A 57671-nucleotide genomic window follows, 5' to 3' on the forward strand; every position below is an offset into this window, starting at 1 on the left:
GATGCGGACAACGATGCTGACGCAGACGCTGATGCCGACGCGGACAATGACGCCGATGCGGACAACGATGCTGACGCAGACGCTGATGCCGACGCGGACAATGACGCCGATGCTGATGCCGATGCCGATGCGGACAATGACGCGGATTCTAATTCCGATGCCAATGCAAACAATGATGCGGATGCCAACTCTGACGCTAATGCTGACGCGGACAACGATGCCGATGCCAACTCTGACGCTAATGCCGACGCGGACAACGATGCCGATGCCAACTCTGACGCTAATGCTGACGCGGACAACGATGCCGATGCCAACTCTGACGCTAATGCCGACGCGGACAATGACGCTGATGCCAACTCTGATGCTACTGCAGATGCCGACAATGATGCAGACGCAAACTCCGACTCAAACGCAGAAGCGGACAATGAAGCGAACTCTGACGCTAATGCCGATGCGAACAATGATGCCCGTGCGGATGCCAATGCTGGTGGAAACACCTTTACAAACGGCCACAACACGATCATTAACTATAGCGATAACTCAAGTGCGGTATATGGCATGATGCTATCCACTCTAACAATGATGGAAATGTTCAGGGGACAGAATTCCAGAGGCAATGATGCGTTGATGTCCACTCTGACTGACATGCTTGGCTCATTGGTAGAAGGAGAAAACGATAACCGCAAGGCAATCCTTGATGCTATTAAATCCCTGAAAAAAGACTAACAATGGAGGAGGTTGTATGGCACGAACAAACCGATCTGTCTCAAGCTGTAAAATCCCCACAAAACATTCTGAAGACAATCTGTATGTAAAAATTAAAAATAATAACCAAAGGCTAAGCAGGCAAATCACCATTAATGTTTACGATCAGGATTCGGAAACGAAAGACTTATTGCCTGTATATGTAAATGATCAACTCACACATGCGGATACCTTGGAGCCCGGAGAAGAAAAACTCTATAGAATCGATGTTTCAAGCGTGGAGAAAAAAGTAACCTTTCAAATCATCCAGGAGATGGGCGGTTCAGGTGTTTCAGTAGTCAGCAAAAAAAGCAGCAAAAACCCTTCATCAGTAGAACTGCACATTAAATAGCAATCGTCCTATGAAAATCAATTTCTTTTGCCACGACTTCTCCTATCCAAGTTAAAAAGTCCGAAGATCTTATTCAAGTAGAAAGGGGCTGACGCCAAAAGTCACTTTATGTGCCCTTTTGGTTCAGTCCCTTTTTTGCATCATGCATCCAGAACCCTTTACAAGCTCCAAATCTTTATTGATCTCATTTTACCGCAAACTCATTACGATAATTTTTATTATCTAGGATGAATGCCCGTTTTTGCAGAAATAGTTACACGTCCAATTCAGAAAGACTTTAACATAATATAGTGTAAAAGAAGCTCATGATTTTAGCATCGAGTGCTTGTGTCTTATTCTAAAAGGAGGATAGCATAAATGAGCAGCGAATTTGAAGACAGCAATAATAAAAAATCTTCAAACGCTATAGCCGGCGTATGTCAGATTTTACATCAACTCGTTAAGCAAAACAGGAAACCTGAATTACTCATTGTGAACAAAAATACCCTTTCCCCTTTATCCCTTGATGGTACAGGGAATCCGACGGTGTTTAGCTTGGAGAAATATGATCCGGAAACATTCTGTTTTATTTTTTCATATGAAGACGAGATGAACGGGACCACACCCTTTGAATCCGTAACAGGCACATATATTACAGATTGCGATTCCATTGCTGGAATAATAAAAGTCGGGTAGCGCACATATGCAGGTGCCTGGTAAAGAATCTTTTCTTCATGTAAAACTGCTATCGTCCTTTAATATAAGAGAAGAATACGTCATACATGTTACAGGCTGTACCAAAGAGGAGCAGCCTTTTTCTTATGCCTCCACGTATCGTTCTTCCACAAACGTACATACAATGATCGTATCCCATTCAAATCAGCTGAGCAGAGGTCGATTGATCGTATGAGAATATTATTTATCCCATCTGGTTATCAAAGAATTTATGATTATTTTGATCAATGTATTTTTAATGGGCTTAAAAAATTTCCGGGCATAGATGTTGATTTTTTTTCACCATTGCATGACTTTCCTGCTCTTCAATGGAAGTGCAACCAGTTTAAGCCCGATATGGTTATAACGCTGCTGGGAGATCACCTGGCGAAGGAAACACTGAAATGGATAAAGCATCAAAGTTTCCGGTCAGTCCTCTGGCTGACTGAAGATCCGTATTATACTGACCGGTCTATTGCGAAGATCCCTTTTTTTCATACAGTTTATTCGATTGACAGGGGTGCGGTCGACTATTATAAAAGCTTGGATTACAAGCATGTCCATCAACTTTCCCTTGGTACCGATCCAGAAATATTCGCCCCTGCACGCAGGAGGGAACATGAAACTGACGTCTGTCTTGTCGGTTATCCATATCCAGATCGGATCCGATTGATCATGCTGCTTTTAAAAGAAACACCCTTTCGGATCCAGGTCATCGGGAATAAGTGGCAAAGAAACCTGCTCCACAAAGTAAGGAACACAGACTTTGCTTTACTAAACCGCTGGGTGCCTCCACGTCAAGCAGCTTATTTCTACTCACGCGCAAAAATCGTACTTAATACACATCGTCCTTTTGACGAAAGCACAAATGAAAACAGTGCAGGCATAAAGAATAACAGCCTGAATAATCGCAGCTTCGACATCGCTGCCTGCGGTTCCTTTCAACTGACAGGATATATCAAGGATTTGCCTGATCATTTTGAAGAACAAGAGGAAATCGTGTCATTTCGTACAGATGAAGAATTAATGGACCAGTTGCATTATTATCTTTCCAATCATCAGGAACGGCAACAAATAGCCGATAACGCAAGGAAAAAGGTCTTGGACCGGCATACATTTCATCACCGGCTAGAAAAGATACTTTTTGGCAACACGGACGACTGAAAAGCGTATCGGCTTCTTCAGTCTTTTTATTATTAATAGGCATAATAGAATCGATCGGCCAGCTTATCGTGCAACGGAAACATGCTGCCGTTAGGTGGGACAACCGTGGATATTCGTAACAACCTGAAGTAAACAAGCATAAATTAATAGATATAGTAGTGATATTTACAGCAAGCATTCATGAAATGGGTGAACGCATCTAACGTTACCAAAAGAAGGAGGCATAATAATGGGTCGGCATGAGCCCAATGAAAATATTGTTTGGCATAAAAATGCTGTTTCAAAGGCTGACAGGCAATTGCTCAATCAGCATAAAAGCATGATCATCTGGTTTACGGGACTATCAGGATCCGGAAAATCAACCCTTGCCAACGAATTGGAAAAAACTTTGCACAACCAGGGGGTTCGCACGTATTTATTGGATGGTGACAATCTGCGGTACGGCATCAACAAAAACCTTGGTTTCAGTTCGGAAGACCGGAAGGAAAATATCAGGAGGATCGCCGAGGTTGGGAAATTGTTTGTCGATGCAGGAGTCGTTGTTCTTGCAGCAGCTATTTCTCCTTTTGAAACGGACAGAAAAGCGGCCAGGGACCTGTTTGAAACCGGGGAATTTATTGAGGTATACGTTAAATGCTCGATAGCTGAATGTGAAAGCCGGGATCCAAAGGGGTTATATAAAAAAGCAAGAGCAGGTGAAATCAAAAATTTTACAGGGATATCCCAGAACTATGAAGAACCGCGCAACCCGGAAATTGTTCTTGACACGTCCAAGCAGACGTTAGACGAGACGTTGGGCCAATTGACGGCATACGTTACAAAGAGGCTTTAATCCAGCCATGATAATGATGATAAACTAAGGAGCGAAGGATATTTGGATACAATTCAACCACATGGAGGAATTCTGGTTAACCTAATGAATATCGGTGCTGACCATTCTTCTCTTACCCTTCAGGCAGAACTGGACAAGATGGCTCTATCCGACCTGGAACTGATTGCAAGCGGCGCTTACAGCCCCTTATCCGGATTTCTTGGAAAGAAAGATTATGAGTCTGTTATCTCCAAAATGAGGCTCGCTAACGGACTGATTTGGAGCATCCCCATCACACTTCCAGTTAGCGAGGAACAGGCGGCATTGCTTGAGACAGGGAAAAAAATCAAACTGGTTCACGGCGGCGTTGTTTATGGAATTCTTGATCTTCAAGAAATGCATCAGCCTGATAAACATGTTGAAGCACAGCAGGTCTATCAGACAACCGATCCAGCACATCCGGGAGTAAGAAAGTTGTTTGACAGGCCTCCCGTCTATTTGGCAGGGCCGGTCGAACTCATTAAACGGCCTGACAAACCCCATGCTGAATCATTTTATTTGGACCCTGCCGAAACAAGAAAAGAATTTCAAAACCGGGGCTGGCAAACAGTGGTCGGTTTCCAAACGAGAAACCCGGTTCACCGTGCCCATGAGTATATTCAAAAGTGCGCCCTGGAAATTGTTGATGGTTTGTTTCTAAACCCGTTAGTCGGAGAAACCAAATCTGATGATATCCCGGCTGACGTAAGGATGGAAAGCTACCAGGTATTACTGGATAAGTATTATCCAAGGGATCGTGTAGCATTGGCCGTATTCCCTGCCGCCATGAGGTACGCCGGCCCGAAGGAAGCGATTTTCCATGCCCTGGTGCGGAAAAATTTTGGCTGTTCCCATTTTATCGTTGGCCGGGACCATGCCGGTGTAGGAAACTATTATGGAACATATGATGCGCAAAAAATATTCGATCATTTTTCTGCAAGTGAGCTTGGAATTACTCCATTATTTTTTGAACACAGTTTCTATTGCAAAAGCTGCGGCAACATGGCTTCCACAAAAACCTGTCCGCATGATTCGAGCGACCATCTTCTCCTGTCAGGAACCAAGGTGCGGGAAATGCTGCGAAATGGCCAGGTTCCGCCTCCGGAATTCAGCCGTCCTGAAGTCGTCGAAATCCTGATAAGAGAGACAGGAAATACTACAGAATGAATATGTACAGCGCAAGCTTCGGAGGGATGAATCCTTCAATTGCTTGCGTTTTTTTATATCGATTAATGCCGGGAATACAAAAAGGCGGTCGTTATGTATTTAACTTCCGCCTTCCAGTAAAATAGCGTTATTCATTGTTATTTTACTCGCGATGATTTACTTTTTCTTTTTCTTTTTTTTCTTTCCTTTTTTCTTTTTGTTCTTCTTTTTTTCTTGTTCTTGCTCTGCTTCTTCCTCTTCTTCCTCTTCTTCTTCCTCTTCTTCTTCCTCTTCTTCATCTTGCTCTTCTTCCTCTTGCTCTTCCTGCTCTTTTTCTTCCTCTTTTTCTTCCTTCTTTTCTTTTCTTTCTTTTTTCTTTTCTTCTCTTTCCCTTCTTGCTTCTTCCCTTTTTTCGTGTCTTTCCTTTTTCTCTTCTTCACGCTTCTCGCGCTTTTCTTGCTTATCTTCGTTTGCCATGCATCAATCCCCCTTTCATTGTTTGATAACATAATATATTCAAAAATGAAATGAAGGATTGTACTTTGATGGAAATTGATAAAAATTTTTATTTAATGACCCGCCTGGAATTAGGATAAATCCACTGGTATGATACAGTGAAGCTACCGAGGAAGCCGGGAAAGCGTTTAACTTAGCCGCACGGCTTCTCTATCGCTTTAACAGGCCATTTTCGGTTTTGCACAAACTGAGTTCACTCAGACTGATGTCTGCCTTTTAAGCTTGCATGCTGAAGCCAAACACCCCCAGCTGATGCTGATCATTATGAAAATCCGAGCCCCCCGTCATGATTAATCCAAATTGTCCGGCGAGAGCCTCGTAACGTTTGTTATCTGCTTTATTCTGCTTTCGGTGCCATACCTCAATTCCATCGAATGGGAACTGCAATAGCTTCAACACCAGCTTATCGTCTCCTAAGAGCACCGGATGCGCCAATACAGCGATTCCACCGGCTTCTTTGATTAACTGAATCCCTTCTTCCGGTGTAATGACCATTTTATCGACTGCACAAGGTCTTCCATCTGCCAGATAAAGGTCAAATACCATTTGGGAATCCTTTACATACCCCTTTTCAACGACCGCTTTGGCGATATGAGGCCTGGAAATGACATCACCCTGGCTGTATTTATTCACATCATCTAATGATATCGGCATACCTAAATCCGTAAATTTTTTGATAATCCGTGTTGCGCGATCTTCCCTTTCGCTTCGCATTTCTTTAAGAATCTGTTCCAATTTGGCAGTTGAAGCAAGATTGTATCCGAGAATATCAACGGTTTTTCCTCTGAATTTCGTGCTTAATTCAATGCCTCTAATGACATTAATTCCAAGCTTTTTTCCCGTGTCGAGTGCCGCTTCAAGTCCCGCCATCGTGTCGTGGTCTGTTATCGCAATCGTTTGCAGGCCGGCATCATATGCCTTTTCCACAACGTCCTCAGGAGTATAATCGCCGTCAGAGGCGGTCGTATGCATATGCAAATCAAATTTTCCATCTTGCACTATTTTTTTAAAATCCATCCGTTAAAGCTCCTTTCCTGATCGTGCTTTATTTAGTTTAAAAAGGCTGCCGGAGCCAGCCCGGCAGCCTTGCTATTTATTTTTATCCCTTTTCCAAATGAACGGCTCTCCCTGCCTGAAAGCAGAAAATAGCGGATCGTCGATTTTCACGGCCCGTTTAATCGAGAAGCCAAGCCGGCAACGAACGTTTCGATCAATGCGATGGAGGCAATTGTTAAAACTAAGATAAAACGCTGAGCCATGGATAAAAAGGATTCTGTCAGGCAGCATCATGTCAGTTGAAAGATAAGAAGCTATCGGGCTGCCATCCCGGAACTGGCTTAATAAAGAATCCGGGACAAAGATTTGTTGAATCGCAGAAAATTTAAATCTATGAAAAGCAGCTTTATTCAATATGAGCCTTTTCTCGTTGTTTTGTATATAGTAAGTGTCAGCTTTTTTTTTTGATCTGACCAGCCGTAAATTTGGAAACAGGCTGGCGTTGCTGAAAACTTCCTGGTCGATGGCAGTTCCCTCATTGTACTTAAACAGGAGCGGATCATGTACATCAATTCGTTTCTGTAAATTCAATTTTAATGCCCTGCACGTTGCATCGTCAATTTTCCTTCGCTGTTGATTATCGATTAAAAAAGTCACGCCTATTGTACTCTTAATTAACGTACCGTCAGGAAGGGTTTCTGGCAGAAAGGCATTCAGCGATTGGAATGAATGAGGCCCTTTAATACTTATGTCCAAGACTTTATCGATCGGGTGAAAACATTGAAATTCGTTTAATCGCTTCCAAAAGGCCGCATCGCCATCATGCCAGCAGTCTGGATGGTCATCCCAGTAGCTTCCGTACTTGTTGTAGACAATTTCAGCATTTGTTTTGCGGTGCATAACGGAACAATGATCAACGAGTTTGGCTGCCTCGCATAAAATGCCTCTGGTGTCGCGTGTATATTCCGAAATTACATGAAGGAACCGGTTAACGTGCTTTACCTTTTGTTTGGAGTAAACAATATCAATGTCAGGATTCCGTTCTAAATAGTTCACCATTGTTTCCAAGCGGTCTGGCAAATAAATCGTATCATCGGTTAAATAACAAAGATATGCTCCCTTTGCCATCGGAATGGCTTCGTTTATTAAGGTCGCATATCTTGTCGTCTTGCAGCGGTCTTCCTCTGCAACATGGCTATTGTGATAAACAATTCTTGAATCGGATAAAAATGGCTGGATCGCTGCTTTAGTTTCTTGGTTGGAACCATCATCCATAATATATAGTTCCCAATTGTCATAAGACTGGTCAAGAACACTTTGGATCGCCCAGCCGACCGTATCCGGTTTATTATAACTTGTCATGATGATCGATACCATAGGTGTAATGACGGCCACCTTCTTTCAGGCAACAGTGTGCATTCTTTATCAATTACTTGATTTTTGCGATATATTCTTCAAGATCTTGTCTGGATGAAGCATCAAGAGATTGGATTCTTTGTTCAAAAAGGCCTGTCGCGAAGTGATATAGCTCCAAATCCATTTGATTATGCTCCTTGATCAGTGTAGTGATTTCTTCCGGTAGCTGGATGTTGTCTGTTTGCTGTTTTGTAAATTTCTGCTTCTTATATATCTGCTTCGTCCATCCAAATTCGTTTTTTATTAAAAACAAAGACTCATCAAAACGTTCAGTGAGGCCCACAAACGAGAAATCTTGCAACAGGTGTTTTTTTGCCGTTTCCAAGTCCGGCTTTCCCCCTGTGATCAAACGCGTTTGAAAATCAGCAGTTTTAGAGCGAAACTCATCAAGATAGGCTTTGAAATCCATGTTTTTAGCACGATCATGCTTGCCATGACTCGGTCTGTTCTTAAGATAATGATAGAAAGAAACAACCCGGTCAACAGGGTCGCTCAGCATGGTAATATAGGTGTAAGGTTTGGAAAAAAGTTCATGGATACCATAATTGAAATGGCCCCCAATACAGCTTAACCCTTGTATCATATCCTGATTTAGCTCTCTTAATCTTGGTTCATTTCCAAACCATGTCTGATCTATCGGATATTGCTTTTTTATCAAGCTGGTAAGGGAAGATCCAGCCATTTTTTGAGGGTTTAAAAAAATCAGCAGTCGATCCTGTTCATTCATTATCAGCAGCTTCCTTTAAGATCTTTTTTTAAAATACTCGGGTACCCCTGTTTTCCATTCATCATATATTCTTGGGTCGATCCGTTCGACATGATCCAAAAATTCATCAAGCAGGTTCAACCTTTTAAATCTCTGCAGCAATCTTGTTGGATATGGGGATTCTTTAATATAGGAATTCGAATGGTCAATGATTCTCATCCTGCGGCCTTTTCTGGAAAAGACGACATGCCGTGGAATGACGTCCAGTCTGGTGAATTTCAATCTCTTTAGTTCGTCGAGCATTTCGAGCAATCTTTTCACCAGCATTTCCGTGATATGACCTTTTTACATTAAATCTTCCAGTGACGGACCATCGACATACTCCATTACAATGTAATTGTCTCCCACCTCAAAAATTCTTGGCATAAGGTACGAATCCTGCCCTTGTCTCATGGCATCCGCTTCTTTTTTAGCCGCATTCATGCCAGAAAATATTTTTACACATCTTCTTCGCGATAATTTGAATACAGCCCCCTGAACACCTTTACCGATTAATGGATAATTAGTGGGATTTTCCACTTCTACGCCGTGCTCCCCTTTAGTAACGTTAATTTTCCGGAAGTCTTGCCCATATTTTTCTTTCATGCTTTTTCCTCCTTATAAACTTCATAAACCATGGGATATCTTATGAAGAATCCAGAAAGCGGGAAGTGTTAAAGCCTATGCAACCTTCCTTCAATTTTGGATATTCATATAATTCTTTAATTCTCGCTTCGATCTAAAGTCTAATTGGTCGATTTTTTCCAGCAGCAATTTTTTTGAAAAATCATAAAGTTTCAAGTCCAATTCATTTCTTATTTCAAGTTCGGCTACCACATTTTTTGGAAGCTTCTCGATGGATGGGCGTTTTTTCGTAACATTGACTTTTTGGTAGGTGATGTCATCCCAGCCGAACGCCTTTTTCATTAAAAAAAGGGATTCATCGAACATTTCCGAAAGACCGACAATCGCAAAGTCATTTTTAATATTCTCTTTTGCTGCCTCCAAGTTTGGGGATTTTATATTGCCTGAAATCCTGCGGGTATGCTGATTCGATGATTTCAGGGGAAATTCCTGAATAAAATCCATTAAATCCATTGTGACGACTGCCGGATACGCTTTATGGTGGGGCCTTTCCAAAATATAATAGTATTCCGATACGACACGATCTATTGGATCCCGAAGCATCGTGAAATACGTATAGGGCTTGTGAAAATGTTGATGGAGCCCATACCAGCAATGGCCTCCAACACACTTTAGATCCTTTTTCTTCAGTTTCTGTTCCAATTTTGGCAGCATATCCTTTTCCATATGAAACCACACCTCACGAGGATCATACTGCTTCTGAATGATATTTTTCATTGTCGTACCGCCGGTTTTCGGGATATGCATATAGATTAATAGTTTTTCATCGTTTTTCATTATCGATTCACAACCCTTATTTCAACTGTTTATTTTTAAAAGCCTTGAATTCCAGTTTTGATACGAAATCAAGCGCCTGCATGTTTTCATTTAATAACCGTTTTGAATAGTCATATAAATCATAATCCAAACGGTTTTTTTCCATGATGATTTCTATTATTCCCCTGGGAAATTCACTTTGTTTCGGGCGGCCCGCTGTTACGTTGGAGCTCGCATAATCTATATTCCTCCAGCCTAAATACTTCTTCATGAGAAAGATTGATTCATCGAACATTTCTGTCAATCCTACAACTGAATAGTATTCGTGCAAATGTTCCTTTGCTTTTTCCAAGTCAGGCTTTTTTTCACCGGATAAAAACCGTGTTTGGTGATTGACCATTGGTGAACGTTCATTTTTCGCTTCGTCGATGATAAAATCGGAGAAACTCATCGTTTTCACTTTTTCATGCATGCGGTTATTCGGGCTTCTTAATGCAAAGTAATAAGTGGAAATGATCCTTTCCACAGGATCACGCAGCATTGTTAAATAGGAAAAAGGTTTATTGAAGCGGCGGTGAACGCCGAATCTGCAATGCCCGTATAACACTTCTGCCCTTTCCACTTCTTCTTCCGACAGCTTATCTAACTGGGGAAACCTGATGATATTCCGCTTGTCATATTGATTGTCGATTATCTGCCGGATCGTCGTTCCTGCCGTCTTCGGAATATGGCTGAATATTAACAGCTCCCCTGGATTGCCGTAATTTCCTTTCATCCTGGCACCTGCCTCTTTTGTAGTACTATAGCTTATGGACAAAATAACGGTATTGTCATAGACATTTTTGCTATTTACATCCATTAAATTGTAATGGGAAACTCACCCTTCAGCCTAATGGCCTTTTTCTCATCGGGTATAAAGGCATAGGCATACAAAATATGTTTGCCTTCTGGCAAGAGAGAGGTATCACACACGGTCCACCATCCAGATTCCAGAAAGCTCTCATCATTAAACTTGGCTGAGATATCTTTTCGTTCGCGATTTACTTTTGTATGCGCCACTACCAGATCGTCCTGGTTGGCGACAAATACTTGCATTCTTGAAGATTTTTTTGATTGGTTAATAGCCCAGCCGAACAGCTCCAATTTGCCTCCGTTATGGGTACCATTTATCCGGCCAAGTATGGTTTCATCAGAGTCTATTACTTTTCCGGCTAATTCGTTTAGTTCCATCAAACGATTCAGCCTGTACTCCACTTCAAAATTACCGCTGCTTAAATCAAGATTTCTGTTGTAAAACGGGTCTTCTTCGATGATATTCCGCCATCTGCCTTTGAGAATGGCCGCTTCCTTCTGGCTGATCGATCGCCTTTTGGCATCATTGCTTTGGCCGCGGCTTTTTGATTCATGATGAAGCAGTACAACCTGTGGCAGGAGCACATTGAAATACCCTTTATCCAATAATCTCAGGCAAAAATCCACATCATTGAATTCAATCGCTAAGTTCTCGTCCATTCCCCCGATTGCTTCATAAAGTGATTTTTTGACCATTAAACAAGCGCCAGTCACGGCCGAAAAATTTGAAACAGCTAAAAGCCTGTTGAAATAGCCGGAAAAGTCATGTGGCTTTCCTTTATAGCAATGATCGCTTACGCCGTGTATGCCCATGATCACACCCGCATGCTGGATCGTTTTGTCCGGGTAAAGCAATTTCACCCCCACGGCGCCAATATCCCGCCGCATTGCCTGGCCTGCCATTTCCTGCAGCCAATCTGGAGATAGTATTTCAATATCGTTGTTTAATAGAAGAATTAATTCTCCTTTTGCTTGTTTCACTGCCTGGTTATTGATTGTCGACCAATTATAGGGAATATCCATTTTTACGATACTCATTTTTTTGCCTTGGGATGCTTTCCATTTTTCAAAAACTGCAAACGTTTCCTCCTCTACACTCCCGTTATCGACAACAATAATTTCAAAATTGGAGTAAGTTGTCTGGTCAAAAATAGATTGTAAACACGTATCTAGTAAATCTGCCTTATCTCGTGTGGGGATAATAATAGATATCATTGGATTAGTTTTCGTTTGATAATGAACGAGGAAAGTTTGGGAAGATTTCTGGATCTTCTTCACGGTCGCTGTTTCCTGCCTTCTCGTAAGGGCTTCTTCAACAGCTTTTATCGATTGCGGGATTAGAAGCTTTTGCTTAAGCTTTTTCGAAAAAGATGCTTCCCGTTTGTGATATAAAATCTTCGGAATGTGATAGATTTTATCTGATACTTCGCTGAGCCGGAGTGCCAGTTCACTGTTCTCGATTCCTTTGTATTGTTTGTGGAAGCCGTTAATCTTGCGTACAGCTGCTGTTTTATATACGCATAGATTCAGGCTGTATCTTTGCGCCAAAAACGTATCCGGGGACCATCCAGGCTTAAAAAATGGGGAATGCCTTTTTCCTTCATTATTGATTTGGTCTTCATCACTGTAAATGAGAGCTGCATCCCGGTGCTTATTTATTATTGCTGCATTCTCGAATAGGGCATGTTCACTTAATATATCTCCCGGCTCCAACAACGCCATATAATCGCCAGCTGCTTCTTCCAGTGCGGCATTTTTTAATTCAGCGCTGTTTTCTTTCCGTACCGTGTGAATTTTGAGCCTGGAGTCTTTTATGAATTCTTTGATTGCGTTAATCATACTGTTCTTGCTTGAAATGACGAGAATTACCTCAAAATCTGTATACAGCTGTTTAAGTACGGATTGAAGGGATCTTTTCACTTCCTCAATACTTTCTTTTTGCACGACTGTAATGATTGAAAATAAAGGCCTTGCCTTTAATTGTGAAATACGGGTACGAATATCTTCTTTTTGCTGGTTCGTTAAGGTATTATACTTTAGCCAGAGCTCATAATCTTCAGACACATTTCTTTGCCTCCCAAAATAACTTTTCTTCAATACACTATCTATCATATGAAACAAAACAGACTGTCGTTAAACCGCAACAGCCTGTTTTTTGCTTAGAAAAACTAATGGCACTAAATTTTCGTTTGCAACACCTACTGATCCTTCTCCTGCTGATTTTTCAGCATTGCCAATTCATCCTGTTTCTTATCAAGCACCCTCATAATACCCCAGAGTCCCAATTCAATGTCCCAGCGGATATTGCCGGACCGGTACAGATAATCTCCGGGTATGTTCGCGCCGCCTACAATCGGTAAATCATCAGACGTTCCCACCGTATTCTGTCCCTTAACCGATATGATGCTTGAATTAACATCTTCCGGGCTTCTTAACCAGCTATGGCCATGGATTGCAAACGTATGGGCGCGGGCGCGTTCGGCCGGAAAGACAAAGCGGAACGTGACCGGGTCACCCGGATAAGCAAGAAATACCGGTGTCGCAGGGTCTTTATGAACTTTTGAACTAAACACGCTTGAAATGGCGTCAAACTTCTTCACTCGATTGCTGAATCGTTCGTTGCGGTAATTAAACCCTCTCGAACCCTGATCTTCAGGATCTGCTTCTTCTTCCTCAGGCTCGACAAGCAACGGCTCCGGATCAATGATCAACCTTCCGTCTTTATCTTCCAATCGGACTCCATCGTGCATGATAAGAACAAAGTCACGGAACTCTCCGAGAAGCGGATGGGAAATGATTAACTGGCTGAGCGACTTAAAAGTAGTATCTGAAACAGAATGGACTTCTTTTCGCGTCACCGGGTCCAAATGCCTTGATCCCTTCGGCTCGGCGATAAGGATGCCAAATGCCCCGTGGTGGCGATGGTTTCGGACATCTGCCATATCCCACAAATTACAGGAGCCCACTGCATGGTCCACATGCCAGCGATACGTGATCTTTTCACCCGGCCCTACGGTTTGGTCAGGATTAAAACCGACTGTCGCTCCATCTGAACCTTGAACCACATAATTTAATAGCTGCGCATGCAATGAAATTCGATCTGATGGTGGAAAGTCAGCGTTGACAGGTACTTCAGGATAACCATGCCTCCCGTTATGGTGATCCTCTTCATCAAGCATATTATGAAGGGTAACCTCGACGCATTCCCCAACATTCGCTCTCAAAATAAGCGGCTCCGGGTTCCAGCCCTTTTTAAGCAGTTTTAAATCTTCCTTAAGAATAAACACGATTCCAAAAGGATCGTTATCTCCATACTCATTGTAGACTATGGTTGTCCTTACGGCGGCGACGTCAAACTTGCGGACCGGTACATCCGACGGACAAGGATCACCGGGATTCTTCGCAGATTTTGGCACTTTTTCAGTCTGGATTGGAAGCGATTTCTTTCTTTTCTCAGGAGGACCCCGATCTGGCAATGGAATCAGATGGTCTGCCTGTTCCTTAAACGAACGCATCAAGCCCCAGTTTCCCAGCCATACATCATCTATCGCTCCATAATGCCAGAGCATATCAAAATCCCCATCGCCTTCCACGCTAAATTCCGCTGTAAAATGCTCAGAGAGTCCGATATGCTGCTGCTGCACAAGTTCAGAATTCAGGTCGCGCCGCTCCCGGTGCCAACGCTGGCGATGCAAATTGAAACTATGTGATTCTTCGTGAGCTCCCTGAAACAGGCGGATGCGGACCGGGTCGCCGTTATAGGTTTCCAGCAGCGGTGTGACCGGGTCACCGTTGACAAAGGAACTGAATACATATGCCGGGTCTTCGTCCGGCGCCTGCAAACGAAACTGTAATGGTTCATTGCGGTAATTGACGCCCATTACTCCCGGATCATCCGGCGCACTCGGAAATGGCGGTTCATTAAGAGGGCGTCCATTTCTATCAAACAAAAAGGCAAAATCATGTACAAACAAACTGAATTCCCTAAAATCCGGGATTAACGGGTGAACGATTGTCGCCTGAGTGCCGGATTGAATCGCTTCTCCAGTAAAAGAATCAAGGAATTTGGATCCCCTCGCTTGTATATTTGTTCCCGCAAACAATCCATGCTGCTGGTGCGAGTTGGCAAATAAATGGTCGTGCCAGAATACCCCTCTTAATTCCACGTCTGCGAACCATTGATAGTGGATCGTCTGGCCCGGAAGCACAGATGAATCATAGTTCCAGCCGATATTTGCTCCATCGGAAACAATCGGGTCAAATTTGACGAAGTGTACATGCATGCCGCACTCATATGTCCGTTCAATCAGCTGGAAAGCATTGCCCCCTATCGTTTCAGGAAGCTTGTTCGTGAATTTCAGCCTGATACAATCCCCCGCATTAGCACGAAAGACGAGCGGTTCCGGTTTTTTACGGCCGGCAAGTACTGCTTCTTCATCCTCGGCCAGGACAAATATCCGCCCTTCAGGATCATGCCACCCTTCATTGTTATAAACAATGGGAAGCTGGATGGCCACAACATTGAATTCAACATCCCGGTGAATACCATCAATACAAGGATTGACGAATACAGCACCCGGACGGGCATTTGGGGCGAACTGGTTTTCTTCCAGCTCGGTCGGTTGCCGGTCATTTTCAATCCCAAGCGGAGGACGCGGAGCTTTAAATCCTGGTTTACCAGGAATAAAGTTTGGAAAGCCTGGCATTGCAGGAGTGGGAGCAGGCGGCGGAGACCGGTCCGGAAGAGGCTGGAGTGCTTGAATCGGTACACCGTTGGGATAGGACTGGCTGCCATCCTGCAACGTATTAAATATTCTTTGCATTCCCCACATCCCTTCCCCGAAATGGGGATAAAGATGGCAGTGAATAATAACATCACCAAAAGCTTCCTGCAGGCTTCCGGCACCGTATAAAGGCGATACCGTATATGTGTTTTGCGGGCTTATCGCCTGGGAGTCAATGATCTCCGAGTCCGCATCCTCCGGTTCAAATAACCATTGATGAAGGTGGTAATGAAACACATGGGTTTCCTGTATTCCCCCATGAATGAGCCTTATTTTAATAGGATCTCCTACGTATGCTTTCAAGATAGGCGTAGCCGGATCCCCAAATACCCAGGAATCGTGATTCACTTCTTCTCCTTCACATTCAGGACAAACAACCCCTTCTTCAATCAGCCTCAACCGATTGCGCATCGGTTCAGACCGGTAATTCATGGAGTGGGTTGCTTCCGGCATCAGCGTATGCGGGCTGATCGGCGTCTCGCCGGTCAAGTCCTTCACTTCCATTTCATCATGAAAATACCAGGCATACTCCCGGTATGAGGGAAGCAGCGGATGGTGAATATCAGCATAAATTCCACTGTTAAGCGGTTTTCCTGACTCCGGATCTGTCCACCATGATCCTTTTGGTTCGACAATTAACGCTCCCCACAGCCCATGCACGTTCGAGCCGCTTTCACTTGATAACGTATTGCCTAAATCAGAGAAATAATAAATCCCTTCCCTATCAACATGCCATTCATAGATGATTTGCCCGTTAGGAGGAACAGTGGAATCTTTATTAAACCCGGCAAGAGCACCGTCAGACGTTTGGACATCATATTCTGCCTGCTGGATGTGAATGGACGTATCGAACGGGAGCTTGTTTTCATACACTATTTGAATTTCGTCGCCGACATTCGCCCTGATCGTTAATGGCTGCACGAGATCGACTGGTGTAAACGGGTTTTTCGCAACGAGGTCTTTTATCTTTGATTCATTTTCCTTTAATACATACATCATGCCATTCGGATCGTGGTCACCAAAATTATTGATAACGATCCGGATTGGAATGGCAATGATATGAAACTCCCTTTTCAAATATTATCCTCCTTTCTTCGTTTAATCTTCATTAAAGCTTGGAATTGGATTGCCTTCCTCTTCAATATGAAACACATCGATATCATCGATATGAATCCTGATTCTTTGCCCTTCAATCTCTTGAATGTGTGTCGTTTCGATCTTTATGATGACAAAATCACTTTTCACGTTCATAATTTCTCCGATGATCAAAAACGGAAAGAAAGGCGTCATAACCAGTACCCTTTTGCCTGTAGCGTCTTCAAAGGTTCGAGATAATACAGCCTGGCGTATATCATTGATCGCCATGCCCTTATCGGCCAGTTCCCGTGCTGTTTCATGTAAATGGTCAGACAATGCAAATCACCTCCATGTCTAATTTATGGAATTGGAAATCGTCTGTCGCTTTTAAACGGCACAAAGTTAGAAATACTTTCGATTGGTACTGTAAGTGGTGTCGGAAAGCGGTGAAACGGGGCATTATTCATTTTGATGATGACCGGATCGAGCGTAATCCATCCGTCTGTTACCGTTTTAACAGTACCAGTGAAAATCCCTCTAAAAGTTTGACCGAGGAGGTTAAGCTGAGTTGATGTGGTGGTCAACAAGATTTCCCGCCCTATCATATCTGCAAACAACTGATTTTCCGGTAGAACTTCAGAACTGTCATTTTTATTTCCCATGGCGCTCACCTCTTATGGTTGCTAAATTAAAACAAAGTTCTTCTTCCATAGTTTATGATTGCTGAGCCCGATTGCCTGGATTTTTTCCCAGTTTATGCGGAAAAATATTCAGGCTGAGGCAGTAAAAACAGGGGTATCACCGAACCTGGCGATACCCCTGTTTTTATGATAGATGCCCCTTGAGTTTTAAATAATCCGTTAACGAATCTTGCCAATCCGGCATTTGATGGATTCTGTTTAACTTTGAATTATCGAGTACGCTGTATAGCGGACGGTTGGCTTTTGTCTGGTAACTCGTATGGGGGACCGGTATTAAGTCGACATCGGCATTGATCTCCTTGAAAATTTCAGCTGCAAAATCATGCCAGCTGCACTCTCCTTCACCGGAACAGTGATAGACCCCATATGAATCGATTTCCTGTTCAATGAAGGTGTGTATCGCCTTTGCAATATCAAGCGTATGAGTTGGCGACATTACCTGGTCATCTATTACGCGAATCGTTTTTCCTTGCTTCGCGAGATTGATCATCGTTTCGACAAAGTTACCGCCCTTGCCGCTGGCGCCCGCCTTGCCGAATAAGGACGAAACCCGAAAAATAAAATACCCGTCGTGATATGCCTTAATGAAATGTTCCCCTGACAGCTTCGAATTCCCGTAAACACTTAACGGATTTGGCTGATCGTCCTCGCGGTACGGCCGGTTGCCCTTCCCATCGAAAAGATAATCGGTTGTGATATGAAATAAAGTCTTATGATGAGCATTACAGTATTTTGCAATCTCTAACACTGCCAAGCTATTAACCGCAAACGACTTCTCAGGAAAATCTTCGCACTCGTCCGTTTTATGGTATGACGTACAGTTGATCAGGATATCAAAATCGTTAACATGGCCAAGAAAGGAAGCGATGTCATCATTTTCAACATCCAGCTGGCTCCGGTATACAGGCACGATCTCGTATTGGCTGGATAAAGAGAAAACCTTCTGGATATCGGTTCCGAGCTGCCCGTTTGCTCCTAGCAAAAGAATCCTTTTCAAATAAAACACCTCTTATCCTATATCGATGATTCCTCCGTGCAGTTCGGCATCTTTAATGATTTTATGCCATTTTATCAACTCTTTATACCAATCCAGCGTAATCGTTTGGGTTGATTTTTTTAATGTACCGGCTTCCAAATGCCGGTACACTTCCAGCGCGCCATCCGCTCCCGTCCACTTTGCTTTCCAATTTAATGCACTTTCGACCTTGTCAAAATTGACGCGGTAGGAACGGTGGTCTGGATCGCCATACCATTCAATCGTGATGTCCTTCGGCAGTGCCTTCGTGATTTCCTCGGCCAATTTTCCTAATTGATAGTTGTTGTTGTTTGAACCAATGTTGAAAATCTGCCGATTGATTGTCTTGGCGTCGGCATCCAGAAGCAGACACATTACATCTGTCGTATCATCAACATGGACGAATGGCCGCCATTGGGTACCGTCCCTCATCAGCGGGATCACACCGTTTTCCCATGCGCCGTAAGCCATTCCGTTTATCGCAAGGTCAAACCTCATCCTTGGTGAATATCCATAGACCGTCGCCTGTCTCATCACTGTTACCGTAAAACGTTCATCTGCCAATGGCAGAACGCCTTGTTCCGCTTTTTCCGTGGCAATAGCATAATTGCTCAGGGGGTTGGTAGGAGAGGTTTCGTCAACGATCATGTCTTGCTCCTGAAAGCCGTATAAGCTGCAGGATGACGGCAAAATATATCGCTTCACACCAAAATTTTTCGCTAAAGTCGCTGTATGGACCCTTGATACATGATTGGTAGCGAAGGTCGCGTCCTTGAACAGTTCACCGCTTGGGTCATTGGAGATGGCGACAAGATCGATAACCGCATCCACTTCCGCAAAATAATCTGGTTGCATTCTTCTTGTATCCGCTTGGATGACCGTTAGGTTTTCATGGGCACTAAGTTTATCCATGCCAAAAAAATAGCGGTCGACAGCTTTTACGGCATAGCCTCTCCCCAACAGCTTCGGGACGAGAATTGAGCCGATATAGCCGCCGGCACCTGTCACAAGCACGGTTTTCATCCTTGTCCCCCCTCGTATTTAAAATTGATTTCCGCTTTCTTGAGCAATGGCTGGTTTCGATCTTTGTCCGAGAGAACCGGATTGGAAGTCGGCCAGATGACACCGAGCTCTGGATCATTCCATCGTATTCCCCGATCATGTTCTGCTGAATAAAATTCGTCCACTTTGTACAGGATTTGCGTGTTCTTAACAAGTGTGCAAATACCGTGGGCAAACCCTTTTGGCACGATCAGCTGCCGTTTATTCTCCTCGCTTAAAACGACACCGACCCATTCCCCGTATGTCGGTGAATTTCTACGGATATCGACGACAACATCATAAAGGGCCCCTGTTAATACGCGGACACATTTCGTTTGTGCTTTCGGTTCCAGCTGATAATGGAGGCCTCTAATGGTTCCGGCTTCTGCGGATAACGACTGATTGTCTTGAACAAAATCAATATTAATTCCTAATTCTTTGTATTTCCCGGAATTATAGCTCTCCATGAAAAATCCCCGGTGGTCGCCAAATACAGCTGGTTCGATCATGACGACTCCTTCAAGCTTCGTTGTAATTAGTTTCATCAGTTAATCCTTTCTGCTTTTCCAGCAATTGGTCAATAATATAGGATGCAAATGGAAAAGAACATGTGAATCCCGGCGATACGGCGTTCAATATATGCAGGGACTTGTGGTCACCCTCGACGACAAAATCCTGGACGAGCTCCAGCGTCTCTTTATCCAGAAGCTGGGCTCGAATTCCCGGCCTTAGATATTCTCCAAAACTCTCCCGGTCAAGCGTTTTCACAAGATTAACAGCCAATCTGCTAAAATATGATTTCTGATACTTTTTCATTTCCTCAAAAGCAAGACGACGAAAGTTAAAGGCATTGAGGATAAACAGTTTCGCTTCGTAGTAAAGAATGGTCGCAAATTCTTTCAGCTTGAAGTTGGCAAATCCGCCATAGTTTTCGCGCCAAAGTGCCGGGATTGCCGTAGGGCCAATTTTAATCGTGCCATCGACCGTTTTTGTAAAATGCACCCCTAAAAAGGGATTTTCCAAGTTGGGGACCGGATAAATATTCGTCATTATGTCTTCCGTGTTTTTATCATATTTGAGATATATTCCTTTAAAGGGGATAATCGTATACTGCTTGCCGAAATTAAAATCCTTGGCGATTTTATCTGCATATAAACCTGCGGCGTTTATGAAGTAGCCATATTGGAAGGTATCGTTGTTTGTCAGAATCATGCTGTCCTGGTTCTTTTTAAATTCTGTATTAAAGTAAAAATGAACGCCCATTCCTTTGACTTCTGCTTTTAATGTTTGGCAAACCTGGACGGGGTCTACAGATGAGGTATTGGGTGAATATAGTGCTTTTTTGTAGGTCTTGGCATTAGGATCGATTTGTGCAAGTTCTTCTTCATCCATCCAATGGAGCTCTACATCATTGGCGTCAGCCCTTCTTTTCAGTTCTTCCAGCCCTTCCAATTCACTTTCATCAACCGCGACCACAAGCTTACCGCAGCGATTGACCGGAAGATTATGACTTAAACAGTAATCGGTAAGTACCTTGTTTCCTTCTCTCGTAAATTTTGCTTTCAAACTGTCCGAGGTATAATAAAATCCTGCGTGCAGCACCCCGCTGTTCCGGCCGCTTGAATGCAGGGCGACATCCCTTTCTTTTTCGAGGATACAAACGGTCTGTTCCGGAAATCTCGTTTTTAATTCTCTGGCAATTGCGAGGCCAATGATACCTCCTCCGACAATTACATAGTCATAATATTTCATCTATCCCTCCCCCTCATCATGAGTTTCATATTTTTGTATTTCTGGCCATCAAGGTTTTCAAGTCTTCTTTTGATTGCGCATCTAATCGAGCCAGTTTCTCCTCCAGCAGCTGCTTCGCATAGCTGTATAATGCGTAATCCACTTCGTTGTTTCGTTTCAATTCCTGAATAATATGCTCAGGCAGCGCTTTAATTTCAGGACGGTTTCTTGTTATATTTTTCTTTCGGTAATGGATCGTCCACCAGTCAAACTGTTTCTGCATCAGATAAATCGTTTCATTAAAAAGCTCCGTTATGCCGATGAAAGCAAAGTGTTTTTTGATGTTTTTTTTTCCTTTTTCAAAGTCATTCAAGCCGATGTCTCCTGTGAGCGGAAAGCCCAGTACGATCTTGCTTTGTTTATTCATATTGTTAGCTTCCCGCTGGTATTCAAGCAATTCCATCTTCATCACTTTTTCATGCAACCCGTGATGCGGTGTATGGCGTATGAAATAATATTCGGAAATCACCCTGTCAATCGGCTCGCGAAGCATGGTTATATACAAAGAGGGTTCCGATAAATGTTGGTGAATCCCGAATGAAAGGTGGCAGTTCAGACACTTAACCCCTTCCAAATTAAGGCTTTCTAATCTTTGGACAACTGCCTGATGGTCTTTAAACGATTCATATAAGTCAATGATCTCATTTTGTGTATAGTTTTTTTTGATGATGCTGTTTAAGGTCGTTCCGGCTGTTTTTGGCATGTGAAGATGGATTAACACGTTCTTGGTCGGTTCAGTCATTTCTTTACACACCCTATATCATTATTCTTAAACCTGAATCAGGCTGTTGAAAGTCAACAGCCTTGTTTTCTTTTCACTTCTTTGACGACTCTTTAATGGTCTTTCAGTACATGCCGGTACACGAGTTCGTTTGCCTGAAAGAGAGAGTGCGGTGTACCGGCATCAACCCACCAGCCTGTCAGGATGTCGTACTGCAAGCTGTTATCTTTTATATAGAAGGTATTGACATCAGTAATTTCCAATTCCCCCCGCTCAGATGGTGTCAGCTTTTCGATATACTCGAATACTTTAGAACCATACATGTAAATTCCCGTCACACAGTAATTGGATAAAGGCTTTTCAGGCTTTTCCACAATCGACGTTATGATTTTTTTCCTTTTATCAATCTCAGCAATACCGAATCGCATTGGGTCAGTGACGGGCTTTAGTAAAACCCTCGCCCCAATTGATTGATTCTCAAACGAAGCAATAAATGGACCCAGGCTTTCCTGAAAGATATTGTCACCTAAGAGAACGATAAATTTCTCGTTTCCTGCAAATGGTTTCGCCAATGAAAGAGCTTCTGCAATGCCTCCTGCTTTTTGCTGGATTTTATAGGTTAGGGTTACATCCAGGACTTCCCCCAGTCCTAATAGGTTAATAAAAGAACTGAGATCTTCTTTATTCGTAATGATCAGGATTTCTTCAATGCCTGCTTCTTTTAATTTCAGGATTGGCCAATAGATCATCGGATAGGGACCAACCGGGAGCAGGTGCTTATTGATAATATGTGTCAAAGGCCTTAATCTGGTGCCAGTACCTCCGGCTAAAATGACTCCTTTCAAATCTTTCACTCCCTGCCTGTTACACTTTCTATAGTGTATGAGAGAGACCTTTGATGTTTCTGATGCATGAAACCATTTTTGAGCGGCAATGGCAGCTGTACTGATACTTGTCCGTTTCGCTTGCTGCTTTCTCTACATAGGTTGTATTAATCCATATATGAAAGGAGTGAACGCATATGAGCCACCGCAGAGGCTGCTGCCATTCTTGTCGTCGGGATGACTGCTGCCATCACAAGTTTCATAATCGTTGCTCTTGTATCAGCCGCCCGTTTCATGACTTAGATTGTTTTTGTGATAATCGTTTTAACCGCTTTGATCGCTTTGACAACTTTAATCGGTTTGATCGTTGTAACCGCTTTGATTGCTTTGACAACTTTAATCGGTTTGGTCGGTTCGGTCGGTTTGATCGATTTGATCGGTTTGATCGGTTTGATCGCTTCCGCAACGATGACAGATTCTGTTAATACGGCTTAAGTCCTGAAACCTCCTATTAGCTTTTTCGCTGTAAAATATTCATTTTTCTTAATGACAGATGTTTGTCCTGTCAAAAAAATAACGAAAACATAAACTATTATATAGCACAGAATAGGAGGTTTTTTATGGAGTTTACTCATCATCGCCATCATTCAACCCGATTTTGCAGCTGCCATCACAATGTTCGTCCCTCGCCCCATCATCATGGATTTAATCGAGGGGTTGATGATACATGTTCTTGCGGTCATGAACACCATCACTCCAGTCGTCACCCTCACAGGGAACAGCCTCGATTTAATCGGGGTTGCCAGAATACATGCTCTTGCCATCATCACCATGGTCGCTGCAAATGCTTGGATCATAGGGAACATCATGGCCATCATCCCCGCCACCATCACAGCCATTCGCATCAACATCCACACCACACCCACGATCATCATGCCCATTCATGCGGCTGTTCGGGCCAGCACCGGACATTCAGGGAACTAAGGTCATTAAGGTAGCATCACGATCACATCCATCATGATTGTGAATTCTGCAGATCATTTCATAATCACTGACCGGTGCTGCAGTCATTATGATTTGAGATGATCGTATTGGAAGAGAGTTTAATACTAATTGTTAAAAGGAGGATTTTATGAGTCATTTTCACGATTCTTTTTGCGTCAAATGCCGCAAGCCTTTTCATCATGACCATCATCACGATGACTGTCATCATGATCGATTTGATGTACGCGACAGGTTCATCGGCGATGATCGTTTTCTTTGTGACAACCGCTTCCAGCTTCGCCTTGGCGGCCTTCAAAGCGGACTCGCTTTTCGCATGCGGCAATTGATTGATTGTGAGGTTAAGATAAAAGTGGATTGCGGCGGAGAAAGTGACGAATTCGATTCAGTCATTTGCTTTGTCGGATCGGATTTTGTGGAAGTAGAAGTATTTGAAGACAGGGATAAAGATAGAGACAGAGATAAAGACAAGGTTCGGGATAAAGATAGAGTTCGAGATAGGGATAAAAAGCCTCGCAAAAGGCGGCATTTCGACCATAAGTTCAGAATCATTCCGCTTGAACATGTAAAAATGGTAGAATTCAAAGAAGATAAGCATGATTGCTGCTAGGTAAAGCATGTTAGTGACAAGCTTGTAGAGAAGGGAATTTGCTCTACAAGCTTTTTATTTTAAATACTAAAGAGTTTCGCTGATAACCCGCCCGCTAAAGCGCCCATTATTATGAACCAAATGATATATATAATCGCTTTGAGTTCCTGCGTCATATAAGCCTCCTAATAACCTGTTGTCACATAATATTCAGATGTAAAACTTCTACTTTACTATTTAAAATTATTATTAAATCTGAAAGGGAATAGACGGGAAGGGATTTCTTTGAGAGTATGAATATATGCCCATATAAAAGAGGGAATAGTATGATTTTCGATGCGATTATTATGGGAGCCGGGAAAGCTGGTTTGTCCATGGCTTGCCAACTTTCCAAATGCTGTGATGAAGGATTCATTCACATTAGCTCTACAAGGAGTGAAAAACCTTGAATATTGGATTGGGGATTATGCTACTCCCTATTGGAATAATTTTGATTATTTTAGGTGTACTTTCACGTAAAAAGAACGGAAAGATTACTGGTAACGGATTATTGTTTGTAGGCTCAATAATGCTTGCATTAAGTACGTTATTGATTACGGGAATATACGACCCTTATGCAAAGCACATTCGTTAACAGACATCTACAATGGAAGGAAGGTTATGAATATTGTTAATTTTTCGCAGGCTAATGAATAGGGTAAGCAAGGTTAATCATACATTTATTTTCATTTCGACTATTTTAGTTATAGCGGTTAGCACCATTGTAATGAGAAAAATGGAACCCGATACATTTCCAAGTTTATTTGATTCTCTGTGGTGGGTTATGACAACGATGACTACTGTTGGTTATGGGGATTTTTATCCGACAAGCACAGGCGGCCGCATTTTCGCAATGGCATTATACATAATAGGTATCGGTATCTTAGGAGTGGTAATAGGGAAAATCGTTGATTCGTTTGGTACTTTCAAACGATTGAGGGGAAGGGAAATTGAAATATAAGGGGAAAAATCATATTGTAATAGTTGGCTGGTCAAAGAAAGCAGAATATGCGGTAAAGGGGATTCTTTCGACTAAGGACTCTGACATAGTGATCATTGATGAACTGATTAAGGAGCCTTTTGAACACGACAGAGTTCATTTTGTTGCCGGTGATGCTGCTACAGAGAATACAATAGATATGGCGAATATTAAGGAAGCCAAATCTTTCATTATTTTTGCTGATGATAAGATTGATAATCCTTTATTGATTGATGGGAAGAGCATGTTGTTAGCAGCCTCGATAGAACAATATGCACCAAATGTAAAAACGGTTATAGAAGTAATAAAGGAAGAACATCTTAGAGGCTTTACTCACGTTAAAGTGGATGAATTTATATTATCTAACGAACTTGTTTCCAGGAGAGCTGTTGACTCTTTATAGAACTGGGAAGAGCCCTTACCTCCTCGGTTAGGGCTCTCTGTTATTAAAGCTTTTTACATGTCTTTTGTTGAACTGAAGGAGCAATTCACAGGAATACGTTTAATGGTTCTGTTTGTTTAAAATTTTGAATACTAGTTAAAGATACGATATCTGCATTCTTCTTTCCAGTGATCATATCAAGCGATTAAATAACAGGGGGAAAAACTTATATGATTACTGTATTAAAAGTATCATCAAAATCAAATCCGAATTCAGTTGCAGGTGCCATCGCGGGAGTATTAAAAGAAAGAGGAAATACAGAAATTCAAGCGATAGGAGCGGGTGCTGTAAATCAAGCGATTAAAGCCATTGCGATTGCAAGAGGATTCGTAGCACCAAGTGGTTTTAATCTCATTTTTGTTCCTGCATTTACAGATGTTTTAATCAATAATGAAAATAAAACAGCAATCAAATTATTGGTAGGCCATAGAAAAGTGTCGAGACGTTTAAAATAAATTCCCTAATATTATATTACGGTGATAGACACCCGCAGTTACCAGGCAAATTAATGGAGTCGGCCATTGCTTTAAGCATTATATACGTAGCACTCATCAATATTTTTAATCAAGAATCAAAACATCAGTCATGTCTTGCCTTCCGTTTTGGACTGATCCATGAGTTCGGTTGCCGGAATCCTGTCGGAAATGCGATTGGATGGAAACCATTTGGCATCTTCTCTGTTGTCCTTCAATATTGGTATCGAAATAGGACAGTTGCTAATCGTATCGTTGACATTCCCTATAATCCTGTGGATAAAAAAGCTAACGTTAAAGCCGATTATATGGGTCATCTCTGGAACGTCGGTAGCTATATTAGGTTTTGGACTGGTTTGATTTTTGTCAAAGGGCGTTTTGATGATATGTTACCGATTTGTAACCATAATAAATAAAAGGAACCTGCTGAACTGCACCCCATTTGTTAGACACAATTAACAATTATAGGTGCAGTTTTTATTATGTCTAAATATTCATTAGAGACAAAGCTGGTTGCTGTACAAGCATACCTTGAACATAAAGGATCTTTTAAAGTTATATCGCAAAATTACAGAGTAAGTACTACCATGTTGAAAAAATGGGTGGCTAAATTCCGTGAACACGATGAAAAAGCCTTTCACCCAAGATATACAAATTATTTAGTACAGTTTAAAATGGACGTAATTAAATACATTAACGAAACAGGAGTGTCCACGCAAGAAGCCGCCATGAAACTAATGGAGGAAATTAGGTGAGGTGTAACATGTACTAACCATGTCAGCCAGTTGCGCCTCAAGATGGTCGAAGTTATAACGGGTGCTTTACTTCAGTAAGACAAGATAAATGATTTTAAACAATCGGCGCGATTACTGGGTATCCGAAATTTTCTTATTACAGAAATTAAAAAAACTGATCATAGATTACTATGGCCAGAACCACAAAAAATGAGTGACTTTCAAAATAGAATAGATGATATTATTCTATTGTTTTAAGTTCTTTTTTATATTTCTTAATCGCTTCGTCAGTTAGTTTTTTAACGAATTTATCATCACCCTTGAACTCTAAATCACCTGGTGTTCCTTCTAGTGGGGCTTTACCGAATATTGCACTAAGTGGAATAAATGTACCTGGATCAGAACTGCTCTCATCCATAAACAAAATATAATGCTTCCCTGTTTTCATAAGTTCATAACCATCATTTGTATATATAATTTTCTTTTTCCCATCTCCAATTGTATCTGTTGCGGCATTTTCTAAAACCGGTATTACACTTGTTTTAGAAATATCTTTCCCAGTTGTATTTTTTAGTACTTTTTTGACTTGGAAATCTGATATAGTGTATCCTCCTATAATCCCTTCATAACCATCCTCTCCCTCTACTCCATCTGTAAGAATAGTAGGAACTTCTTTTGAAAGTTTTTTACCAACAACTACCAAGGTAGCCTTATTTTCCATCTCTTCTAAACTTACTAATCCATCCCGTTTTCCCTTGCCGAAGTATTCCTCTTCAATAACTGGCTTTTCTGAATCAGATGTAAAAAAACTACCCAAAGCCACTAAAGTAATTAACACTGCTCCGGCAATTGTACCTTTAAGTTTCATCTGGGAATCTTCCCCCTTTATTAATATCTCGCTCTAATTCCTGCCCAGTCATCTGCTACCGGGTTGAGTTCATCTAGAAACTCTGGGCCAGAAACCATGATGGAACGTACGTCGTCCTCGTGAGCTAGACCAAATGAGTGTCCCACTTCATGCACAGCTGTTTCTTTCTCTCGGAGATCACTAAGTCCACCGAAATCTTTCCAAAAAGTAATGTTTGAGTAAGTGTTATATACACAGCGACATGAGCTAACCTCTGAAGCATAGTCATTGGTATCTGTACTAGATTTTTCAAATCTTATAGCAGCATTGGATTTGGTATATGTTCGCCCGATAACTTTAAGTTCATAAGCAGGATCCCATGCTTTAACTCCGTACGTAGCATCGGTAGTCCACTCTCCTTAAGCTACACTTCAGGTGTTGGAGTTGGTTTCGCGTAGCCATCTTTATATTGTTTATCAATGTTTTCACGTATTTCTTTTACCGATTTTCCCTTGCTGTAATCCACCACGGACTGAGCCGCAATTTCCAGGCAAACCCCGCACTTTGTTCCATGGTCGTCCCAGACGACCGCTCCATTTTTCTTATTTTCGAATACGAAGCAATCATAATTATTCTTATGTCCAGCTTCCTCCCCGCAGCCGCAGTAGCAAGGCATTTGCTCTAACAGACCTTTATTTTGCGCAGCCGCTAAGTAGATGGTCTTCATATCGTCTGGTTTATCTGATAAAAAAGCAGGGGGCTTATCCAACCCACTTGTTTCTTCCCTGATATCTCCAGGACCAGAATGTTTGGCATGTCCCGCATGAGTTTCCTGATTTCCATGAATCACACTATTTTCTTCTTTCTTTCTCTCACTGCTTGTATCATCTTTCCCACAGGCGGCAATCAATAAGCTAGTGGAAATTCCTATCATTATAGTAATTTTTTTAATGGTCATGTCAACACTCCTTAATGATCGGTACATACCCCCATCTTACAGATAAAAGATATGATTCTTCAATTTTTTAAAAATAATCATGTCGAGTGTACAACAATATTGCCCTGATTGCCAATACTATCGTTTAGTTACATCCATTATTATTCCTGAACAGTTGCATTCAAAAAAGCTGCCGGAAACTTTCCTCGACAGCCCGAATGATAAATGCTCCAGTACAGGATATTTAATCGTTTATAACCATAAAACAAACATCTTCAATCGGGATTTCCTGCTCATTTTCTCCTTTACAAATAGCGACCGATTCTCGTGTTACGTCTTTTATTTCTCCCATTATCACTTCGTCTGGCAATACTGCTTTTACTTCTTTATCTAAAAACGCCAGAAGATATATCACGAGATCGAGACCGAAAAAAATATCGATCAGTTGCGGTGACTGCGAGACAACATCGCCAAAATTAAACGTAATCGCCCTCCTAAGGCACGGGTCAATATCGACTAATCGAGGCTCTTCTTCCGGATCGGCAAACCGGTTTTGCAGATCGATCGAGCAGACCTTCAGATAGGGAATCAACATCTGTTTTCCACCTCTTCGTACTATAACAAAGTCTCTTCCTGCAAAGTGGACTCGTCCCTTCACAACCCGATTTTCTTCTTCGTTTTCTGCGATCGGACATTCCAGTTTCACCATTACATTTTGACCGAGCAGCCCCCTAAACGCAGCTTCCCTTGCTTCTTTACGTCTTTCTTCATCCCGTCTCTCATCTGAAAGCCCCAAATCCAGGAGCAATTCGTTTGCAGCATCAATTCTTGCTTCAAGCTCCTCCAATTCTTCAGGCGGGAGACAGCTGGTCGGGGATGGGAATTTAAACGTTTCGATTTTGTCCGGACAGCGAAAATCAGGAATACAGAAGTCATCAGGGGCATCAGGAGGAACCACTTCAGGGCAGCAAAACTCTTCGCGCACAAATTTTTTCATCATTTTCACACCTCCTTTACTTAAAGGGGGAAGTTTTCTCATTCCCCCTTTGTAATTAGATATTTAGTACGATTGATGTCTTATAGAGGAACAAAGTATGATTGGACTTCGCTTTTTTACCATTCCAATTTTGGCAGGTGAGGTTGGAAGCTGCCATGGACGCGCATGATTCCCCACATCCCCTGCTCGATATCCCAACGGATATTTCCTGATCGGTACATATAATCCCCAGGGAATTGGAAGATGCCTCCTGCACCGCCGATTAACCGGAGATCATCTGTATGCCCCGGAACGATATGGCCGACAAAGGATTCAATTCTTGACTCGAGATCATTGTCATCAAATCGCCAGTAATGCCCGTGCAGATGGAAGGTGTGGGCACGCCTCCGTTCAGAAGGATTCACAAGCCGGATGATGACAGGATCCCCTGTGTAAGCTTCGAGAACCGGTGTGGAGGGATCGCCATGAACTTCCGAGCTAAATAACGCTTCCAAGTCCGGTACGGCGTTGAACCGGTTTATGAGGCGTTCAGTCCGGTAATTAAATCCGCGTGAACCGAAGTCATAGGTGTCTACTTCAAAGTCTTCCTGTGCCCCGATAACACTTGGCAGCTCTTGAAGGCCTACTGTTTCTTCTCCCAGAATGCCTGCGACTGGGTCGATGATTAATTGACCGTTTTTATCCTCTAATCTGACCCCGTCATGCATGATCAGCACAAACTCCCTTATTTCCGGCAGCAATGGGTTGCTTAAGACCACTTCCACACCGGTCTTGACCTCTTTGCGGGTATGAGGATCCAGATATACCGTTCCTTTCGGTTCGGCTATGTAAGCCCCGAACGCCCCAAAGGAACGGTGGTTTCTTAAGTCCGCCATGTCCCACATCGCACAGGCGCCAGCAGGTACATCGACATACCAGCGATAAGTGATCACTTCTCCCGGCCCTACCGTCTGGTCAAAGTTAAACCCGACTGTGTCCCCGCTGGATGTTTTTACATCAAAATCAAGCAGGTTCGGATGCAGCGAAATTCTTACCGAAGGCGGATATGGCGCCTGTTCCTTGACTGGAGGATAAGGATGAATGCCATCCAGGAATGGAAACTTTTCAAATTCAAGTTCACTTCGCAAGGTTACCTCGACCAGGTCATCGACATTGCCTCTTAATACCAGCGGTTCCGGATTTTTATGCCCGGACTTTATGGCGTCCACGTCCTCTTCAAGAGCAAAGACAATCCCGAACGGGTCGTGTTCACCATATTTGCTGTAAACAATCGGCGTCTGGAACGCGACGACATTATAGCGGCGGACGGGAGCATAGGCAGGAGCCGTGCTAACGACTACAGGAGGAAGGGGCGGCGGCTCTCCAGTGCATACAGGCAGGCGTTCTGTCCTTGGCGGCGGCAGCGGACGGTCCGGCAGTGGAATCAAATCAGGCACTTCCTGGCCGAACGCGCGGATTAATCCCCATGTACCGTTCCAGACATCTTCTTCATCTTCAAACGCCCATAAATAATCGCCTTCCCGGGGAATAAACGTATCCAAAGTGAATGATTCGGAAATGCCGATGTGCTGCTGGGCCCTATATTCAGATTCAACGTCGGGCCGTTCCGACTTCCAACGTAAGCCGTGGACGTTGAAACTGTGCGACTCTTCATGTGCTCCCTGTAAAAGCCGGATTCTGATCGGGTCGCCTTCATACGCCTTTAATATCGGAGTAACCGGATCACCATTGACAAACGAGCTGAAGGAATAAGCAGGATCGCATTCCTTTCCGAGCCTGAATTGAAGCGGTTCATTTTTATAATTCACTGCAAATATACCGGGATCATCGGCGGAGCCGGGAAACGGCGGCGGCGCTAGGGGGCAACCGTTTTTGTCGAACAATAAAGCGAAATCCTGGATAAATAAAGCAATATCACGATAATCAGGAATTATTGGATTAACAACGGTCACCTGGGTGCCATGGTCAACCTCCTCCCCAGTTGCTGAGTCGAAAAATCGCGAGAACCTTGGCTGGATTACACCGGTGCCGAATACCCCATGTTGCTGATGGCTTACTGCAAACAAGTGGTCGTGCAAGAAGAATGCTTTTAATTCAACATCTGCAAACCATTCGTAACGGATTGTCTCCCCCGGCAATACCGAGCTGTCATAATTCCAGCCGACATTCGATGCATCGGATACAAGCACGTCAAATTTCACAAAGTGAATATGCAATCCGCATTCATAAGTCCTCGTTACAAGCTGAAAGGCGTCTCCATCAAGCACTTGTGGCAATAGATTCGTGAAATTGGCACGGATACTGGATCCGGCAGGAATATGAAGCGTCAATGGCTCCGGTTCCATTTTCCCTGAAAGCACATCATCCAGGTCTTCATCCAATACGTAAATCCGCCCTTTCGGATCATTCCAGCCTTGCTTGTTATACACGATTGGCAGTTCAATTGCGGATATATTGAACTCTACGACCGGCGGGTTTCCAAGTGCAGGTTCGGCAAACACGGCACCTGGCCTGGCATTCGGGATAGCCGCATTCCGCTCAAGTTCGGTCATCCCGCGGCCGCCGACAATCCCGAGCGGCGGCCGCGGCGCCTTGCAGCCGACTTTACCAGGAATAAAGTTCGGGAAACCCGGCCTTTCTTTTGTTGGAATCGGCGGGGCTGGACGGTCCGGCAACGGCTGGAGCGGCAGGATCGGAATCCCGTTAGGATAGCACTGGCTGCCATCCTGCAAGGTATCGAAAATGCGGTTGAGCGCCCACATCCCGACTTCAAAATGCGGGTATAAGTGGCAGTGGACAATCACATCGCCAATCCCTTGGTTAAGGCTGCCTAAGCCGTAAAATGGCCGAATATTGTAATGGCTTTGAGGGCTGATCGCCTGCGCATCAAAAATACCCGAGTCTACATTATCCGTGTCCCTGCCCCATTGATGGACATGGTAATGGAAAACATGGGTTTCCTTTACGCCCGTATGAACCAGGCGAAAACACGCCGGGTCTCCTCTGTATCCGCGGTAAATCGGAGTGGCCGGATCACCGAAAACCCAGGAATCATGATGGACTTCTTCGCCATCGCAATCCGGGCAGACAACACCTTCGTCGAGCAATTTCTTCCGATTGCTTAGAGGTTCAAACCGCAAATTGATGCCATGAAAGGATTCATCCTCCTGATTGGTTGTTGCATTAATTGGCCTATTGCTCGTTAAATCGTCCACCTCTAATTCATCGGTAAAGAAAAAGCCGTATTCCCTGAAAGACGGCAAAAAAGGATGGTGCACATCGGCAATGGCGCCGCTGTTGATCGGCCCACCCGTGACCGGGTCTGTCCACCAAGATCCTCTTACTTCCACAAACAAGGCGCCGCATAATCCATTTAACTGTGACCCTTCTTCAGAGCTTGCCGGGTTGCCTAAATCGGAGAAAAAATAAATTCCTTCACGGGTTGCGTTTATACGATAAAGGATTTGCTCTCCACAATCTACTAGCGAGCTTGGATTGAACCCGACATTCGCCCCGTCCGATGTTAAAACATCATAATCCGCCTCCTGGAAATGGATTCCGGCAAGATGCGACAGCTTATTTTCGAATAATATTTCTACAATATCCCCTTCATTGGCACGGATTGAAAGGGGTTCAACAAGATCCACAGGTGTAAATGGATTCTTCCGGACGAGCTCTTTAACTTTATCTTCATTTTCTTTCAATACATAGATTTGCCCATTCGGATTATGGTCACCGAAATTATTAAGGACAATCCGAATGGGAATGGCAACGATATGGTACCTTCGTTTCATTCATTTGCCTCCATTTCCTATTAACCAAAATCCTTCAATTCAGGAATTCTGGGAGCATCATCTCGTTCAATGAAAAATGCTTCAATAAGATCAATGTGTATGAACCAGCGCCGATTCTCCAATTGCTGAAAGTGTGTCGTTTCCACATCCAATTCAAGCGCATCACCGACAACATCGATAATGATTCCAATGAACAGAAAAGGAAACGATGGTGTCAGCATGAATATTTTGCGGCCAATTCCTTCCCTTATGTGATTTGTCACAGCATTTTGACGCTGGACATTAATCATGTCCAATGTTGAATCTATTTGGCCATCTGCCATTTTAACAACCTCCTTTTTTAAGCGACTTTTAAATAAGCGGGAATACCTCACCGCAGCCGATCTCAAACGTTGCTTGTGCCGCTTTTTCCAGCGGGATGCTAAGCGGTGTCGGGAATTGAAAGAACGGTGCATTGACCAGCTTAATATTTACCGGAAAAAGTGTGACATGCCCCCTTTCGACTTCGACAATGGTTCCGCAGAAAATCGGCCGAAATGTTTGCCCTAGTAAATTTAATTGTGGTGATGATGTAACTATTAACACTTCTTCGCCGATTCTGTTTCTTAATTCTCTAAAAACCACATCCTGGGTTCGATTTGTCATTATTGTCCTCCCTTTTATGTTTACTAAATGTATTTCAGCGAAAATTACAATATTTGATATATAACTCTGAAAGATACAGCCATCTTTGATTCTCAGGTATACTAGATAAATCACTTCATGCATTGCTTCAATCCTAATCTAGGCTTTATTTAGTGACCACGCCCTTCTATTTACAGTTCTATAAGGATTCGGAAGCTATATTACTTTATGCATTAGCTTGCTTATTGATTGTACAACTCTTATTCTTGTAAAAAACGGGCAGTTACAGCATTGATATAGCCAACGAGTTAACTTCTCGATAATAAAAATACAAAAAAACAGGAAGATCTTACCCCCCTGTTTCATACGCTTATTTTAATTTTACCAGGTGGGATTGGAGACAATCATGAACGCGCATGATCCCCCACATCCCCTGCTCAATATCCCAACGGATATTCCCTGAACGGTACATATAGTCCCCTGGGAAACTAAACAGGCCGCCCGCACCGCCAATCAAGTACAAATTGTTTGTATGGCCGGCAACGATTTCACCAACAAAGGATACAATTCTGGAATCGAAATCAAGATCATCGTATTTCCAATAATGTCCATGCAGATGGAACGTATGGGCACGCCGCCGTTCAGAAGGATTGACAAGCCTTATCACTACCGGATCGCCTGCGTACGCTTCAAAGAGTGGGGTCGACGGGTCGCCGTGGACTTTTGAACTGAATAATTCCCCTGTGTCAGGAAGTTCAATGAAACGGTTAATGAGGCGCTCAGTCCGATAGTTGAAGCCTCTCGAACCATTGTCATACGTGTCGACGAGATCTTGCAATTCTTCCTGTTCACCCAGTATGCCGTCAATAGGATCCACAATTAAATGATCTTTTTTATCTACCAATCTCACACCATCATGCATAATCAGCACAAATTCCCTTATTTCCGGTAACAACGAATTGCTCAAGATTACATTCGCACCTGTACGTACCTTCTGCCGGGTACACGGATCAAGGTATTCCGTGCCTTTCGCTTCGGCAACGAAACATCCGAATGCCCCAAATGAACGATGATTACGCAGATCCGCCATGTCCCACATCGAGCAGGCGCCGACTTTTGTATCAACATACCAGCGATACGTAACCAGTTCTCCAGGTCCCACCGTTTGATCATAGTTATATCCAACCGTTTCGCCACTGGATGTTTTCACATCATAATCAAGCAAGCTCGGATGAAGTGAGATTCTGACAGATGGCGGATAAGGGGCTTGTTCCTTTACAGGGGGGTAAGGATGAATCCCATCTAAATACGGGAATCGGTCAAATTGTAGCTCACTTCGCAGCGACACCTCGACGAGATCGCCGACGTTCCCCCTTAATACGAGCGGTTCCGGATTTTTTTCCCCAACTTTAATCGCTCCAACATCCTCTTCCAAAGCAAAGACGATTCCGTAAGGGTCATGTTCGCCATGGGAGCTGTATACAATCGATGTTTGAAAAGCTACGACGCTATAGCGGCGGACCGGGGCATCAGGCGGTGCTGTGTTCATTACTTTAGGCGCTTTATCAGGCGGTGCTCCCGTCCATTCCGGCAGCAGTTCTGTCCGCTTCGGAGGCAGAGGCCTGTCAAGCAACGGCATCAGGTGCGGTACTTCCTGGCCGAATGCGCGGATCAGTCCCCACGTTCCGTTCCAAATATCTTCTTCCGTTTCAAACGCCCATAAATAATCTCCCTCTCTTGGCAGAAACGTGTCGAACGTAAACGATTCCGAAATGCCGATATGCTGTTGCGACTTGAAACCACCATCAAGCCCTTTCCTTTCATTTTTCCAACGCAAGCCATGCAGGTTAAAGCTGTGGGATTCCTCATGAGATCCTTGCAACAGACGGATTCTGATCGGATCGCCTTCATAAGCGAGTAAAATAGGGGTAACTGGATCGCCATTAACGAACGAACTGAACGAGTAGGCGGGATCGCTGTCTTCACCTAGCCTGAATTGAAGCGGTTCATTTTTGAAGTTCACGGCAAACAAGCCTGGATCATCGAGAGAACCCGGATATGGGGGCGGTGCCAATGGGCAGCCATTTTTAACGAATAAGAAGACAAAGTCCTGAACAAACAAGGCAAAGTCCCGGTAGTCAGGGATAAGAGGATTTACAACGGTTACTTGGGTACCATGATCCACTTCTTCCCCGGTGACCGAATCGAAAATTCGGGAAAACCTTGGCTGGGCCACACCCGTGCCAAACACCCCATGATCCTCGTGAACGGTTGGAAACATATGATCATGCAGAAAAAATGCCTTTAACTCGGTATCTGCAAACCACTCGTAGCGAATCGTCTCATCCGGTAATACCGAACTGTCGTAGTTCCAGCCCACATTCGCTCCGTCTGATACAAGCGGGTCAATTTTTACAAAGTGAACGTGCAAAGCGCATTCATATGTCCGGGTCACCAGCTGGAATGCATCACCATCCAACACATGCGGCAGACGGTTCGTAAAATTCACGCGGATACATGAGTTGGCAGGAATATGAAGCGTGAGAGGCTCCGGCTCCAGTTTTCCAGACAAAATGTCAGCAATGTCTTCGTCCAGTACAAATATCCGTCCTTTCGGATCATTCCAGCCTTGGTTGTTATAGATAATCGGCAGCTCGATTACCGATATGTTGAATTCAATGACAACCGGATTCCCGAGACATACCTCGGTAAAGACAGCACCTGGCCTTGCATTTGGAATCGAAGCGTTCCGTTCCAGTTCCGTCATGTCCCGGCCCCCTATAATGCCAAGCGGCGGACGCGGGGCTTTACACCCCACTTTGCCGGGGATAAAGTTTGGAAAACCAGGCCTTTCTTTCGTAGGTTTTGGAGGAGCAGGCCGATCAGGCAACGGCTGCAGCGTTTTAATCGGTATTCCGTTCGGATAAGTTTGGCTTCCGTCTTGAAGCGTATCGAAAATCCGGTTGAGCGCCCACATGCCTCCTTCAAAATGCGGATACAGGTGGCAATGAACAATTACGTCACCAATCGCTCCTTGGAGGCTCCCTAATCCGTATAACGGGATAATGTCATAATGTGACTGGGGACTGATCGCCTGTGAATCAATGAGATTCGATTCCGCATTGCCAGGGTCCCTGAACCACTGATGGGTATGGTAGTGGAACACATGTGTTTCCTTTACGCCTGCATGGATCACCCGAAATCTTACGGGATCACCTCTATATCCCCGGTAAATCGGGGTCGCCGGATCACCGAATACCCAGGAATCATGATGGACTTCTTCTCCGTCGCATTCGGGACAAACAACCCCTTCATCAAGTAATTTCTTTCTGTTTCTCAGCGGTTCAAAGCGTAAATTAACACCATGGAACGACTCCGCATCCTGGTTTGTAACCGGGTCAATCGGCCTGTTTCCTGTTAAGTCATCAATCTCCATTTGATCAGAAAAGAACCATCCATATTCCCTGAACGACGGTAAAAATGGGTTATGCACATCGGCAATCGTCCCTGATTTTAATGGTTCACCAGTTACCGGATCTGTCCACCATGAGCCCCTTGTTTCAACAAACAGTGCCCCAAACAAACCATGAAGCTGTGAACCTTTTTCAGAACTTGCCGGTGTGCCGAGATCGGAAAAGAAATAGATTCCTTGCCGCGTTGCATGTATTCTATAAATGATTTTCTCGCCATACTTGACGAGTGTACTTGGGTTAAAGCCGACATTGGCTCCATCAGCCGTTAACACATCATAATCAGCTTCCTGGAAATGCATGCCGGCGAGGTTGGGAAGGCGGTTTTCGAATAGTACTTCTACGGTATCCCCTTCGTTGGCACGGATCGTAAGCGGCTCTACGAGATCGACCGGGGTAAACGGATTGTTCAAAACAAGTTCTTTCACTTTTGCTTCATTTTCCTTTAAAACGTAAATTTGTCCGTCTGGATCATGCTCGCCAAAATTGTTGACGACAATCCGAATCGGTATCGCTATGACATGATAACTTCGTTTCATGTTTACCCCCTGTTTTCTGAATCCAAATCTTTCAGCTCAGGAATGAGAGGTGCATCATCCCGCTCAATGAAAAATACTTCAATTTGGTCAATGTGGATGACCCATCTTCTATTCTCCAGCTGTTGAAAGTGGGTCGTTTCCACTTCCAAAACGACAACATCGTCGATCACATCGTCAATGATCCCGATAAACATAAAGGGAAACTGTGGGGTAAGCATAAAAATTTTGCGGCCGATTCCGGCCCGTATATGGGCGACTACCGCGTTCATGCGCTCTACGTTGATCATATCAAGTGCGTCATTGATTCGATTATTTTCCATTTTGCACCCCCCTCTTTAAACCAGCGGAAATACTTCATCACAGCTAAAATCAAATGTCGCCTGGACGCCTTTTTCGAGCGGAATGCTAAGCGGTGTCGGAAACTGGAAAAACGGGGCATTAACGAGCCGAATATTGACTGGAAACAGGGTCATATGCCCTCTTTCCACCTCGACGATCGTTCCGCAAAAAATCGGGCGAAACGTTTGCCCTAACAAATTCAATTGGGGAGAGACTGTGATAATCAATATCTCTTCCCCGATTCTTTTTCTTAATTCTTCAAAGACACCGTCCTCAGATCTTAATGCTTCGTGTGGCATTGTAATCCCCCCATTTTAAATCTTCAGTGTGCAGCTTACTTCCATAATTTTGTCAGGAAGTGGAACCAGCGCAGGTTGCTGATGTATGTCACGTCCTTTAGCGGCACTTCATGTTTCTTGCTAAACACTGACAGGTTTATTACACCTTCTTCAGATTTGTCTATTTTTCCAGCCACTTTTTCCTCGCCAAATTGTATCTCCACCCATGTTCCCTTCCATGAATGCAAATTTGTTTGCAGCGATTCTTCGAAAAATTGCTGGACCAAAATATCTCTGTTCGCAACCGTTTCCCCAAAATTGGTCAAAAGCTTGTTCCGCAAATTATTATCATAAATAAAGTGTTGATGGGTATTGGAATAATTCGGCATTCCAAATGGAATATTCGCTGAATCGATGGCAGAGTACGGAAGCCACATTCGATCCCTTAAATTCGTGAGCATGACAAAATCACGACCCACGGCACTTACTTTACCAAGGGTATAAATGGAGTTTCCTCCGGTTTTCGAGTAAACCTCAACCTGTTGATTCCGTTTGGACTTAAAAAATTTCTTAAGCATTAACGGCTTTTTCCGCTCTGGTTTTGCTTCAGTCACGCTGCGTAAATTGGCCTGGTCCATATATTCCATGAATAGCCTAAGTTCTTCAGTTGACATGGCGCTGTTTGGTGAAGTAAGCCCCAGTCCTGATTTTAGATTATGCTCATTAATCGGATCGTCTTTGATTACTTCGTGTTTTCGCTGTTCCATTAATTGCCTTGTATATTCATCCAGCCTCATTTGTTCTTTCATGAATCCTCCCCTTTTCTTTTTCATGATCATCAGTTAAACCAAACTGATCTTTTAAGGGATTTTTTCTAAACTTCTGCCTTTGTTACTTTATGTAATTATCCCGAGAATGCTTTCTACTCTTATGAAAATGGGCTGAATGATTAAATTCGGAGCCTTGAAAAACCTTCTGGTGCCAGCTGCATATCTTATTTAGAAGTGTGGATATTTAACCAGATTGATATGGAATTACGGGGTGAGGAATATGGTTGCCTTTTATCTGTTTCTTTTTTATCTTAATATTTTGCTTATCGTCTTTGTTTTTGCTTATCTCTTCAGGATCCGCAAACTCATCGGTTTTCAATTGGGGATGACTATTTCAATGGTTACAGGAGGATTTTTCGCTTTTACTACCGGAGTTATCTTTATCTACCTTTATCCGTTTCACTTTTTGGCGATTACGATTGCGGCGACTCTGGCAGGCATGGCGGTAGGCAGCTTGTTTGGCGGACTTTTTGATTACCAGACCTTGTTATCAGGTTACAGCAACGGGTTAATGATGGGGATTATGGCGCCGATGGTGGGAGCTGTGGCGAAAAATAGTGTTTACTTCTTATCTTTTACAGAATGTCTATTTTTCGTTTCCATGCTGTTTATTCTTTTTTCGGCTAAGAAATCGTAATGGAGGGATAGAACCATGATTCTTTATTTATACGTAATGTTAGGAATCAATATTTTGATTCCCTCTATTCTATATCTGATTATGAGAAAAAGAAGAAAACTATATACGGACCGTTACGGCATGATTGTCACATCCGCGGCCAGCCTAGTTTTCAGCTTATCAATCGGCACAACGTTATTTTTTGCTTTTCCCGCTTCTTTCAATATTTTGATAGTGATTTCTACAGTATCAGGCAGCTTAATTGGCTTAACATATGGCACTCTGATAAAATTTCATTCAATGATGATCGGCTCGTTTAATGGCATGATTGGAGCTTTGGCGGGAACGATGCTGGCTGCAGTTGTCCTTGATCCTTCTTTATGCGGCCTGCCATCAGCCTTCACGACGATGCTTGACCGCAATATGATGCTCATCACGCTTCTTGTGACATTGTTATCCTTCATTACCTCTATTCTTATTCGGTTTTCATACAGAGTTTAAAACGGAAAAAACTCAGCTTACACAAAAAGAACTTCATTCTCCGTTAAATGAAGTTCTTACGGTTGAGCTTTAGCGCCGTTTCTTAAGAAGGTTACCGAGCAGTAGTCTTTGGATTCTGACTAATACCGAACGTCTGTTACGGATGTCAATATTGCTAAATACTTCATTATTATTTAAGAAGTCATTATCGCTTAACAAATCCAGATTGTTTAATAAATCAAGATTGTTCAGCAGATCAATGTTCAAGAGGGATGACCCGCCGTCATTATCTTGTCGGGAACGTCGGCGAAGCCTCTCTAATAAATCATCCAGATTCATCAACGGATTTCGAATTTCTCTTCTTATTTCATTGAGGATATCACGTATTTCCCTTTGTATATCGAGCTCACGCCGCCGGTTTTTATCGTCATGCTTTCTCCTGTGCTTGCGATCCTCTTTCCTACCCAATAAATTTCACTCCCCTCATTATCCTTTAAGTTTCAAGATATTCTATGCAACGGGTGAATGCGTGCTTAGGATACTGTCCATATTCGCTATAAAAATGTGCAATCACACAGAAAACTCGAAACCACAAAAAAAGAACTTCATTCGTAACAATGAAGTTCTTTGAAGATATTTATTTTCCTGTCTGTGGGTGAGACTGTACATCGATAATAATTGCCTTGAATTCGTTTTTTCCGCAAGCATCACAAATGTCAGCATCAACATAGATTGTCCGGCAATGAATGCAATATTTTTTTTCCAACATGTCCACTTTCCTTCTTAAAATATATTATTCTATTATATTCTTGAAGGATGGAAATGTTCCTGTTCTTTTAATTCTACCTTATTTCCCTAAGCTTTACTCGTGTTCCTGCAGCCGTATTTGCGGCTATTTTTTCTTTAGAAGGAATAACATTAAAAATAATGTTCAAGGCAATCGCCGTTAAGCTGCCGGCGACAATGCCATTGTCCGTCAGGATTTGGATGCTTTCCGGCATCTTTGAGAATAAATCCGGCACAGCTGTTACCCCGAGACCCATACCTACTGAGCAGGCAATGGTCAATAGATTTTCCTGTGATGAAAAATCAACACTGCTCAGCATTTTAATTCCATATGCCATCACCATGCCAAACATCGCGATCATCGCCCCGCCCAATACCGCTGACGGAATAATCGTGGTCAATGCACCAATTTTCGGAACGAAGCCGATTATGATTAGCATACAAGCCATCGTATAGATGACATTTTTACTTTTTACGCCTGATAGCTGGAGCACACCTACATTTTGCGAGTAGGTTGTATAGGGAAACGCGTTAAAAATGCCACCAAGCATAATCGCAAGTCCTTCAGCACGGTATCCCTTGGACAATTTTTCTTCGGAAACCTCTTCTTCGCAAATATCGCCAAGCGCGTAATAAACTCCTGTTGATTCTACTAGACTCACTATTGCAACCAATATCATTGTGATAATCGCTGTGAGATTAAAGGTTGGCATCCCGAAATAGAATGGTGTAGCGAGCTGTAGCCAAGACGCATCTGCAACAGCCGTAAAATCAACCTTGCCCATGATATAGGAGGCTGCTGTCCCGGCAACGAGACCTAATAAAATCGATATAGAACGAATAAAACCATTGAAAAATTTATACAAGACGATAATGAATAATAACGTACCAAATGCAAGCGCAATGTTATCCAAAGCACCAAAGTCCGGTGCCCCTTGGCCACCAGCGGCGTTATTCATGGCAACCGGTATTAAGGTGATCCCAATGATCATTACTACCGACCCGGTAACGACAGGAGGAAAGAATTTTGCCAGTTTACCGAAGAATGTGCTGATTAAAACCACAAATAATCCGGAGGCAATAATGGCCCCATAAATGGACGTAATTCCGTATTGGCTGCCAATCGCAATCATCGGTCCGACCGCCGTAAAAGAACAGCCAAGAACAATCGGGAGCCCGATTCCGAAGAAACGGTTGCTCCAAACCTGAAGAATCGTCGCGATTCCACACATCAAAATGTCCACAGAAACCAGGAAAGTCAACTGTTCCTGGGTAAGCCCCAATGCCCCGCCAACAATCAACGGCACGATCACCGCTCCGGCATACATTGCTAATACATGCTGTATTCCCAATGAAGCGAGTTTTAATTTATTCATAGACTTGAAACCTCCGTTTTATCTTGTGCAAAGCTTATGTCCCCGTTCTGCAAGGAAGAGATCCTTGCCAATGATTCAACCCGGAATCCTTTGTTCCTCAATTGCTCCCCGCCATCCTGGAATGCTTTTTCAATAACAATCCCAATTCCGGCTACCGATGTCCCCGTCTTCTCACATATTTCCACGAGGCCTAAAGCAGCTTGCCCGTTAGCAAGGAAGTCATCAATGATCAAGATGCAGTCACCCTTCTGAACAAATTTATCGGACACCGTCACCTCATTCGTTTCCTGTTTCGTGAAAGAATGAACACTGGCTGTTATCAGGCCGTCCGTGAGGGTCAGCGACTTTCGTTTTCGCGCAAAGATGAGCGGCAGTCCCATTTCAAGGGCTGTCATCAGGCCCGGACCGATCCCTGAAGACTCAATCGTTAAGATCTTATTGACCGCCTGCCCCTCAAACCGTCTTGCGAACTCCTGCCCGATAGCTTTCATTAACTGCGGATCCATCTGATGGTTTAAAAAAGAATCGACCTTCAGCACAGATTCCGATAGCACGATTCCTTCAGACAGTATCATGTCCTTAAGCATTTTCATTGATAGCCTTCCTTTCAAAATGTAGTGAAGAACAAAAGCGGAAGCGCCTGTAAAAGGAATGTCGACTAAGAACCGCCACGTCCTTATGTCTTACGTCGACGAAAGCGTCATGCGCAAGTCCGACAAGCATAAGACGATCAGAGCTGTATGGGGAGCGGTTTTCTTCCCATCAGATGATCGACTTAGACCAGAGAGGCCGACTAAAAACGCCGCGTCCTTATGTCTTCGCCGGCACTAGCACGTCATGTGCGTCGGGGCTAGGCGCTGGAGCTAGATGTAGATAACCCAAATAAAGTTATCCACATAAAAACCAATTTACAGTTTCCTAAACAATAAAAAAACCGGAGAAATTTACAGCACCCCATGAGTGAAGCAAATTTCCCCGGTTTTTAGTCAATGACCAGCCGGACGGGAATGTATATCCATTCCCGCCAGGTCCCGAGTTATCGCTCACCCATAGTCGGATCATTTACGGTAATCCGGTAGAAACTTGCAGGCCATATCCCTGCGATTATATGCGTGATTACATATTTGTTTTTAATGTAGTTGATTATAGCAACGTTTTTCAGATTTGAAAAGTATTTTTCTGCAAAAAAAAAAAACGACTAATTATATTTTATACACGTAAATCATTCGTTTTTTTAGAAAAATCGGTTATTTTAAACGGCTTGTTTTTGATTGGTTTTTAAGGCTTTTCCTTTTGGCCAATTGTAAAAAAGTACAGCCCCAATAATAATCAGTGCACCTCCAAGCTGCAGGGGTGACAGTCTCTCGTCATAAAAAAGAAAACCTAAGAACATGGCTGTAACCGGCTCTGCGGTTGCAATCACGGCTGCCCTGCTCCCTTCCATCCGGCCCAATCCCCACGTATACAACAGATAAGCAATAACAGTCGAAAAAAGACCAAGCCCCAGAATCAGCAGGATTGTATTTGGGACAAGTATAGCCTCTGTTTTACTCCACACTTTCGTTATCGGCAATAAGAAAACGGAAGCCGTTATAAAGGTATAGGCAGATATGGTAAAGCTTTCATACCTCCTCAATGCCAGCTTTCCAAAAATGCTGTATAACGCGTAACCGATCCCGGCTCCGATCCCGATTATGTAGCCCAATTTTTCACCGCCTGCAAGATCCAGGCCGCTGTCTCCCGCTATTAACATGCTTCCTAAAACCGTACAGCCAAGCAGAAGGATTTTCGTCAACGTGATTTTTTCCTTGAAAAACAGGCTGGAAAATAACATGACAAAGATCGGGGACGTATACAGCAAAATCACCGCGGTTGAAATCGACAGCACATTCATCGCCGTGAAATAACACCAATTGAAGAAAACGATGCTGACAATCCCTGTACCGATGAATAGATAGATATCTTTTGTCCTTATTTTTAATAGGTTCCTATTTTTAAATACTCCAATACACAATAAAAACAGACTGGCACAAACAACGCGGACTGTTACGATTTCCATTGGTGATAACCCTGCCTCGGTCAGTCCTTTCACAAAAAAGCCGATGATTCCCCATAAAAAAGCAGCTGCGACAACCGCAAGTACCGGTAACATATTACTTCCCCTTCGATAAGCCTGAATTTATAAAAATGCAACGGAGGGATGATCACTCATCCCCCCATGTTCTTACCTTAATTGATAGATGCGCTGATATTTCTCTTCAAGATATTCAATCAGATACTTTGCGTTTAAGCCTTCACCCGTTATAGATTCAAGGATGTCCAATGGCTTTTTCGTTTTTCCAAAGCGGTGGATCTTGTCATTCAGCCACCCTTTAATTGGTGCGATATTTCCTTCTTCAAGATGCCGGTCGAATTCAGGAATATCCTTAAGCATCGTCTGCTTAATTTGTGAAGCATACATATAGCCAAGTGCGTAGGACGGGAAGTAGCCAAAACTGCCGCCTGACCAATGTACATCCTGGAGAACCCCGGCTGCGTCGGTATCAGGGACAATTCCCAGGTATTCTTCATATTTCCGATTCCATACTTGCGGCAAGTCCTTGACTTCCAATTCATTATTGAATAACGCCTTCTCAATCTCGTAGCGGATCATAATATGGAGTGAATATGTAAGTTCATCGGACTCCACCCGAATGAGAGAAGGTTTCGATTCGTTAATGGCCCGATAAAAATCATCAAGTTGCACATCATCGAATTGTCCCGGAGCAAATTGCTTCAAGAGCGGGTATTGCTTTTTCCAGAAGCTATAATTGCGGCCGATAAAATTTTCGAAGAACAGCGATTGAGATTCATGGATCCCCATTGATGTACCATCATCCAATAGCGTTCCTGTCAATTCCTTGGAAATATTTTGTTCATATATGGCGTGGCCGCATTCATGGATCGTTCCAAAGATCGCGCCTCTGAAATCATGCTCGTCATAACGTGTTGTTATGCGCACATCGCCAACATTTAATCCAGTGGCGAACGGATGGACCGTCTCATCCAAACGGCCTGCTTCAAAGTCGTAGCCGAGCTGCTTCAGGATTTCCAGGCTGAATTCCTTTTGTTGTTCCTTCGGAAACCTTTTAAACAGGAATGAAGTTTCCGGTTTGCTTTCACTTTCGGAGATTTTCTTGACTAATGGAACAATTCTTTCGCGCAGCTCGCCGAAAACTTGATCAAGCACGTCTACGGTTACTCCCGGTTCGTACATGTCAAGGAGCGTGTTGTAGGGATTGCCCTCATAGCCCCAGAAGCCGATGAATTTTCTTGTATAGGCGACAATCTGTTCAAGGTATGGCTGGAACATCGCGAAGTCATCTGCCTCCCTGGCATCCTCCCAGACACTTTCCGCTTTGGATTGAAGCACGACAAATTCCTTATATTCTTCAGCAGGTATTTTTTTGTTTCTTTGATACTCTTTTTTGCATTCCTCAACTATTTTAGTCGTGGTATCGGAGAGTGACTTTCTCGCCTCTTCAGAAGACAGGCCGGCAATAAACCCTGCCATTTTTTCGCTTGTTGATAGATTAAAAATTTCAGATGAAAGCATGCCGACAACTTCTGAGCGCTGTTCGACACCTTTTTTTGGCGCACCAGTCCGCAAATCCCAATAGATGAGCCCAAGCGCTTCGCCATAGGCGGATATTTTTTTACATACTCCAAAAATTCTGTTTCGATTTCTTTAATTCCCGCACCCATTCCTATACCTCCTTTTGGATTACCGCTTTATTTTATCATATAATGAATACAGAGATTGCCAATTTCAACTAACTACAGGAAAAGGAAGTGGTTAACTGATGGTTGAACTGATTGGATGCTGCAAGTCCTGCAATAGAAAGATCTATTGCCGCGACGGATTTTTGGATGGAGTTTCAGATGGAGACACCTTATTATGCTTTACTTGTGTGAACAAGAACGAATCTGTTTCAGAAGGCTCAACTATATGAACCTGCCAAACTAATATAACCAACCGAAAGGACTGATTGGATGAATGTCATTACCTTACAGAAAGATCATTACCGGGAGGCCCTTGCTCTCTCTGAATATGCCTTTCAATATAAAGTGCCTGAAGAAGACATCGAAAAGCGATTGAGAAATCTTGAAAAGCACAAATTATTCGGGATATTGGAAAATGGCAGCGTTGCGGCCAAGCTTCATCTCCTTTCGCTTGAGACACTCCTCGGCAAGAAAGCGATGAAAATGGGCGGAATTGCCGGCGTTGCCACATATCCTGAACAAAGAAGGAAAGGGCATGTGAGAGAAATGCTGGCGCATTCGCTGCAATATATGAAAGATAACGGCTACAGCATATCGATGCTTCATCCTTTTTCTGTGCCATTCTACAGAAAGTACGGCTGGGAGCTTTTTGCAAACAGATTAAAGGTGACGCTTACAAAAGCGGATCTGGTTATGAAAGAACCGGTGCCCGGTGTCGTAAAGCGGTTTGATGAACAATCACATCCAGAAGCAATAGAGCGGGTTTATACCGAATTTACGCAACCATTTAACGGGATGCTTGCGAGAGAAAAGGACTGGTGGACCAATGCCATTTATGGAGGCAGCAAAGGGGCCATGTACTTAAATGAACAAAGCGATGCTGCCGGTTACATGATTTATGAAATCAAGGATAGAAAAATGACGATTCACGAATTTGTGGTTGTGGACAATGAAGCGAGAAGCGGCTTGTGGAATTATATTTGCCAGCATGATTCCATGCTTAACGAGCTTGAGATGATCACTTATGAAAATGATCCGCTGATGTTCAGCTTGAAGGAACCGAGGTCCAAGATGGAAGTTGTTCCTTATTTTATGGTCCGAATCGTGGATGTAATCTCGTTTTTCCGGGAATTTGATTTTCAATGGGAGAGCTTTGAAGAGGAACTTGTTTTACATATTTCGGATTCCTTTGCGGAATGGAATAATCAGTCTGTCCTGCTGAAGGATGGCAATATCACCGTATTGAATATTGAAGATAACCCTGATTCTGAACAAAAAGGAATTCATATCGATATCAACGCGTTAGCTGCGGCTATGTTTGGCTATATGTCCCCAGTCGCTTTACAACAAATTGGCAGGATATCCGGTTCTCCAGTAGAGATTCAAAAATTAGCATCCCTGCTTCCAAACCGGCGCCCATTTTTCTACGACTTTTTTTAATGACAAAAGAGGGTGTCCCACAAAGTATAATTTTAAATGCACTCTTTTTTGTACAAGGCCTGTAGAACTTTACAGTTGATTTCCGCTCCAGACGCTTGACTCCTGGGGGCGTTCGCCGAGCCTCCTCGTCGCTAACGCTCCTGCGGGGTCTCGCCCGTACGCTAATCCCCCAGGAGTCAAGCGCCTTCCGCTTCAATCAACCAGTGTCCTGAATAAATGTTAAACAAAAAAGAAAAAATCGTTTCTTCTGACATAATCCAGTCACCACAACTAAAAAACTCCGGCTCTTGCACGTACATTTCCCAGCAAATTCTGCATATAAAATAAAAATGACCCAAAAAGTCGTCGTTTAACGACCTTTTGAGTCAGCCTCCATTATTACCTGAATACAGGACTTTGTTTTATATCTTCGACAAGCAAATCACACGGCTTTCCTTCCTGCGCCACTGTACCTTTTTGCATGATGACAATCCGGTCCGCAAGGGATCTCGCATCCTCCCGGTCATGTGTAACAAAAATCGAGGTTATCCCCGTATGTTTTATGATGGTGCGCAATTCATCCCGGATTTTCAGCTGCAGCTCCGCATCAAGATTACTGAAAGGTTCATCGAACATGAGCAATGACGGATTGGGAGCGAGCGCCCTTGCCAGCGCTACCCGCTGCTGCTGACCGCCGCTCAATTCATATGGATAACGTTTGCTATAATCGGTCAATCCAACCAGGCCCAAGACTTCGTTTAACCGCTCTATTTTCTGCTTTTTGCCCATTTTTTTAAGCCCGAACTTGATATTGTCGGCAACCGTCATATGGGGAAAGAGTGCGTAGTCCTGAAACACCAGGCCGACTCCCCGTTTTTCGGGGTGGACAAAATGCGTGCTGTCAGACATGATATTTCCGTTTATAAAGATAGAACCGCTTTTTGGAACTTCAAGACCGGCTATCAACCGAAGGATCGTACTCTTTCCGCTCCCACTATTTCCCAGTATAGAAACAATTTCCCCTTCTTCAATCTCGAGCGAAAAATCATGAATCGTTTGTTCGCCGGCATTTTTATATTCAAACTGTAAGTTCTTCACATCTACAAACATTAGCTCGGCTCCTTTTCCAAAACTTTATGAAAGAAGTAAATCGACATACCGCTGATTATGATAATTAAAATCGATGCCAACGCCGCTTCATGGATCATTTCATTCCCCGCATATTGAAAGGCTTTCGTGGCAAGGGTATAGAAATTAAAGGGCTGTAAAATCAATGTAAGCGGCAATTCTTTTAAAATATCGATAAAGACGAGGATGAATGCACCAAATACGGCACCTTTGATCATTTTAAGATCCACTTTAAAGAAAGTTTGCGTGACCGTCATACCAAGCGTCCTTGATGCTTCCGTAAAGGTAAGCCCGACTTTCTCAAATCCCGATTCAATCGAATTGTATCCTAAAGCTAAAAAACGGATCACATAAGCGAATATGAGCATGGCAATGCTCGTGCTTAAGATTAAGGCCGGCTCCATTCCAATCGATTGATAAAATGCAACGAGCTGGCGATCAAAAGCGATGAAAAGAGCCAGGACCCCGATTGCAATCACGGCCCCGGGAATGGAATAGCCGAACACGATGATTTTAGAAAACAGGTTAGCGATAACCCCGTGATTTAAACGACTGAAATTAGCGATCACCAGCGCTGTGAAGACAATGAAACAGGCGGCAACAAAAGCAACAAAGGTTGAATTCCATATTAATGTAAAGAACTCCTCGCTTATTACTTTCTCATAAGTCATCATTGTCCATTGGATCAATTGGACAAATGGGATTAGAAAGGCTAATGAAAAAACGGCAAAGAAATAAGAGAACATCAGCCAGCCTTTGATTCCGGTTAATTTCATCGCTTGCAGAGGACGGACCTTGGAAGTCGAATAGCTGAATTGTTTCCGGCCCCTGATCAGCTTCTCCATAAGCAGAATGAAAATCACGATCGACATCAAAATGCCCGATAGCTTGATGGCAGAGCCAATGTCGGCCATCCCGAACCATGTCTGGAAGATCGCTGTGCTGAATGTCTGGATGCCAAAATATTTTACAACACCGTAATCATTTAATACCTCTAGCATCACTAAACTGACCCCGCCTATTATCGATGCCCTCGATATCGGCAAGACGATACGAAAGAAAATCGCAAAGGAATTCCTTCCTAGCAATCGAGCATTTTCAACGAGTGAGGCTGATTGTTTCTCCAAAAAACTTTTCGTAATGATGTATACATAAGGAAACAAAAACATCGTAAAAATGAAGATGGCTCCCGGCATATTCATGATGTTAAAGAATTTTTGATTCACTTCTATATCAAAATGGTTTCTCAGCATGCTTTGGAGAACGCCGGTGTAATTTAATATCCCGTGATACGTATAAGCCCCGATGTATGGGGGGATCGCCAGCGGCAGGATAATTCCCCATTTAAAAAAGTTTTTGAAAGGAAAATCATAGGCCGAAACAAACCAGGCCATACTTACACCTAGGATGGTGGTAATGAATCCTGTCGCTAATACCAGGATCAGTGTGTTAAGAATATAGTCCGTTAATAGAAATTTTTTAATGTGCAGCCAGTTTTCACTTGTTTCTGTGAAAAATTGAACCCCGATAAACAGCGTAGGCAATATGATCAGGATAATTAATAAAAAGCTGGCTAATGCCCATGAGTTAAAGTGTTTCTGTATGTGCCGGATCAAATCCAATCATTCCCAACCGTTTATCAATCATTTTAATAAATAGAGCCGTATCACTTTATAAGATACGGCTCTATTTTATAAGTATATTGTACCTGGGAGGCGGACAAAAGGAAAGGCGAATTATTTCCAGCCAACCTCATTCAATAGTTTCACTGCGGCCGCATTGTTTTCACCAAGCTCAGATAAATTGAGTTCCTGGGCTTTAAAGTCACCCCATGATTTCAGCAGTTCAGAAGGCTCTACATTTGGATTTACCGGATATTCGAAATTCGCCTCGGCAAACTTCCCTTGCGATTCTTCAGCTGATAAGAACTCCATCAGTTTTATCGCGTTTTCTTTGTTTTTTGCATGCTTGGTCAGTCCTGCGCCGCTTACATTAATATGTGTCCCGTCTGTTTCCTGGTTCGGGAAGAAGACGCCGACTTTCTCAGCAACTTTCACTTCTTCAGGATCCTCGGAATTTGCCATAACGCCGACATAATACGTGTTCATGATCGCAACGTCACCTTCGCCCGCGACGATTGCTTTTGCCTGGTCGCGGTCACCACCCTGCGGATCCCTTGCCATATTCCCGACGATTCCTTTTGCCCATTCCTTGGCTTTGTCTTCGCCATTCAATGTAATAAAGGAAGCTAAAAGGGATTGATTATAAACATTCTCTGAAGGCCGCACGAGCACTTTGCCCTTCCATTTGGCATCTGTTAAATCTTCATAGGTAGACAGCTCGGAAGGCTTGACGCGATCTTTGGAATAAACGATAACACGTGCCCGTTTTGTCAGACCGAACCATTGGTTGTCTTTATCCCTTAAGTTTTCTGGGATATTGGCTGCCAGTGTCTTGCTGTCAGCTCTTTGCAACAGGTTTTTATCCTTCGCCCAATGAAGCCTGCCCGCATCTGAAGTCATGAACAGATCGGCTTCGGTAGCCGCCCCTTCTCTGGAAAGGCGCTCAATTAATTCATTCTCTTCTCCTTTAACCACATTCACCTTGATGCCGGTTTCCTTTGTAAAAGCAGCATAAATTTCATCATCTGCTTCATAGTGGCGGCTTGTATAAAGATTGACGACCCCTTTGTCTTTCTTTTCCGAATCATTATCAGCAGGTTGTGCTTCCTCATTCCCCCCCGAACAGGCGGCTAATAAAGCAAACGAGAGGACAAACAAAAATCCAAATAATATTTTCTTCATAGTCTTTTCTCCTTATGTATATAATAATGAATTTCATTCTCAATTATAACGATAATCATTCTCATGTCAAGAATAAATTTGTAAAAAACCATTAAAAATGGCTGTCGATAATATCGACAGCCATTGAAGAGTAGCTTTAAGAATTTACAGTTGTTGGCAAGACAGCGATAATCTTGTTCAAAACACTCTCAGACAGGTTTTTTTCGGTGAGAATATGCACGTTTCCTGAATCCTGCGAGGTCCGGATCAAGCGGCCGATTCCCTGACGCAAACGAAGCAGCATATACGGCAGGTCCACTTGATCAAAAGGCTTGTCGCTTGATGCGCGCTTTGCTTCAAAAACAGGATCATGCGGCGGGAAAGGCAATGAGAAAATCACGACATTTTTCAAAGAATCTCCGGGAATATCAAGTCCCTCCCATAAATGATAGGAAAGCAACACGGAATTCTTCTCATCCTGGAATTTCTTCACCAGATCACTGATCTCTGATTCACCTTCATAATAGAAGGGCTGGTTTGATGGTGGTGCGTTATCTTTAAACCATTGAAGTTCTTCTTTCGAACGGAATAAAACCAGGGTCCCCCCCCTTTGTCCTTCTTCCACGCATTTTAATGTGTACGCCATTTTTTCGGCAAAATTATCGTTTTCAAAAACGGGCATCGAAATCTTCATTACTTCATCATAACTAAACGGAGAAGCAACGGAAAAGCTGGTATAATTCTTGATACCTAAGCTGTCTGCGATGTAATCGAAGGATTTGTCTTCAGAAAGCGTCGCAGATGAAAAAATGTACGGCATTTTTTTCGAAAAAACTTCTTCCGCCAAAATATCCTTCACCAACCGGGGCATAATCACCAATGTTTTCGAGCCTTCATGTTCCTCGAACCAGGTGACCGCCTGCTGATTCCGTAAAAACAGCGAAAGTGAATACCCAAGCTGTTCTAAATATTCTTCCGTTACCTTCAAATCGTATTCATTGATTGTATACATTTCCGCTTCGAAGACAAGGTTTTCTTCCAGCTTTTCAACCTGCTGGTGAAGCTTTTGGGCAAGCTGGCCCACCTTGTCGTTTGCAGGTATCTGGTAGCGGTTGGATCCAAGTACCGGTATGGCAATTTTGCCAAGAAAGTTGAAGAATTCCTCATTCAAGTCAATTAATTCCTCAATGATATACAGCGTTTCATCTCGGACATCATTGGCAGTTAACGATTGCAGGACCGTTGCCAACGTCTGTTCGCCGACTTTGTAGGTCAATGCCTTTTGTGCAGAAAACTCAAGCAAATGTCCTTCGTCAAAAATAACACAGCTATGCTCCGGAAGCAGCGGCAGCTGCCCTTCGCGCTTTCTTTTATCCTTCGTCCACACATGCTCCATGAAAAAGTCATGTGAACAGATGATCAAATCCGTTGATTTGCGGTAATGGTCTCTTGAAAGCGTCTGCCCGCAGCGGTGGCGCAAATCGCAAGTAAAGCAGTTTTGCAACTGATCCCAGCCGACTTTCGACCAATCTTCATCGTTCAAATACGGGTATTGCTTGCGGTCACCGTACGGAGTGTAAGATGACATCGAGCTTCCGTCATAGACGAACTTTGGCAGTTCATCAAACAGCTGGTCAATGCCTTCCGAATCCACCGATTCCACCGCTGACTCAAGCTTCTTAAGACAAACGTATTGATCATGATACTTGGCAAGGCGGACATCCACCGAAATGCCGAGTGCATTCTTGATTTTCTGGATATCGCCCTCTTCTTTTACAAGCTGTTCAATCAACGTTTCGTCAGCACATGAAATGATCGCCGGCCTGTTCGTATAACGGGCATAACAAATCGCATAAAGCAGGTAAACAAGTGTTTTTCCAGTGCCTACCCCCGCTTCCGCAAAAGCAATGTTTTTTTCTTTAAAGGCTTTTTCAAGCTGAAACGCCATAAAAATCTGCTCATCGCGTTCTTCAAACCCTTTTTCAGGCAGAATATCGTAAAATACATCCCCAATCCACTCGGAAAGCTTATCATAAAACGAATCGTCCTTCGTGATTGGAAAAGGCAGCGTCTGCAGCATTGTGTTCTCCCCTTTATCTATCATTACAGCCTTCCAGCTGTCCAAGTTAAATAGCAACATTTTATTATCTCCTATAATCAGGATGCCGTCAAGAATAAAGCCGGCCACTTCAATTGAAGCGACCGGCTTTTGACATAACGTTAATCGTTTTTGTCAATATCTCTCTGAAGATGAAATGACAGTGCCTGATAGAGTTTTTTTTCGGCATCCTTTAATTGGGAGAGGCTCTCGCTATTGCCTCCGTCTACCTTTATCGTTTCGTAGGAAGTATAGAGTGCTTTTGTAATCCTTCCTAAATCCATCAGCCTTTCGTCCATGGGCATCATCCCCTTTTTCGCAAAGAATATAAAATCATTTTATGCCAAAGGGTTATTGCTTATGCTTTGTGAATCGATGTTATTCATTAACAGTGAGAATGTATTGTCTTCCTTTGGTTGAACCGTGGGGCTCTAGATTCATTGATGCAAGAAGTTTGGTAGCGGTGGATGAGGAAGGAAGCTGAAGGAATGCCCGGAACCTGGCATTTGTGATGGTTTGTTGTTAATTAAGCCAAAATAAAATGGCCACAGCCCAACCAGGCTGCGGCCATCATCATTATTTTTTCGGCGGACGTTTCCCCCAATACTGATAATAATCAGTCCGAATAAAGCCATTAAACAACTTGCGCTTTTTCGTGGCCGGCTTGCCGTACAGCTTTTCAAAATCAGGATGCGAGGTAATGATATAAATCGACCATGTATCCAGCTTACTTAAGGCCTGTCCCATCTCCCGGTACATTTGCTCCACGGCTATCTTTTCGCCGATCCGTTCACCGTATGGAGGGTTTCCGACAATCACGCCATATTGTTTCTGTGTCGTCACATCTCTGATCTGCATTTGTTTAAAGTTGATTAGATCACCTAGCCCCGCTTCTATGCTGTTTGCTTTGGCAATCTCGATCATTTTGTGGTCAATATCATAGCCCGCGATGTCGAGTGGCTCATCATACTTGGCGAGATCCTCTGCTTCCATTCTCACTTCATCCCAAATTTGTTCACTCATCCAGCTCCAGCCTTCTGAAAGAAATTCACGGTTGAAACCAGGGGCGATGTTTTGTCCGATTAACGCCGCTTCAATCGGGATCGTGCCTGAACCCGTGAAGGGATCAATGAACGGTTTATCAGGATACCAGTTTGTCAGCATGATCAATGCCGCCGCCAGCGTTTCTTTTAGCGGGGCTTCTCCCTGTCCGGTACGATATCCCCGTTTATGGAGGCCGGCGCCACTCGTATCGAGTGTAAGAGTCGCAATGTCCTTATGAAGCGCCACTTCGATTTTATACAACGGGCCGTTTTCTTCGAGCCACGATGCGCGTTTATAATGGTGCTGCAATCTGTTTACGATTGCTTTTTTTACGATTGCCTGACAGTCGGAAACGCTGAATAATGTGGATTTGACGGATTTCCCGCTTACCGGAAATTCAGCATCCACTGAAAGATAATCCTCCCAATCCAGAGCTTTTGTTTTTTCAAACAGCTCATCAAAGGATGTAGCTTTGAATTCACCGACCTTGACTCTAACCCGATCTGCCGTTCTCAGCCACATATTGGACCTGGCAATCGCCCTTGCATCACCTTTATACATCACTTTTCCGTTTTCAACTTCACATTCATAACCTAGATCGCGCACTTCTTTGGCGACGATGGACTCAAGACCCATGGCAGCCGTGGCGATGATATTATACTGCTTCAAAGATGCACCTGCTTTCTATTTATAAGAGCAACCTGTCTGCCGTTTATCATATAGAAATTATTCTCCATTTTCAACATCGTTCTCTTCAAACCGTTCACTTTTTTATGAAAATAAAAACTCTCCTCACAGGAGGAGAGTTATTTATTGATTAATGTTAGATTATGAAAACGTCCTGTAAGCCATGTTTTGTTCCTCAGTACTGCAGTCGACTATTCATCTCGTACTTCGGCGGTAATCATCTATCTACAGGAGCACTACACTCCTGTCCTTCTCCTCGTTCGTTTCCAAGGAAGAAAGCGCCCCTACCATAATTTGGGTTTCTCGCTCGTGGGGTTTACCTCGTTCCACCCTTTTCATTTCTGAAAAGGCTACGTCACTGTGGCACTTTATAGGTATTCATGCCATATCCTAATAGACTTAGACATTTTCCCGGCCGTCAACAAGCACAAGCTTGCTGCCCTGGCTTATTTTTTCGCCAGGCACAAACACTACGCGCATCTCAGCGCGTGCGAGCATGGACTTTCCTCTACAGCAAAATGCTGCAGCAATTACCTGAACGTTATACATAACATACCTTATTATAGTAAATACAGGAGCAAACATCAATGGCAAATCTTGCTCATAGATGATTAATCATACAATTTACTACCAAAAACATGCTTTTCAAGGTTGGATAGCCTTTTAAGGATATCAAAGTTAGTCGTGCCTGGCGTAGCACTTGTTGCTGGTTGGCTTGACCGTCTTGGGGTATCATCAGCCAGTTTCCTCAGCCTTAGGTTCTCCTGCTTTAAATCTTCAATTTCTACGTGGAAAGCTTCATAATCCTTTATGACCAAATCCAGGAATTGATCGACATCCTCCGGTTTATAACCACGCATCGCCGTTTTAAAATCTTTTTCAAGAATATCTTTCGCCGTTAATTTTATCTTATCTGATAGCATAAGATTCACCACCTCAATACTTTCACCATACATTGTTATTATATTATTTTTTCAAATATACTTTCATTTGTCAACGATACATCATTATGTTAATTCCAAGTTTCTTCTTCTGCAGCCTGCTGGAGGTCATCAAAGGAGATCTGGAAAATTGGATATGAGCTAGTTTCCGCGTATTTCTTCGCTTCAGAGTAAGCATATTTGGGTGTGCCATCTTTTTCTTCGTCATACACGATAATCACGCCATCACTTTTTCGAACCATGAATAGATTCTTCATCCTTAATTGCTGTGGTCCTTCATATGGTCTTTTAGAAATGGAATCAACAAAGTCTGCCCGGGACAAAATACGTTCATAATATTCCCGGTTTCCCTCATTCCAAGATTCTTCCTGCTTCAAAAATGGGGTTAAAACGCCAAGCTTCAGTTGTTCATATTCGGTTTTGAGCTCCATGACAACTTCCGCGGACCATAGCTCCACACCGAGTTGGCCGGAAATGATGATCCATTCCGCTCCTTCTTCAACGAGCGGCAGCAGACGTTGCCTTATGGCTTTTTTTATATATTTTACACCTTCGTGGTCATTTTTAAAGATGCCAAATTCAAAAGCTTTATAGCCGGTTATGTATATGACATTCAATTAAATTGCTTCCTTTCTGATAGAAATAATATGGAACAAGGGCTGTTATAGCCCTTGTATTAATCGTTAAAAACCAAATGGCCTTCTTGGAGGGCAGCATGGTTGTTGATGGGTCGTCGGTCTAGGTGGCCTGCCAGTGCAAACGAGATGCTGGTTGTAACATTCATTCACAGTGGATTGAGTTTGTGGAAA

Annotated in this window: 61 protein-coding genes, 1 other RNA gene, 1 pseudogene and 1 riboswitch (1 of these 64 running past the window's edge); of the genes and pseudogenes, 17 read left to right on the plus strand and 46 right to left on the minus strand. The window is 43.2% G+C overall.

The genetic code is table 11. The annotated features are described in order from the left end of the window. The 6 genes from D0463_RS09745 to sat all read left to right on the plus strand — a co-directional run. Positions 1–726 (plus strand): hypothetical protein (locus D0463_RS09745; RefSeq protein WP_216824893.1); only part of this gene is annotated, 726 nt, incomplete at its 5' end. 16 nt (positions 727–742) lie between these two features. Continuing rightward, positions 743–1096, plus strand: coding sequence for a hypothetical protein (locus tag D0463_RS09750; protein WP_117307217.1), 354 nt, complete (start codon positions 743–745; stop codon positions 1094–1096). Between the two features lie 357 nt (positions 1097–1453). Then, positions 1454–1771, plus strand: coding sequence for a hypothetical protein (locus D0463_RS09755; RefSeq protein WP_117307218.1), 318 nt, complete (start codon positions 1454–1456; stop codon positions 1769–1771). A 210-nt stretch (positions 1772–1981) separates the two neighbouring features. Next, the gene (locus tag D0463_RS09760) at positions 1982–2953 is read left to right on the plus strand and encodes a CgeB family protein (RefSeq protein WP_117307219.1); all 972 of its coding nucleotides are present in this window, start codon (positions 1982–1984) and stop codon (positions 2951–2953) included. Positions 2954–3182: 229 nt separating this feature from the next. Next, positions 3183–3785: an adenylyl-sulfate kinase gene (gene cysC / locus D0463_RS09765; RefSeq protein WP_117307220.1), complete on the plus strand. Its 603-nt coding sequence runs from the start codon at positions 3183–3185 to the stop codon at positions 3783–3785. Between the two features lie 42 nt (positions 3786–3827). Further along, positions 3828–4970, plus strand: a complete 1143-nt coding sequence (sat, locus tag D0463_RS09770) for a sulfate adenylyltransferase (RefSeq protein ID WP_117307221.1) — start codon at positions 3828–3830, stop codon at positions 4968–4970. A gap of 156 nt (positions 4971–5126) precedes the next feature. Here sat and D0463_RS19595 read toward each other — a convergent pair whose 3' ends face one another. The 18 genes from D0463_RS19595 to D0463_RS09860 all read right to left on the minus strand — a co-directional run bounded on the left by D0463_RS19595 (position 5127) and on the right by D0463_RS09860 (position 22850). Continuing rightward, on the minus strand, positions 5127–5426 hold the full coding sequence (locus tag D0463_RS19595) for a hypothetical protein (protein ID WP_174234310.1): 300 nt from the start codon (positions 5424–5426) through the stop codon (positions 5127–5129). 255 nt (positions 5427–5681) lie between these two features. Continuing rightward, positions 5682–6482 carry a PHP domain-containing protein gene (locus tag D0463_RS09780; protein ID WP_117307223.1) on the minus strand — a complete coding sequence of 267 codons (801 nt, stop codon included), beginning with the start codon at positions 6480–6482 and terminating at the stop codon, positions 5682–5684. A 72-nt stretch (positions 6483–6554) separates the two neighbouring features. Continuing rightward, the gene (locus D0463_RS09785) at positions 6555–7838 is read right to left on the minus strand and encodes a glycosyltransferase family 2 protein (RefSeq protein WP_117307224.1); all 1284 of its coding nucleotides are present in this window, start codon (positions 7836–7838) and stop codon (positions 6555–6557) included. A 52-nt stretch (positions 7839–7890) separates the two neighbouring features. After that, positions 7891–8604: a sulfotransferase family 2 domain-containing protein gene (locus tag D0463_RS09790; protein ID WP_117307225.1), complete on the minus strand. Its 714-nt coding sequence runs from the start codon at positions 8602–8604 to the stop codon at positions 7891–7893. A gap of 15 nt (positions 8605–8619) precedes the next feature. Continuing rightward, entirely contained in the window at positions 8620–8904 is a 285-nt protein-coding gene (locus D0463_RS09795) for a hypothetical protein (protein WP_133299563.1), read from the minus strand. A 24-nt stretch (positions 8905–8928) separates the two neighbouring features. Beyond that, entirely contained in the window at positions 8929–9228 is a 300-nt protein-coding gene (locus D0463_RS09800; protein WP_117307227.1) for a hypothetical protein, read from the minus strand. A gap of 90 nt (positions 9229–9318) precedes the next feature. Beyond that, the gene (locus tag D0463_RS09805; protein ID WP_117307228.1) at positions 9319–10044 is read right to left on the minus strand and encodes a sulfotransferase family 2 domain-containing protein; all 726 of its coding nucleotides are present in this window, start codon (positions 10042–10044) and stop codon (positions 9319–9321) included. Between the two features lie 16 nt (positions 10045–10060). After that, positions 10061–10798 (minus strand): sulfotransferase family 2 domain-containing protein, encoded by a 738-nt coding sequence (locus tag D0463_RS09810; protein ID WP_160118398.1) that lies wholly within the window; start codon positions 10796–10798, stop codon positions 10061–10063. Positions 10799–10881: 83 nt separating this feature from the next. Next, positions 10882–12939 carry a glycosyltransferase family 2 protein gene (locus D0463_RS09815; RefSeq protein WP_160118399.1) on the minus strand — a complete coding sequence of 686 codons (2058 nt, stop codon included), beginning with the start codon at positions 12937–12939 and terminating at the stop codon, positions 10882–10884. 134 nt (positions 12940–13073) lie between these two features. Next, on the minus strand, positions 13074–16736 hold the full coding sequence (locus D0463_RS09820; RefSeq protein ID WP_117307231.1) for a multicopper oxidase domain-containing protein: 3663 nt from the start codon (positions 16734–16736) through the stop codon (positions 13074–13076). A 21-nt stretch (positions 16737–16757) separates the two neighbouring features. Beyond that, entirely contained in the window at positions 16758–17072 is a 315-nt protein-coding gene (locus tag D0463_RS09825; protein WP_254052760.1) for a hypothetical protein, read from the minus strand. A gap of 23 nt (positions 17073–17095) precedes the next feature. Beyond that, a complete protein-coding gene (locus D0463_RS09830) occupies positions 17096–17398 on the minus strand; it encodes a hypothetical protein (protein ID WP_117307232.1) in 303 nt (100 codons plus the stop codon). A gap of 163 nt (positions 17399–17561) precedes the next feature. Next, on the minus strand, positions 17562–18434 hold the full coding sequence (gene rfbD, locus D0463_RS09835; RefSeq protein WP_160118400.1) for a dTDP-4-dehydrorhamnose reductase: 873 nt from the start codon (positions 18432–18434) through the stop codon (positions 17562–17564). Positions 18435–18446: 12 nt separating this feature from the next. Next, positions 18447–19475 (minus strand): NAD-dependent epimerase/dehydratase family protein, encoded by a 1029-nt coding sequence (locus D0463_RS09840; protein ID WP_117307234.1) that lies wholly within the window; start codon positions 19473–19475, stop codon positions 18447–18449. Next, positions 19472–20038, minus strand: a complete 567-nt coding sequence (gene rfbC / locus D0463_RS09845; protein ID WP_117307235.1) for a dTDP-4-dehydrorhamnose 3,5-epimerase — start codon at positions 20036–20038, stop codon at positions 19472–19474. Before rfbC ends, D0463_RS09840 begins: the two co-directional genes overlap by 4 nt. Then, positions 20013–21245 (minus strand): L-2-hydroxyglutarate oxidase, encoded by a 1233-nt coding sequence (lhgO, locus tag D0463_RS09850; RefSeq protein WP_117307236.1) that lies wholly within the window; start codon positions 21243–21245, stop codon positions 20013–20015. Before lhgO ends, rfbC begins: the two co-directional genes overlap by 26 nt. A 25-nt stretch (positions 21246–21270) precedes the next feature. Then, positions 21271–22026, minus strand: a complete 756-nt coding sequence (locus tag D0463_RS09855) for a sulfotransferase family 2 domain-containing protein (protein WP_117307237.1) — start codon at positions 22024–22026, stop codon at positions 21271–21273. Positions 22027–22118: 92 nt separating this feature from the next. Next, positions 22119–22850: a sugar phosphate nucleotidyltransferase gene (locus D0463_RS09860; RefSeq protein WP_117307238.1), complete on the minus strand. Its 732-nt coding sequence runs from the start codon at positions 22848–22850 to the stop codon at positions 22119–22121. Between the two features lie 291 nt (positions 22851–23141). Here D0463_RS09860 and D0463_RS09865 point away from each other — a divergent pair, with 291 nt between their 5' ends. Beyond that, positions 23142–23324 carry a hypothetical protein gene (locus D0463_RS09865; protein ID WP_133299565.1) on the plus strand — a complete coding sequence of 61 codons (183 nt, stop codon included), beginning with the start codon at positions 23142–23144 and terminating at the stop codon, positions 23322–23324. 152 nt (positions 23325–23476) lie between these two features. Here D0463_RS09865 and D0463_RS09870 read toward each other — a convergent pair whose 3' ends face one another. Further along, complete coding sequence (locus D0463_RS09870) at positions 23477–23698, minus strand: hypothetical protein (RefSeq protein WP_133299566.1); 222 nt, start codon at positions 23696–23698, stop codon at positions 23477–23479. Positions 23699–23961: 263 nt separating this feature from the next. Here D0463_RS09870 and D0463_RS19205 point away from each other — a divergent pair, with 263 nt between their 5' ends. The 7 genes from D0463_RS19205 (at position 23962) to D0463_RS09910 (ending at position 27108) form a co-directional block, all read left to right on the plus strand. Further along, positions 23962–24441 carry a hypothetical protein gene (locus D0463_RS19205; protein WP_133299567.1) on the plus strand — a complete coding sequence of 160 codons (480 nt, stop codon included), beginning with the start codon at positions 23962–23964 and terminating at the stop codon, positions 24439–24441. A gap of 424 nt (positions 24442–24865) precedes the next feature. Then, positions 24866–25054 (plus strand): hypothetical protein, encoded by a 189-nt coding sequence (locus tag D0463_RS09885; protein WP_117307243.1) that lies wholly within the window; start codon positions 24866–24868, stop codon positions 25052–25054. A gap of 54 nt (positions 25055–25108) precedes the next feature. Beyond that, on the plus strand, positions 25109–25420 hold the full coding sequence (locus D0463_RS09890) for a potassium channel family protein (protein ID WP_301950640.1): 312 nt from the start codon (positions 25109–25111) through the stop codon (positions 25418–25420). After that, a complete protein-coding gene (locus D0463_RS09895; protein ID WP_117307245.1) occupies positions 25410–25841 on the plus strand; it encodes an NAD-binding protein in 432 nt (143 codons plus the stop codon). Before D0463_RS09890 ends, D0463_RS09895 begins: the two co-directional genes overlap by 11 nt. 209 nt (positions 25842–26050) lie before the next feature. Beyond that, on the plus strand, positions 26051–26335 hold the full coding sequence (locus tag D0463_RS09900; protein WP_117307246.1) for a stage V sporulation protein S: 285 nt from the start codon (positions 26051–26053) through the stop codon (positions 26333–26335). Between the two features lie 53 nt (positions 26336–26388). Continuing rightward, the gene (locus D0463_RS09905; protein WP_483295728.1) at positions 26389–26769 is read left to right on the plus strand and encodes a HupE/UreJ family protein; all 381 of its coding nucleotides are present in this window, start codon (positions 26389–26391) and stop codon (positions 26767–26769) included. A gap of 66 nt (positions 26770–26835) precedes the next feature. Further along, positions 26836–27108 carry a helix-turn-helix domain-containing protein gene (locus D0463_RS09910; protein WP_117307247.1) on the plus strand — a complete coding sequence of 91 codons (273 nt, stop codon included), beginning with the start codon at positions 26836–26838 and terminating at the stop codon, positions 27106–27108. Positions 27109–27328: 220 nt separating this feature from the next. On the opposite strand, the gene D0463_RS09915 is transcribed toward D0463_RS09910, so the two are convergent. The 11 genes from D0463_RS09915 to D0463_RS09965 form a co-directional block, all read right to left on the minus strand. Further along, a complete protein-coding gene (locus tag D0463_RS09915; protein ID WP_117307248.1) occupies positions 27329–27955 on the minus strand; it encodes a hypothetical protein in 627 nt (208 codons plus the stop codon). A gap of 20 nt (positions 27956–27975) precedes the next feature. After that, entirely contained in the window at positions 27976–28110 is a 135-nt protein-coding gene (locus D0463_RS20260; protein WP_367946583.1) for a matrixin family metalloprotease, read from the minus strand. Between the two features lie 248 nt (positions 28111–28358). Next, positions 28359–28886, minus strand: coding sequence for a PCYCGC domain-containing protein (locus tag D0463_RS09925; RefSeq protein ID WP_254052764.1), 528 nt, complete (start codon positions 28884–28886; stop codon positions 28359–28361). A 229-nt stretch (positions 28887–29115) separates the two neighbouring features. Further along, entirely contained in the window at positions 29116–29871 is a 756-nt protein-coding gene (locus tag D0463_RS09930) for a hypothetical protein (RefSeq protein ID WP_117307251.1), read from the minus strand. 113 nt (positions 29872–29984) lie between these two features. Then, positions 29985–33662 (minus strand): cupredoxin domain-containing protein, encoded by a 3678-nt coding sequence (locus tag D0463_RS09935; protein ID WP_117307252.1) that lies wholly within the window; start codon positions 33660–33662, stop codon positions 29985–29987. Between the two features lie 20 nt (positions 33663–33682). Continuing rightward, on the minus strand, positions 33683–33985 hold the full coding sequence (locus D0463_RS09940) for a hypothetical protein (protein ID WP_216824894.1): 303 nt from the start codon (positions 33983–33985) through the stop codon (positions 33683–33685). A gap of 28 nt (positions 33986–34013) precedes the next feature. Then, positions 34014–34307, minus strand: a complete 294-nt coding sequence (locus D0463_RS09945) for a hypothetical protein (protein WP_117307253.1) — start codon at positions 34305–34307, stop codon at positions 34014–34016. A 349-nt stretch (positions 34308–34656) separates the two neighbouring features. Then, on the minus strand, positions 34657–38295 hold the full coding sequence (locus tag D0463_RS09950; protein ID WP_117307254.1) for a multicopper oxidase domain-containing protein: 3639 nt from the start codon (positions 38293–38295) through the stop codon (positions 34657–34659). Positions 38296–38297: 2 nt separating this feature from the next. Then, positions 38298–38615 (minus strand): hypothetical protein, encoded by a 318-nt coding sequence (locus D0463_RS09955; RefSeq protein ID WP_254052761.1) that lies wholly within the window; start codon positions 38613–38615, stop codon positions 38298–38300. A gap of 15 nt (positions 38616–38630) precedes the next feature. Continuing rightward, on the minus strand, positions 38631–38933 hold the full coding sequence (locus D0463_RS09960; RefSeq protein ID WP_117307255.1) for a hypothetical protein: 303 nt from the start codon (positions 38931–38933) through the stop codon (positions 38631–38633). A gap of 35 nt (positions 38934–38968) precedes the next feature. After that, positions 38969–39721, minus strand: a complete 753-nt coding sequence (locus D0463_RS09965; RefSeq protein ID WP_117307256.1) for a hypothetical protein — start codon at positions 39719–39721, stop codon at positions 38969–38971. Between the two features lie 241 nt (positions 39722–39962). Here D0463_RS09965 and D0463_RS09970 point away from each other — a divergent pair, with 241 nt between their 5' ends. Both D0463_RS09970 and D0463_RS09975 read left to right on the plus strand, forming a co-directional pair. Further along, complete coding sequence (locus D0463_RS09970; protein WP_117307257.1) at positions 39963–40379, plus strand: hypothetical protein; 417 nt, start codon at positions 39963–39965, stop codon at positions 40377–40379. Between the two features lie 15 nt (positions 40380–40394). Next, positions 40395–40859: a hypothetical protein gene (locus D0463_RS09975; RefSeq protein WP_117307258.1), complete on the plus strand. Its 465-nt coding sequence runs from the start codon at positions 40395–40397 to the stop codon at positions 40857–40859. A gap of 69 nt (positions 40860–40928) precedes the next feature. Here the strand turns inward: D0463_RS09975 and D0463_RS09980 are convergent, their stop codons facing one another. From D0463_RS09980 to D0463_RS10000, 6 genes and pseudogenes are all read right to left on the minus strand, one after another. Next, positions 40929–41306 (minus strand): hypothetical protein, encoded by a 378-nt coding sequence (locus tag D0463_RS09980; RefSeq protein ID WP_117307259.1) that lies wholly within the window; start codon positions 41304–41306, stop codon positions 40929–40931. 169 nt (positions 41307–41475) lie between these two features. Beyond that, on the minus strand, positions 41476–41607 hold the full coding sequence (locus D0463_RS20110; RefSeq protein ID WP_301950639.1) for a hypothetical protein: 132 nt from the start codon (positions 41605–41607) through the stop codon (positions 41476–41478). 73 nt (positions 41608–41680) lie between these two features. After that, the gene (locus D0463_RS09985; RefSeq protein ID WP_117307260.1) at positions 41681–43000 is read right to left on the minus strand and encodes a nucleobase:cation symporter-2 family protein; all 1320 of its coding nucleotides are present in this window, start codon (positions 42998–43000) and stop codon (positions 41681–41683) included. Then, entirely contained in the window at positions 42997–43593 is a 597-nt protein-coding gene (locus D0463_RS09990; protein ID WP_117307261.1) for a xanthine phosphoribosyltransferase, read from the minus strand. The genes D0463_RS09985 and D0463_RS09990 overlap by 4 nt, the downstream gene beginning before the upstream one ends. 437 nt (positions 43594–44030) lie before the next feature. Further along, positions 44031–44132: riboswitch (purine riboswitch) on the minus strand. Between the two features lie 120 nt (positions 44133–44252). After that, positions 44253–45152 carry a DMT family transporter gene (locus D0463_RS09995; protein WP_117307262.1) on the minus strand — a complete coding sequence of 300 codons (900 nt, stop codon included), beginning with the start codon at positions 45150–45152 and terminating at the stop codon, positions 44253–44255. Positions 45153–45224: 72 nt separating this feature from the next. Next, positions 45225–46744 (minus strand): annotated as a pseudogene (locus D0463_RS10000) (carboxypeptidase M32). Positions 46745–47032: 288 nt separating this feature from the next. Between D0463_RS10000 and D0463_RS10005 the strand changes: the two are divergent. Next, on the plus strand, positions 47033–48202 hold the full coding sequence (locus tag D0463_RS10005) for a GNAT family N-acetyltransferase (protein WP_117307264.1): 1170 nt from the start codon (positions 47033–47035) through the stop codon (positions 48200–48202). A 378-nt stretch (positions 48203–48580) separates the two neighbouring features. Here the strand turns inward: D0463_RS10005 and D0463_RS10010 are convergent, their stop codons facing one another. The 10 genes from D0463_RS10010 to D0463_RS20410 all read right to left on the minus strand — a co-directional run. Next, a complete protein-coding gene (locus D0463_RS10010) occupies positions 48581–49291 on the minus strand; it encodes an ABC transporter ATP-binding protein (protein ID WP_117307265.1) in 711 nt (236 codons plus the stop codon). After that, on the minus strand, positions 49291–50931 hold the full coding sequence (locus D0463_RS10015) for an ABC transporter permease (protein ID WP_117307266.1): 1641 nt from the start codon (positions 50929–50931) through the stop codon (positions 49291–49293). The genes D0463_RS10010 and D0463_RS10015 overlap by 1 nt, the downstream gene beginning before the upstream one ends. A gap of 114 nt (positions 50932–51045) precedes the next feature. Beyond that, positions 51046–52113: a Fe(3+) ABC transporter substrate-binding protein gene (locus D0463_RS10020; RefSeq protein WP_117307267.1), complete on the minus strand. Its 1068-nt coding sequence runs from the start codon at positions 52111–52113 to the stop codon at positions 51046–51048. A 136-nt stretch (positions 52114–52249) separates the two neighbouring features. Further along, positions 52250–54172 carry an ATP-dependent DNA helicase gene (locus D0463_RS10025; protein WP_117307275.1) on the minus strand — a complete coding sequence of 641 codons (1923 nt, stop codon included), beginning with the start codon at positions 54170–54172 and terminating at the stop codon, positions 52250–52252. 140 nt (positions 54173–54312) lie between these two features. Next, on the minus strand, positions 54313–54489 hold the full coding sequence (locus tag D0463_RS19375; protein ID WP_160118402.1) for a hypothetical protein: 177 nt from the start codon (positions 54487–54489) through the stop codon (positions 54313–54315). Positions 54490–54766: 277 nt separating this feature from the next. Continuing rightward, a complete protein-coding gene (locus D0463_RS10030; RefSeq protein WP_117307268.1) occupies positions 54767–55903 on the minus strand; it encodes a THUMP domain-containing class I SAM-dependent RNA methyltransferase in 1137 nt (378 codons plus the stop codon). A gap of 170 nt (positions 55904–56073) precedes the next feature. Next, positions 56074–56463: RNase P RNA component class B (gene rnpB / locus D0463_RS10035), an RNA gene on the minus strand. Between the two features lie 69 nt (positions 56464–56532). Beyond that, positions 56533–56844 (minus strand): cell division regulator GpsB, encoded by a 312-nt coding sequence (gpsB, locus tag D0463_RS10040; protein ID WP_117307269.1) that lies wholly within the window; start codon positions 56842–56844, stop codon positions 56533–56535. An 89-nt stretch (positions 56845–56933) separates the two neighbouring features. Then, positions 56934–57479, minus strand: a complete 546-nt coding sequence (locus tag D0463_RS10045; RefSeq protein ID WP_117307270.1) for an SLOG family protein — start codon at positions 57477–57479, stop codon at positions 56934–56936. Between the two features lie 66 nt (positions 57480–57545). Further along, on the minus strand, positions 57546–57671 hold the final stretch of the coding sequence (locus D0463_RS20410) for a CotD family spore coat protein (protein WP_483295729.1). The gene runs 363 nt beyond the window's last position; the window shows 126 of its 489 coding nt (coding positions 364–489); its start codon lies beyond the right edge, outside the window; the stop codon is at positions 57546–57548.

The sequence above is a fragment of the Bacillus sp. V59.32b genome (genome assembly GCF_003429085.1).
Classification (GTDB): Bacteria; Bacillota; Bacilli; order Bacillales; family DSM-1321; genus Peribacillus.

What these genes read in the sequence shown, in the direction of transcription:
- D0463_RS09750 (WP_117307217.1), top strand. Translation starts at nt 743, where the DNA reads ATGGCACGAACAAACCGATCTGTCTCAAGCTGTAAAATCCCCACAAAA.
- D0463_RS09755 (WP_117307218.1), top strand. Translation starts at nt 1,454, where the DNA reads ATGAGCAGCGAATTTGAAGACAGCAATAATAAAAAATCTTCAAACGCT.
- D0463_RS09760 (WP_117307219.1), top strand. Translation starts at nt 1,982, where the DNA reads ATGAGAATATTATTTATCCCATCTGGTTATCAAAGAATTTATGATTAT.
- cysC (WP_117307220.1), top strand. Translation starts at nt 3,183, where the DNA reads ATGGGTCGGCATGAGCCCAATGAAAATATTGTTTGGCATAAAAATGCT.
- D0463_RS19595 (WP_174234310.1), bottom strand. Translation starts at nt 5,426, where the DNA reads ATGGCAAACGAAGATAAGCAAGAAAAGCGCGAGAAGCGTGAAGAAGAG.
- D0463_RS09780 (WP_117307223.1), bottom strand. Translation starts at nt 6,482, where the DNA reads ATGGATTTTAAAAAAATAGTGCAAGATGGAAAATTTGATTTGCATATG.
- D0463_RS09785 (WP_117307224.1), bottom strand. Translation starts at nt 7,838, where the DNA reads ATGGTATCGATCATCATGACAAGTTATAATAAACCGGATACGGTCGGC.
- D0463_RS09790 (WP_117307225.1), bottom strand. Translation starts at nt 8,604, where the DNA reads ATGAATGAACAGGATCGACTGCTGATTTTTTTAAACCCTCAAAAAATG.
- D0463_RS09800 (WP_117307227.1), bottom strand. Translation starts at nt 9,228, where the DNA reads ATGAAAGAAAAATATGGGCAAGACTTCCGGAAAATTAACGTTACTAAA.
- D0463_RS09805 (WP_117307228.1), bottom strand. Translation starts at nt 10,044, where the DNA reads ATGAAAAACGATGAAAAACTATTAATCTATATGCATATCCCGAAAACC.
- D0463_RS09810 (WP_160118398.1), bottom strand. Translation starts at nt 10,798, where the DNA reads ATGAAAGGAAATTACGGCAATCCAGGGGAGCTGTTAATATTCAGCCAT.
- D0463_RS09830 (WP_117307232.1), bottom strand. Translation starts at nt 17,398, where the DNA reads ATGGGAAATAAAAATGACAGTTCTGAAGTTCTACCGGAAAATCAGTTG.
- D0463_RS09840 (WP_117307234.1), bottom strand. Translation starts at nt 19,475, where the DNA reads ATGAAAACCGTGCTTGTGACAGGTGCCGGCGGCTATATCGGCTCAATT.
- rfbC (WP_117307235.1), bottom strand. Translation starts at nt 20,038, where the DNA reads ATGAAACTAATTACAACGAAGCTTGAAGGAGTCGTCATGATCGAACCA.
- lhgO (WP_117307236.1), bottom strand. Translation starts at nt 21,245, where the DNA reads ATGAAATATTATGACTATGTAATTGTCGGAGGAGGTATCATTGGCCTC.
- D0463_RS09855 (WP_117307237.1), bottom strand. Translation starts at nt 22,026, where the DNA reads ATGACTGAACCGACCAAGAACGTGTTAATCCATCTTCACATGCCAAAA.
- D0463_RS09870 (WP_133299566.1), bottom strand. Translation starts at nt 23,698, where the DNA reads ATGATGTTCCCTATGATCCAAGCATTTGCAGCGACCATGGTGATGATG.
- D0463_RS19205 (WP_133299567.1), top strand. Translation starts at nt 23,962, where the DNA reads ATGAGTCATTTTCACGATTCTTTTTGCGTCAAATGCCGCAAGCCTTTT.
- D0463_RS09890 (WP_301950640.1), top strand. Translation starts at nt 25,109, where the DNA reads ATGAATAGGGTAAGCAAGGTTAATCATACATTTATTTTCATTTCGACT.
- D0463_RS09900 (WP_117307246.1), top strand. Translation starts at nt 26,051, where the DNA reads ATGATTACTGTATTAAAAGTATCATCAAAATCAAATCCGAATTCAGTT.
- D0463_RS09905 (WP_483295728.1), top strand. Translation starts at nt 26,389, where the DNA reads ATGGAGTCGGCCATTGCTTTAAGCATTATATACGTAGCACTCATCAAT.
- D0463_RS09910 (WP_117307247.1), top strand. Translation starts at nt 26,836, where the DNA reads ATGTCTAAATATTCATTAGAGACAAAGCTGGTTGCTGTACAAGCATAC.
- D0463_RS09915 (WP_117307248.1), bottom strand. Translation starts at nt 27,955, where the DNA reads ATGAAACTTAAAGGTACAATTGCCGGAGCAGTGTTAATTACTTTAGTG.
- D0463_RS09930 (WP_117307251.1), bottom strand. Translation starts at nt 29,871, where the DNA reads ATGATGAAAAAATTTGTGCGCGAAGAGTTTTGCTGCCCTGAAGTGGTT.
- D0463_RS09935 (WP_117307252.1), bottom strand. Translation starts at nt 33,662, where the DNA reads ATGAAACGAAGGTACCATATCGTTGCCATTCCCATTCGGATTGTCCTT.
- D0463_RS09940 (WP_216824894.1), bottom strand. Translation starts at nt 33,985, where the DNA reads ATGGCAGATGGCCAAATAGATTCAACATTGGACATGATTAATGTCCAG.
- D0463_RS09945 (WP_117307253.1), bottom strand. Translation starts at nt 34,307, where the DNA reads ATGACAAATCGAACCCAGGATGTGGTTTTTAGAGAATTAAGAAACAGA.
- D0463_RS09950 (WP_117307254.1), bottom strand. Translation starts at nt 38,295, where the DNA reads ATGAAACGAAGTTATCATGTCATAGCGATACCGATTCGGATTGTCGTC.
- D0463_RS09955 (WP_254052761.1), bottom strand. Translation starts at nt 38,615, where the DNA reads ATGGAAAATAATCGAATCAATGACGCACTTGATATGATCAACGTAGAG.
- D0463_RS09960 (WP_117307255.1), bottom strand. Translation starts at nt 38,933, where the DNA reads ATGCCACACGAAGCATTAAGATCTGAGGACGGTGTCTTTGAAGAATTA.
- D0463_RS09965 (WP_117307256.1), bottom strand. Translation starts at nt 39,721, where the DNA reads ATGAAAGAACAAATGAGGCTGGATGAATATACAAGGCAATTAATGGAA.
- D0463_RS09970 (WP_117307257.1), top strand. Translation starts at nt 39,963, where the DNA reads ATGGTTGCCTTTTATCTGTTTCTTTTTTATCTTAATATTTTGCTTATC.
- D0463_RS09975 (WP_117307258.1), top strand. Translation starts at nt 40,395, where the DNA reads ATGATTCTTTATTTATACGTAATGTTAGGAATCAATATTTTGATTCCC.
- D0463_RS20110 (WP_301950639.1), bottom strand. Translation starts at nt 41,607, where the DNA reads ATGTTGGAAAAAAAATATTGCATTCATTGCCGGACAATCTATGTTGAT.
- D0463_RS09985 (WP_117307260.1), bottom strand. Translation starts at nt 43,000, where the DNA reads ATGAATAAATTAAAACTCGCTTCATTGGGAATACAGCATGTATTAGCA.
- D0463_RS09990 (WP_117307261.1), bottom strand. Translation starts at nt 43,593, where the DNA reads ATGAAAATGCTTAAGGACATGATACTGTCTGAAGGAATCGTGCTATCG.
- D0463_RS09995 (WP_117307262.1), bottom strand. Translation starts at nt 45,152, where the DNA reads ATGTTACCGGTACTTGCGGTTGTCGCAGCTGCTTTTTTATGGGGAATC.
- D0463_RS10005 (WP_117307264.1), top strand. Translation starts at nt 47,033, where the DNA reads ATGAATGTCATTACCTTACAGAAAGATCATTACCGGGAGGCCCTTGCT.
- D0463_RS10010 (WP_117307265.1), bottom strand. Translation starts at nt 49,291, where the DNA reads ATGTTTGTAGATGTGAAGAACTTACAGTTTGAATATAAAAATGCCGGC.
- D0463_RS10020 (WP_117307267.1), bottom strand. Translation starts at nt 52,113, where the DNA reads ATGAAGAAAATATTATTTGGATTTTTGTTTGTCCTCTCGTTTGCTTTA.
- D0463_RS10025 (WP_117307275.1), bottom strand. Translation starts at nt 54,172, where the DNA reads ATGCTGCAGACGCTGCCTTTTCCAATCACGAAGGACGATTCGTTTTAT.
- D0463_RS19375 (WP_160118402.1), bottom strand. Translation starts at nt 54,489, where the DNA reads ATGGACGAAAGGCTGATGGATTTAGGAAGGATTACAAAAGCACTCTAT.
- gpsB (WP_117307269.1), bottom strand. Translation starts at nt 56,844, where the DNA reads ATGCTATCAGATAAGATAAAATTAACGGCGAAAGATATTCTTGAAAAA.